Origin of the sequence: Chitinophaga sp. MM2321, from assembly GCF_964033635.1 — a bacterium.
Lineage (GTDB): Bacteria > Bacteroidota > Bacteroidia > Chitinophagales > Chitinophagaceae > Chitinophaga.
The window spans coordinates 5,480,344-5,538,014 of the sequence record NZ_OZ035533.1 but is presented as its reverse complement, the minus strand read 5'-3'; the positions used below and the strand labels follow the sequence as shown (position 1 = coordinate 5,538,014).

General features: G+C 45.5%; 47 protein-coding genes (2 of these 47 only partly in view). 34 read left to right on the top strand and 13 right to left on the bottom strand.

From position 1 onward, the window contains the following. Positions 1-9 carry the end of a peroxiredoxin gene (locus ABQ275_RS21540; protein WP_349315202.1) on the top strand. 627 nt of this gene lie to the left of the window's left edge, so the window shows 9 of its 636 coding nt (coding positions 628-636); the start codon falls outside the window, past its left edge; its stop codon occupies positions 7-9. A 225-nt stretch (positions 10-234) separates the two neighbouring features. Here the strand turns inward: ABQ275_RS21540 and ABQ275_RS21535 are convergent, their stop codons facing one another. The 4 genes from ABQ275_RS21535 to ABQ275_RS21520 form a co-directional block, all read right to left on the bottom strand. Continuing rightward, positions 235-957, bottom strand: coding sequence for an RluA family pseudouridine synthase (locus ABQ275_RS21535; RefSeq protein ID WP_349315201.1), 723 nt, complete (start codon positions 955-957; stop codon positions 235-237). A 15-nt stretch (positions 958-972) separates the two neighbouring features. After that, a complete protein-coding gene (locus ABQ275_RS21530; RefSeq protein ID WP_349315200.1) occupies positions 973-2,808 on the bottom strand; it encodes a pseudouridine synthase in 1,836 nt (611 codons plus the stop codon). A 58-nt stretch (positions 2,809-2,866) separates the two neighbouring features. After that, positions 2,867-3,910 carry a 23S rRNA (adenine(2503)-C(2))-methyltransferase RlmN gene (rlmN, locus tag ABQ275_RS21525; protein WP_349315199.1) on the bottom strand — a complete coding sequence of 348 codons (1,044 nt, stop codon included), beginning with the start codon at positions 3,908-3,910 and terminating at the stop codon, positions 2,867-2,869. A gap of 152 nt (positions 3,911-4,062) precedes the next feature. Then, positions 4,063-5,991, bottom strand: coding sequence for a hypothetical protein (locus ABQ275_RS21520; RefSeq protein ID WP_349315198.1), 1,929 nt, complete (start codon positions 5,989-5,991; stop codon positions 4,063-4,065). On the opposite strand from ABQ275_RS21520, the gene ABQ275_RS21515 reads away from it, so the two are divergent. Together ABQ275_RS21515 and ABQ275_RS21510 are read left to right on the top strand one after the other, a co-directional pair. Further along, positions 5,978-6,151: a hypothetical protein gene (locus tag ABQ275_RS21515; protein ID WP_349315197.1), complete on the top strand. Its 174-nt coding sequence runs from the start codon at positions 5,978-5,980 to the stop codon at positions 6,149-6,151. The genes ABQ275_RS21520 and ABQ275_RS21515 overlap by 14 nt on opposite strands. A 44-nt stretch (positions 6,152-6,195) precedes the next feature. Continuing rightward, positions 6,196-7,395, top strand: coding sequence for an acetyl-CoA C-acyltransferase (locus tag ABQ275_RS21510; RefSeq protein ID WP_349315196.1), 1,200 nt, complete (start codon positions 6,196-6,198; stop codon positions 7,393-7,395). An 86-nt stretch (positions 7,396-7,481) separates the two neighbouring features. On the opposite strand, the gene ABQ275_RS21505 is transcribed toward ABQ275_RS21510, so the two are convergent. Continuing rightward, positions 7,482-8,054: a sigma-70 family RNA polymerase sigma factor gene (locus ABQ275_RS21505; RefSeq protein WP_349315195.1), complete on the bottom strand. Its 573-nt coding sequence runs from the start codon at positions 8,052-8,054 to the stop codon at positions 7,482-7,484. Between the two features lie 325 nt (positions 8,055-8,379). Here ABQ275_RS21505 and uvrA point away from each other — a divergent pair, with 325 nt between their 5' ends. Then, positions 8,380-11,196: an excinuclease ABC subunit UvrA gene (gene uvrA / locus ABQ275_RS21500; RefSeq protein WP_349315194.1), complete on the top strand. Its 2,817-nt coding sequence runs from the start codon at positions 8,380-8,382 to the stop codon at positions 11,194-11,196. Between the two features lie 107 nt (positions 11,197-11,303). Here uvrA and ABQ275_RS21495 read toward each other — a convergent pair whose 3' ends face one another. Then, on the bottom strand, positions 11,304-11,744 hold the full coding sequence (locus tag ABQ275_RS21495) for a DUF4293 domain-containing protein (protein WP_349315193.1): 441 nt from the start codon (positions 11,742-11,744) through the stop codon (positions 11,304-11,306). 146 nt (positions 11,745-11,890) lie between these two features. On the opposite strand from ABQ275_RS21495, the gene ABQ275_RS21490 reads away from it, so the two are divergent. The 12 genes from ABQ275_RS21490 (at position 11,891) to ABQ275_RS21435 (ending at position 32,009) form a co-directional block, all read left to right on the top strand. After that, on the top strand, positions 11,891-14,197 hold the full coding sequence (locus tag ABQ275_RS21490; RefSeq protein ID WP_349315192.1) for an NADP-dependent malic enzyme: 2,307 nt from the start codon (positions 11,891-11,893) through the stop codon (positions 14,195-14,197). A 29-nt stretch (positions 14,198-14,226) separates the two neighbouring features. Continuing rightward, complete coding sequence (locus ABQ275_RS21485; RefSeq protein ID WP_349315191.1) at positions 14,227-15,258, top strand: hypothetical protein; 1,032 nt, start codon at positions 14,227-14,229, stop codon at positions 15,256-15,258. Between the two features lie 63 nt (positions 15,259-15,321). Continuing rightward, positions 15,322-16,065, top strand: coding sequence for an ABC transporter permease (locus tag ABQ275_RS21480; protein WP_349315190.1), 744 nt, complete (start codon positions 15,322-15,324; stop codon positions 16,063-16,065). A gap of 3 nt (positions 16,066-16,068) precedes the next feature. After that, complete coding sequence (locus tag ABQ275_RS21475; RefSeq protein ID WP_349315189.1) at positions 16,069-16,878, top strand: ATP-binding cassette domain-containing protein; 810 nt, start codon at positions 16,069-16,071, stop codon at positions 16,876-16,878. 119 nt (positions 16,879-16,997) lie between these two features. Next, entirely contained in the window at positions 16,998-17,885 is an 888-nt protein-coding gene (sucD, locus tag ABQ275_RS21470; protein ID WP_349315188.1) for a succinate--CoA ligase subunit alpha, read from the top strand. Between the two features lie 141 nt (positions 17,886-18,026). Next, entirely contained in the window at positions 18,027-24,071 is a 6,045-nt protein-coding gene (locus ABQ275_RS21465) for an alpha-2-macroglobulin family protein (protein ID WP_349315187.1), read from the top strand. An 8-nt stretch (positions 24,072-24,079) separates the two neighbouring features. Next, on the top strand, positions 24,080-25,129 hold the full coding sequence (locus tag ABQ275_RS21460; RefSeq protein ID WP_349315186.1) for an FAD-binding oxidoreductase: 1,050 nt from the start codon (positions 24,080-24,082) through the stop codon (positions 25,127-25,129). A gap of 128 nt (positions 25,130-25,257) precedes the next feature. Then, the gene (aspS, locus tag ABQ275_RS21455) at positions 25,258-27,006 is read left to right on the top strand and encodes an aspartate--tRNA ligase (protein ID WP_349315185.1); all 1,749 of its coding nucleotides are present in this window, start codon (positions 25,258-25,260) and stop codon (positions 27,004-27,006) included. A gap of 269 nt (positions 27,007-27,275) precedes the next feature. Continuing rightward, positions 27,276-27,851 carry a glucosaminidase domain-containing protein gene (locus ABQ275_RS21450; RefSeq protein WP_349315184.1) on the top strand — a complete coding sequence of 192 codons (576 nt, stop codon included), beginning with the start codon at positions 27,276-27,278 and terminating at the stop codon, positions 27,849-27,851. Positions 27,852-27,873: 22 nt separating this feature from the next. After that, on the top strand, positions 27,874-29,286 hold the full coding sequence (locus ABQ275_RS21445) for a GDSL-type esterase/lipase family protein (protein WP_349315183.1): 1,413 nt from the start codon (positions 27,874-27,876) through the stop codon (positions 29,284-29,286). 7 nt (positions 29,287-29,293) lie between these two features. After that, complete coding sequence (locus ABQ275_RS21440) at positions 29,294-30,538, top strand: GDSL-type esterase/lipase family protein (protein WP_349315182.1); 1,245 nt, start codon at positions 29,294-29,296, stop codon at positions 30,536-30,538. Beyond that, entirely contained in the window at positions 30,525-32,009 is a 1,485-nt protein-coding gene (locus ABQ275_RS21435; RefSeq protein WP_349315181.1) for an MBOAT family O-acyltransferase, read from the top strand. The genes ABQ275_RS21440 and ABQ275_RS21435 overlap by 14 nt, the downstream gene beginning before the upstream one ends. Here ABQ275_RS21435 and ABQ275_RS21430 read toward each other — a convergent pair. Next, a complete protein-coding gene (locus ABQ275_RS21430; protein WP_349315180.1) occupies positions 32,006-32,932 on the bottom strand; it encodes a helix-turn-helix transcriptional regulator in 927 nt (308 codons plus the stop codon). The genes ABQ275_RS21435 and ABQ275_RS21430 overlap by 4 nt on opposite strands. Positions 32,933-33,072: 140 nt before the next feature. Here ABQ275_RS21430 and ABQ275_RS21425 point away from each other — a divergent pair, with 140 nt between their 5' ends. Then, positions 33,073-34,404 (top strand): porin, encoded by a 1,332-nt coding sequence (locus ABQ275_RS21425; RefSeq protein WP_349315179.1) that lies wholly within the window; start codon positions 33,073-33,075, stop codon positions 34,402-34,404. Positions 34,405-34,522: 118 nt separating this feature from the next. Here ABQ275_RS21425 and ABQ275_RS21420 read toward each other — a convergent pair whose 3' ends face one another. The 3 genes from ABQ275_RS21420 to ABQ275_RS21410 form a co-directional block, all read right to left on the bottom strand. Further along, on the bottom strand, positions 34,523-35,572 hold the full coding sequence (locus ABQ275_RS21420; protein ID WP_349315178.1) for an ATP-binding protein: 1,050 nt from the start codon (positions 35,570-35,572) through the stop codon (positions 34,523-34,525). Positions 35,573-35,749: 177 nt separating this feature from the next. Further along, complete coding sequence (locus ABQ275_RS21415; protein ID WP_349315177.1) at positions 35,750-36,433, bottom strand: response regulator transcription factor; 684 nt, start codon at positions 36,431-36,433, stop codon at positions 35,750-35,752. 153 nt (positions 36,434-36,586) lie between these two features. After that, complete coding sequence (locus tag ABQ275_RS21410) at positions 36,587-37,324, bottom strand: DUF1003 domain-containing protein (RefSeq protein ID WP_349315176.1); 738 nt, start codon at positions 37,322-37,324, stop codon at positions 36,587-36,589. A gap of 220 nt (positions 37,325-37,544) precedes the next feature. Here ABQ275_RS21410 and ABQ275_RS21405 point away from each other — a divergent pair, with 220 nt between their 5' ends. The 10 genes from ABQ275_RS21405 (at position 37,545) to ABQ275_RS21360 (ending at position 49,764) form a co-directional block, all read left to right on the top strand. After that, the gene (locus tag ABQ275_RS21405) at positions 37,545-39,734 is read left to right on the top strand and encodes a hypothetical protein (protein WP_349315175.1); all 2,190 of its coding nucleotides are present in this window, start codon (positions 37,545-37,547) and stop codon (positions 39,732-39,734) included. A 161-nt stretch (positions 39,735-39,895) separates the two neighbouring features. Further along, entirely contained in the window at positions 39,896-41,656 is a 1,761-nt protein-coding gene (locus tag ABQ275_RS21400; RefSeq protein ID WP_349315174.1) for an ABC transporter ATP-binding protein, read from the top strand. A 335-nt stretch (positions 41,657-41,991) separates the two neighbouring features. Then, positions 41,992-43,116, top strand: a complete 1,125-nt coding sequence (gene atpB / locus ABQ275_RS21395) for a F0F1 ATP synthase subunit A (RefSeq protein ID WP_349318802.1) — start codon at positions 41,992-41,994, stop codon at positions 43,114-43,116. Positions 43,117-43,154: 38 nt separating this feature from the next. Further along, positions 43,155-43,412: an ATP synthase F0 subunit C gene (gene atpE, locus ABQ275_RS21390; protein WP_349315173.1), complete on the top strand. Its 258-nt coding sequence runs from the start codon at positions 43,155-43,157 to the stop codon at positions 43,410-43,412. Positions 43,413-43,573: 161 nt separating this feature from the next. Continuing rightward, the gene (atpF, locus tag ABQ275_RS21385; RefSeq protein WP_349315172.1) at positions 43,574-44,068 is read left to right on the top strand and encodes a F0F1 ATP synthase subunit B; all 495 of its coding nucleotides are present in this window, start codon (positions 43,574-43,576) and stop codon (positions 44,066-44,068) included. Positions 44,069-44,141: 73 nt separating this feature from the next. Next, positions 44,142-44,702, top strand: coding sequence for an ATP synthase F1 subunit delta (gene atpH / locus ABQ275_RS21380; RefSeq protein ID WP_349315171.1), 561 nt, complete (start codon positions 44,142-44,144; stop codon positions 44,700-44,702). Between the two features lie 82 nt (positions 44,703-44,784). Continuing rightward, positions 44,785-46,362: a F0F1 ATP synthase subunit alpha gene (gene atpA, locus ABQ275_RS21375; RefSeq protein WP_349315170.1), complete on the top strand. Its 1,578-nt coding sequence runs from the start codon at positions 44,785-44,787 to the stop codon at positions 46,360-46,362. Between the two features lie 159 nt (positions 46,363-46,521). Next, positions 46,522-48,678, top strand: coding sequence for a TonB-dependent receptor (locus tag ABQ275_RS21370; RefSeq protein WP_349315169.1), 2,157 nt, complete (start codon positions 46,522-46,524; stop codon positions 48,676-48,678). Positions 48,679-48,689: 11 nt separating this feature from the next. Further along, positions 48,690-49,337, top strand: a complete 648-nt coding sequence (locus ABQ275_RS21365) for a hypothetical protein (RefSeq protein WP_349315168.1) — start codon at positions 48,690-48,692, stop codon at positions 49,335-49,337. A 121-nt stretch (positions 49,338-49,458) separates the two neighbouring features. Then, the gene (locus ABQ275_RS21360; RefSeq protein ID WP_349315167.1) at positions 49,459-49,764 is read left to right on the top strand and encodes a transcriptional regulator; all 306 of its coding nucleotides are present in this window, start codon (positions 49,459-49,461) and stop codon (positions 49,762-49,764) included. A 7-nt stretch (positions 49,765-49,771) separates the two neighbouring features. Here ABQ275_RS21360 and pdxA read toward each other — a convergent pair whose 3' ends face one another. Continuing rightward, positions 49,772-50,833, bottom strand: a complete 1,062-nt coding sequence (pdxA, locus tag ABQ275_RS21355; protein WP_349315166.1) for a 4-hydroxythreonine-4-phosphate dehydrogenase PdxA — start codon at positions 50,831-50,833, stop codon at positions 49,772-49,774. A 142-nt stretch (positions 50,834-50,975) separates the two neighbouring features. Between pdxA and rsmA the strand changes: the two genes are divergently transcribed. The 4 genes from rsmA (at position 50,976) to ABQ275_RS21335 (ending at position 53,849) form a co-directional block, all read left to right on the top strand. Further along, the gene (rsmA, locus tag ABQ275_RS21350; RefSeq protein WP_349315165.1) at positions 50,976-51,728 is read left to right on the top strand and encodes a 16S rRNA (adenine(1518)-N(6)/adenine(1519)-N(6))-dimethyltransferase RsmA; all 753 of its coding nucleotides are present in this window, start codon (positions 50,976-50,978) and stop codon (positions 51,726-51,728) included. Further along, positions 51,725-52,654, top strand: coding sequence for an NAD(P)-dependent oxidoreductase (locus tag ABQ275_RS21345; RefSeq protein ID WP_349315164.1), 930 nt, complete (start codon positions 51,725-51,727; stop codon positions 52,652-52,654). Before rsmA ends, ABQ275_RS21345 begins: the two co-directional genes overlap by 4 nt. A 181-nt stretch (positions 52,655-52,835) precedes the next feature. Further along, entirely contained in the window at positions 52,836-53,315 is a 480-nt protein-coding gene (gene greA / locus ABQ275_RS21340) for a transcription elongation factor GreA (RefSeq protein ID WP_349315163.1), read from the top strand. A 141-nt stretch (positions 53,316-53,456) separates the two neighbouring features. Beyond that, positions 53,457-53,849 carry an HIT family protein gene (locus ABQ275_RS21335; protein WP_349315162.1) on the top strand — a complete coding sequence of 131 codons (393 nt, stop codon included), beginning with the start codon at positions 53,457-53,459 and terminating at the stop codon, positions 53,847-53,849. On the opposite strand, the gene ABQ275_RS21330 is transcribed toward ABQ275_RS21335, so the two are convergent. Together ABQ275_RS21330 and ruvC are read right to left on the bottom strand one after the other, a co-directional pair. Then, a complete protein-coding gene (locus ABQ275_RS21330; protein ID WP_349315161.1) occupies positions 53,850-54,551 on the bottom strand; it encodes a response regulator transcription factor in 702 nt (233 codons plus the stop codon). 189 nt (positions 54,552-54,740) lie between these two features. Beyond that, the gene (gene ruvC, locus ABQ275_RS21325) at positions 54,741-55,301 is read right to left on the bottom strand and encodes a crossover junction endodeoxyribonuclease RuvC (protein WP_349315160.1); all 561 of its coding nucleotides are present in this window, start codon (positions 55,299-55,301) and stop codon (positions 54,741-54,743) included. A gap of 118 nt (positions 55,302-55,419) precedes the next feature. Between ruvC and ABQ275_RS21320 the strand changes: the two genes are divergently transcribed. The 3 genes from ABQ275_RS21320 to ABQ275_RS21310 all read left to right on the top strand — a co-directional run. Continuing rightward, the gene (locus ABQ275_RS21320; protein ID WP_349315159.1) at positions 55,420-56,322 is read left to right on the top strand and encodes a lysylphosphatidylglycerol synthase domain-containing protein; all 903 of its coding nucleotides are present in this window, start codon (positions 55,420-55,422) and stop codon (positions 56,320-56,322) included. A gap of 9 nt (positions 56,323-56,331) precedes the next feature. Next, entirely contained in the window at positions 56,332-57,123 is a 792-nt protein-coding gene (locus ABQ275_RS21315) for a DUF3108 domain-containing protein (protein ID WP_349315158.1), read from the top strand. Between the two features lie 143 nt (positions 57,124-57,266). Further along, positions 57,267-57,671, top strand: the 5' portion of a protein-coding gene (locus ABQ275_RS21310; protein ID WP_349315157.1) for a response regulator transcription factor. 297 nt of this gene lie beyond the right edge of the window; the window shows 405 of its 702 coding nt (coding positions 1-405); the start codon lies at positions 57,267-57,269; its stop codon lies off the right edge, out of view.

The window sequence follows — 57,671 nt, the reverse complement described above, 5'->3', positions numbered from 1 at the left end:
AATAAGTAATTAAAAAAATAAAAGCCGACTTACCATAACCAGGTAGCGGCTTTTATTTATAAGAGTTTTTAATGGTTGGTTTTTGATTTTTACGAAACGGGGATTTCTCCCCGTTTTTTTATTTGGGGATTTTTTGATTTACGAATGTAGGAATTTGAAATGCAGCGGATTATTATGTAGGTCTCTGCCGCATTTCAAATTCCTACATTCGTAAATCAAAAAATCCCTAAATATTTATCCTTTGTGCTTTCTTAATTGACTCAGTAATGCGCTGAGGTCTTTGGGTAAGGGAGCTTCTATCGTATATTCTTTACCGGTAGCATCTTTAAATACCAGCATAGCAGCGTGAAGTGCCAGCCTGCTGAGTATAGGCCGTTCTTCTTCTGTATGCTTCCCCAGTTTGAACTTTTTCTTAATGGTAGACAACAGCACGGGTTGCGCACTGCCATACATTTCATCTACTGCAATCGGGTGTCCCAGGTGTTTCATATGTACCCTGATCTGGTGCGTACGACCAGTATGGATCTGCATTTTTACCAGGCTGTATAAGCCAAACTCTTCCAACACTTCATAATCGGTTAGAGATGCTTTTCCTTTGCGGTTAGTCACCATCTTACCTTTCTGTACGGGATGTTCCATGATACCCTCATTCACGCTGCCTTGTTTCGGCATCGGTTGTCCGCTTACAATTCCCAGGTAATATTTCTTTACATCCCTGCTTTCAAAAAGCTGAGAGAAATATTTATGTGCAGCTTCATTACGGGCAAACAGGATGATACCGCTGGTTTCGCGGTCAAGCCGGTGTACCGTGAATATTTCACCATACGCTTTCTTCATGATGGCATTCAGTGATGCCAGTTCATTATCATGACGGTCAGGCAGGGTCAGCATGCCTGATGGCTTGTTTACAACAACAAAATCAGGCGTTTCGAGTAAAATATGATCTACTAATCGCATCAGGTTATCCGGCAGTTATTTTTTAAAATGTTTCAGCAGGATCACCTCTTTTTCGTTGAGATGACGCCACTGACCACGGTTTAGTGTTTTTTTGGTAAGACCGGCATACATCACGCGATCCAGCTTCTCTACAGAATAGGAGAGGTGCTCAAAAATGCGGCGTACAATGCGGTTTTTACCACTATGAATTTCAATGCCTACCTGCTTTTTATCTTTCGCATCTACATAACCCAGTGCATCCACAAATGCAACACCATCTTCCAGGGTTACACCTTCCACAATTTTCTCGAAATCACCTTTGGTAAGCGGTTTGTCCAGCTCTACCTGGTATATTTTCTTGATGTTGTGTTTGGGATGTGCCAGCGTTTGCGCCAGTTCACCATCATTGGTGAGCAACAGCAAACCGGATGTATTACGATCCAGACGGCCAACAGGATATACCCTTTCATCTTCCACAGCTCCCTTAATCAGGTCCATAACGGTTTTACGGCCTTCAGGATCATCTGTTGTGGTGATAAATCCTTTGGGCTTGTTGAGCAACAGGTAGACCAGGTTTTTTGTCAGCTGTATTTTCTTATCCTGCAATGTTACCACATCATCACTGGTCACTTTAGTGGCCGGTTCTGTAACGGGTTTACCATTTACAGTTACCTTACCTTCCTTGATGAAATCCACTGCTTTCCTGCGTGAACAAAGTCCGCAATGAGCAATGTATTTATTCAGGGGCATTTCACCAGGACCAAATACACTTTCTTTGGCCTCTTTCTTATTTTTCGTGTATTCGTTATCGTTAGTGTCTGCTATTCTGTTGCGTTTTTCCTGTTTATCGGCAAAACGGTCGTTGGTGCGTTCAAAGAATTTCTGCCTGTTAAATCCACTCGGCGTGTCCTTGTGAGTAGACTTGTTGTCTTTGCGGTCGCTGAAGTCACCGTGGAACGATGAGCTATCGTCTTTTTTTTTATCAAAGGGCTTCTTCCCAAAGCTTTTTTTATCACCGCCGAAAGAGCGTTTGCGTTCCGGTTTTTCATCACCACCACCAAAAGAGCGTTTACGGAAAGCAGGTTTATCATCACCGGTTTTATCACCGCCGAAGGTACGTTTGCGTTCCGGCTTTTCATCACCACTACCGAAGGAGCGTTTACGGAAAGGAGGCTTATCTCCAGCGGATTTATCACCGTCAAAAGAGCGTTTGCGTTCCGGCTTTTCGTCGCCGCCATCAAAGGAGCGTTTACGGAAAGCTGGTTTATCATCGCCACTTCTTTCACCGCCGAAAGAGCGTTTGCGTTCGGGCTTATCGTCACCGCCACCGAAGGAGCGTTTACGGAAAGCAGGTTTATCATCGCCGGTTTTATCACCGCCGAAAGAGCGTTTGCGTTCGGGCTTATCGTCACCGCCACCGAAGGAGCGTTTACGGAAAGCAGGTTTATCATCACCGGTTTTATCACCGCCGAAAGAGCGTTTGCGTTCCGGCTTATCGTCACCGCTACCGAAGGAGCGTTTACGGAAAGCGGGTTTATCATCACCGGTTTTATCACCGCCGAAAGTACGTTTGCGTTCCGGCTTATCGTCACCGCTACCGAAGGAGCGTTTACGGAAAGCAGGTTTATCATCGCCACTTCTTTCGCCACCGAAAGAGCGTTTGCGTTCAGGTCTGTCCTCCCCATCACCGGCACGTTTGCGGAAAGATGGTTTGTCATCACCTGAGCGATTATCTTTTGCAGATGCTCTTCCAGGCCTTTCACCATTAAAGGAGGAGCGGTTGCGGTTGCCTGCTGCTGGTTTATCGGTCTTGCCCGTTTTTCTTCCTTTAAAAGGAGCAGAACCCTTCTTAGCAGGTTGTTTCTTCTTCATAAATTATTATTAATTGATGACCATGCGTACATAGTCAATAGAAATTTTGTTTTAATGATCAGCCTTTGTTTGCCAGTTGTCCGCATGCAGCGTCGATATCTTTACCACGACTGCGGCGTAATCTGGCATTCACGCGGTGTTTTGTCAGATACTCCATGAATTCTTCCGCTGTTTGTGAATCAGGTTTCTGAAAGCGTGCATTATCTATCGGATTGTATTCGATAATATTTACCAGGTCAGCAGGTACTTGCCGGTAAATTTTAATGAGCTCGTCAGCATCATCTGGGGAGTCATTAAAATCTTTGAAGAGAATATATTCGAAAGAGATTTCGTTTTCGGTAGCCTTGTAAAAATAGTTCAGCGCATCGATCAGTTCCTTCAGGTTGTTGGTATCATTGATCGGCATTATTTCGCTGCGTTTCTTATCATTGGCGGCATGTAAAGAGATGGCGAGGTTAAAGCGGACTTTATCATCACCCAGTTGCCGGATCATTTTGGCCACACCAGCGGTGGAAACGGTGATCCGTTTCGGGGACATGCCCAGGCCGTCGGGGGAGGTAATGCGCTCAATAGATTGCAGCACATTTTTGTAGTTGAGTAAAGGCTCACCCATACCCATAAATACGATGTTGCTGAGTTTTTTTCCGTTATGTTCAAGTGCCTGCTGATTTAATAGCGCCACTTCATCATAGATCTCGTCAAAATCGAGGTTACGCTTCCGGTCCATATAGCCCGTTGCGCAGAATTTGCAGCTCAGACTGCAACCCACCTGTGAAGATACGCAGGCAGTTTGCCTGGAATCGGTAGGAATAAGTACACCTTCTACAAGATGATCATCATGTAAGCGGAATCTGCTTTTAATAGTACCATCCGTACTTTGTTGGACGGCATCTATTTTTACAGCGGGAAGGGTAAAGTTATCTTCCAGTTTTTGACGTAATTCTTTGGAAAGATTGGTCATGGCTTCAAAGCTGCTGGCGTGCCGTAGCCAAAGCCATTCGTACACTTGTTTGGCACGGAAGGGCTTTTCTTCAATAGACCCGAAATATTCCTGTAAAGCCGGCAGACTTAAATGCCGGATATTCTTTTTGTCAGACTTCATTATTGACTGTTAATTATATAATTGGCTGCCTTCCGGCAGTCAGAACGTAGCGGCGAAGATACGAAATATTGGGGTTACTGACAGATTGACCTTAAAAGATGATGCCACGGCCTCTTCACAGCCGTGGCATCCGGGTCATAAGTGTATTCGGTCTATTTCATCCAGATAGCAGCGAATTTGGAAGAGTTGGCATAACCCTGGATCCGGTAAAGCTGGAATCCCTGGGCAGTCAGGCTCGTGAATTTTGACTGATAATCAGCCGGCGACATATCCATATAAGCATAATAAGCTTTGTTTTTAGGCCACCATAGGCCATTTACCGTTTTCTGACTTCCGTTTTCCGCCACATTTACATTTACCGTCATAAATCCTGCTTTGTTCAGATCATCAAATTTTTTGGAGAAGTCATTGATACCCATTCCGGAGTATTGATAAAAACCACCGGGATTACTGCTGCCGAAAACACCGGCATGATAGCGTTTACCACCTGCAAAATAAGCCACATGCTCTGTTACCCGCATCTTTTGCTGGTCTACCAGCGTTTTCCATTTAGCGTTCCATTGCTCGTCCGTGATATTGTGAACAGCTGCAAAATTTTCATTTCCTCTTTGTTTCCAGATAACGGTAAACAATGGGCTGCCGTTTTCGCTGGTAACGGCAATCTGCCGGGGAATATATCCTTTCGCGTAATATTCATCAAAGTATTGCTGGTATTGCGTTGCATTCATATTGATCCGGCAGTACCAGGCAGATGGCAGGCCGGATTGAAAAGAACCGGAAGCCAGGTATTCATTGCCTGATTTATGTACGCTCAATGTTTGCAATGCCATGCCCATACCTGTATAGTAGCCCCAGTAGCGGGTGATATACTGCACCGGCACATTATGAAAAGAAGGGTAGAAAGGTGCAAAGAACCGGTTAAAGGCGCTGGTGGCGCCCAGATCATAACAGTCTTTGGTATCGTTATTTACCTTGGCATATACGCCGTATGGATCTACTTCCATCCAGTCCACTCCCGTAGCTGGTTTAGGGCTTTTTACCCACAGCATAAAATGCAGGTGGTTATTGGCCGTATTAGGATTGGTAGGCGTACCGTCGGGGTTGAGCCCCCAGCCTGCGCCACCATAGCCGGTATTACCGCTCCACGCAATCTGCTGGCCGGCAGCTACCTGGTCACCTGCCTTTACTTTCAGCTTTTGATCATTGGTGCCCCACAGCAGTTTGGAGGGGTTGGACAGGTTGGCAAATTTTTTATACTTGGTATCGCGGGCATCTTTATTGGAAGGGTCGCCAACTGCGATATTTTTTGCGTGTGCAATATCCTGGTCAAAGCCGCCCCGCAGGTGGAAATAGCCGGTGCGGTATTGGGTGCCATCGCTGGCGGTGTGCTCAATGATGACCACATTCCCAAACAAATCATCCCACCTGGCAGTAAGTACTTTACCCGGTGCGGCGGCATATACGCCGAAAGTGGGGTCAATACCGGCACCATAGGCATCGCTGGTTTTAAGAAAGTCTACAGAGCCATGGCCGCTACCATTGTCATATATCCAGCCACCGGCGGGATATACTTTGCTGTTGGTATAGGGCACAAAGAAAGGCATTTTGGGTGTCAGGCTTTCTGCATATGCCCTGGCGTCGTCTTCATTACCAAAAACAGTTTTGGGAGAAGAATAGAAAATATTCTTGTTGGCTACTTCATCTTTGATGGAATAGCCGCAACAGCCAATCGTTACAGTAGGTACGGTGCAGAATGCCGGGGCATTTGCTTTCATCACCCTCACCGGTTTTTCAGCAAGGTTGTCGGCGGTGATCAGTTGTGTGGCGCCGGGGGTAATGCGGTTCCATTGTTTTGCGGGTGTTACCCGGTTGATGGGGGCACGTAGCGACGGATTGGGAACAGGACTTTTTTGTTGGGCGGGTTCTGTTCCTTCCAGCACAGGAGCGGTAGTTTTAATGGGTCTGTAAAGTAGCTCGGAAAGATTTGCCGTGTTTTCCCCGGCAGGTTGTTGCGCCCGGGAAATGGCCGGGGTGGCTGCAATACATGTAGCCAGCAACAGGTAGTTCATGGACTTTTTCATTTGGGGTAATTTTAAAAAGATGAAAGTGATGGGCAAAACTACTGATCTGTGTGAGCGGGCAAAGCGGCATTTCCTGGAAGGCAGGAATCAGCTTATATCTGGCGGCTTTACCCGTTTAATAGTTTGGTTACTAACTGGTTTGCAGTTTTTCTCCCACTGATTCCGGCGATGTGTTTTATCTTGCAGGCAAACCAATACTCCAACATGCAAGTTGCTTACATAGTAGATGTGGTACGTACGCCTATCGGCCGTTATGGGGGTGCATTAAGCACCATTCGTCCGGATGATATGCTGGCGCATCTGATTAAAGCATTATTAAAAAGGAATCCCTCCCTGGACCCTGCTGTTATTGAAGATGTGATTGCGGGAGCAGCCAACCAGGCAGGAGAAGATAACAGGGATGTAGCCCGGATGGCCGCTTTACTGGCTGGTTTGCCGGTTACCGTGGCTGGCAACACCGTGAACCGGTTATGTGCTTCAGGTATGCAGGCCGTGATGGATGTTGCCCGTGCAGTGATGTGTGGTGAAGGAGATGTATACCTGGCTGGTGGCGTGGAAAGCATGACCCGTGCGCCGCTGGTAATGGGTAAATCGGAAGGGGCTTTCAGCCGCAAGGCGGAGATCTTTGACTCCACTATCGGCTGGCGTTTTACCAATAAAAAGCTGGCGGACATGTACTACCCGTATTCCATGGGTGAAACCGCAGAAAATGTTGCCAGGCAGTGGAATATAAGCCGGGAGGAACAGGATTTGTTTGCATTTCGCAGTCAGACCCGCTACCGTCAGGCCCTGGATGCCGGTCGGTGGGGCGCGGAGATTATTCCGGTACCCATTACGCCCAATAAAGAAGAGCAGGTATTATTTTCGAGAGATGAACATCCGCGGGAAACTACGCTGGAAAAGCTTGCAGGGCTGAGACCCGCATTTGCAAAAGACGGAACGGTAACAGCGGGTAATTCTTCCGGTATCAACGACGGCGCTGCCGCTGTATTGGTGGTATCTGAAAAGGCATTGAAACAATTTAACCTGCAACCGCTGGCGATCATCAGGTCTATGGCAGTAGCCGGCGTAGATCCTTCCATTATGGGAATAGGCCCTGTACCTGCCTCACAGAAGGCATTGCGCCGCGCAGGACTGACCGTAAACCAGTTGCACCTGGCAGAGCTGAATGAGGCATTTGCCTCCCAGTCACTCGCCTGTATGCGCGATCTGGGCATTAATCCGGAAATCGTCAATGTAAACGGTGGCTCTATTGCTATCGGTCACCCGCTGGGTTGTAGCGGTGCAAGAATCTTAACTACTTTATTGCATGAAATGAAGCGCCGGCCTGAAACAAGATACGGCCTTGCTACCATGTGTGTAGGCGTGGGACAGGGAGCAGCGATGATTGTAGAGAAAGCTTAATACAGGGAGATGGACCTGCTTAAAATAACGAGCGGTCGGACATTACATCCGGCCGCCCGCTGCTGGCAAGCAAAAAAAAGGGTCGTTCATAGACAAATTTGCTTCTCCGTCATCATTTTGCGGAGATTGATCAGACCATATCGCATCCGACCTAATGCTGTATTGATGCTCACTTGCGTGAGATCTGCAATTTCTTTGAAACTTAATTCGGCATAGTGGCGCAGGATAATTACTTCACGTTGTTCCTCCGGTAACATGTCCAGCATTCTGCGGACACGGTCGTGGCTTTGCCGGGTAATAATTTTTTCCTCTATACAACTATCACTGAATCCAAGCACATCGAATATATCTTTATCGTCGCCGGTTTTGATCATTGGCGTACGCTTGATCTTCCTGAAATGATCCACGCAAAGGTTATGCGCTATGCGCATGGCCCACGGTAAAAACTTTCCTTTTTCCGTGTAACGTTCTGCCCGGATGGTGTCAATAATTTTGATGAAAGTGTCCTGGAAGATGTCTTCTGCCAGAAAGGAATCCTTAACGAGTAATAAGATAGATGTAAATACTTTATCCTTATGGCGGTGAACCAATTCCTCCAATGCTGAAGTATGTCCCTTCTTAAAGAGGGTGATTAACTGCTCATCACACAATTTGTACATTATTTGCATAAACTTCTACAACTAGACGGGTTAGTAAATAAATACGGACTTTACAGCCACTTGGTTGTTTTTTTTAAGTAGAGTTTATACGATAATGAGCAATTTTTTAAGTGAATGATATTGTTAGTTATTATAAGGTATAGAACAGGTGCTATGCAAATATAAAAGATTAGTTCAATAAAACAAATAATAATTAGCTGTGGTTTTTGGGCTTTTAGCCTTTTGATATTGACTTTTGGCGGATTAAAGAAATGTATAACCGACCCTTCTCTCCTAAAACTTAATCATATATAGCTAACAGCTTTTCCCTTAAATTTGTTCTGTCATGGCTACAAAAGTTAAAAAGAAGGAAACCGTAATTGATCCTCAGCGGGTTAGCCCACAGGACCATATTTTTATAAAAGGCGCAAGGGTACATAACCTGAAGAATGTAAGTGTCTCTATCCCCCGTAGTAAACTAGTAGTGGTTACGGGCGTGTCCGGTTCGGGAAAATCTTCCCTGACCATGGATACCTTGTATGCCGAAGGGCAACGCCGCTATGCGGAAAGTCTCAGTTCTTATGCCCGGCAGTTTCTCATGCGGATGAACAAGCCGGATGTAGACTATATAAAAGGTATTTGCCCGGCTATAGCTATTGAGCAAAAGGTGATCACCCGCACCCCCCGGTCTACCGTGGGTTCTATGACGGAAATATATGATTACCTCCGCCTCCTGTTTGGCCGCGTGGGTAAAACCTATTCTCCTGTTTCGGGGCAACTGGTGAAAAAGCATGAAGTAAGTGATGTGGTGGATTTTATCGTGAAATTGAAACACGGCAGCAAAGTATTGCTGCTGGTGCCTTTCCGCCGTCACGCTAAAAGGGATGTGAAAGAGGAACTGAATATCCTGATGCAGAAAGGATTTTCAAGGCTTTATTCGCCCTCCGCGGAAGGTACCGGATTATTGCGCATTGAAGAATTACAGGAACAAAAAAAACCGGCAGTACCAGAAGATGCCTGGGTACTGATAGACAGACTCGTAGTAAAAGATTTTGAGGAAGATGACCAGCATCGTATTGCCGACAGCGTACAAACAGCTTTCTATGAAAGTGAAGGCGACTGTTATCTGGAAGTAGACGGCAAACCGATGAACCATTTTGCCAATCGTTTTGAACTGGATGGTATCCAGTTTGAAGAACCTGTTCCAAACCTGTTCTCTTTCAATAACCCCTATGGTGCTTGCCCTTCCTGCGAAGGGTTTGGCCAGGTATTGGGTATTGATGCCGACCTGGTAATACCAGATAAGCGGCTGAGTGTATTTGAAGGCGCAGTGGCGCCCTGGAGAGGAGAGAAGATGGGCGAATACAAAGAAGCACTGATAAAAGCATCGCGCAAATTCGGATTCCCCGTACACAAGCCCATAGCAGATCTTACAGATGAACAGGTGAAGTTGCTATGGACCGGCAACGAACATTTCTATGGACTGAATGAGTTCTTCAAAATGGTAGAGCAAAACCTCTACAAGGTGCAGTACCGTGTATTACAAGCGCGTTATCGCGGTCGCACTATCTGCCCCGAATGTGGTGGCGGGCGTTTACGTAAAGAAGCATTATACATTAAAGTAGGTGGCTGCAACATTGCCGACCTTGTAGATATGCCGGTGGAAAACCTGCAGGTATGGTTCACAAAACTGGAACTGAATGAATACGATCAGCAGATTGCCAAACGTATTCTCTTTGAAATAAATCACCGGCTAAAAACATTGATGGATGTAGGCTTAGGTTATCTTACCTTAAACCGTGTGGCTAATACTCTGAGTGGTGGCGAGAGTCAGCGTATACAGCTGACACGTACCCTGGGTAGTAACCTCACCAATTCCATGTATATCCTGGATGAACCAAGTATCGGTTTGCATGCGCGCGATACACACCGGTTGATCAGGGTATTAAAAGAGCTGCGCGACCTGGGTAATACCGTAGTGGTGGTAGAACATGATGAACAGATGATGGAAGAAGCAGATTACATCATCGACATGGGACCATTGGCCAGTCACCTCGGTGGTGAAGTGATCTTTGCCGGTACCTACCCGGAGATACTGACGGATGGTAAAAGTCTTACCGGTAAGTATCTCAGCGGCAACCTGCGTATCGATCCTCCTTTGAAATTACGCAAGTGGAAGAAAGCCATCACGCTCGAAGGTTGCCGGCAACATAACCTGAAAGATATAACAGTAGATTTTCCGTTAGAAGTACTGACAGTAGTAACAGGTGTGAGTGGGTCCGGGAAAACCACGCTGGTAAAGCAGATCCTCTACCCGGCACTCATGAAACTGAAAGGTGAATTTGCAGAAAGAGTGGGTTATCATAAAGCAATGACGGGTGCAATAGATGATATTACACAGATAGAAATGATTGATCAGAATCCTATCGGTAAATCATCCCGTTCCAATCCTGTTACCTACATCAAAGCGTATGATGAAATAAGGGATCTGTATTCTAAACAACCGTTGAGCAAAATGCGCGGCTTCCTGCCAAAACATTTTTCTTTCAACGTAGATGGTGGCCGCTGTGATGCCTGTAAGGGAGAAGGGGAAGTGGTAGTAGAAATGCAGTTTCTCGCAGATGTACACCTGCTTTGTGAAAGCTGTGGTGGTAAGAGGTTTAAGGACGAAGTGCTGGAAGTAACCTACAAAGGGAAAAATATTTATGATGTACTGGAACTGAGTGTTGATGAAGCACTGGATTTTTTCAAAGATGAAAAAGATGTGTGCAATAAAATACGTCCGCTCAGTGAAGTAGGATTAGGATATATAAAATTGGGTCAAAGTAGTGATACCCTGAGTGGTGGCGAAGCGCAGCGTGTAAAGCTGGCATCGTTCCTGGGCAAGGGTAAAGCGCAGGGGCATATCATGTTCATCTTCGATGAGCCTACTACCGGACTACATTTTCATGATATTAAAAAGCTGCTCAACTCCTTCAATGCATTGATCAATCAGGGACATACCGTACTGGTTATTGAACACAACTTAGACGTAATCCGCAGTGCCGACTGGCTCATAGATCTTGGACCGGAAGGTGGTGCTGGTGGTGGCAACCTGCTATATGCCGGCGAACCGGACGGATTGAAGAATGTGAAGGGAAGCTATACTGGGGAATATATTTAAATTTTTTGATTTACGAATTTAGGGATTTGAAATGCAGCATAAATATCCGCTGCATTTCAAATCCCTAAATTCGTAAATCAAAAAATCAAAAAATCAAAAAATCTTAATTATCTGAGTCTATCCAATGACTTAATCAGTTTCTCATCTTTAAAAATTCCTCTTGCAGCAAGAAATAAGAAAATGATGATCAGGATAGGTAAGAAAGATGCGGGGAGATAAGAAGCAGAAACGATGCTGTTGCCGCCACTGGCCAGTTTGTTAGCCGTTTCCTGTACCACATAATACTGGTATGCCAATGCAGCTACCGTAAACAGGATGTTGAAGATAGTCAGGCGGAACTGCACTTTACGCTTTTTAAAGAGGAAGATGCATATCGCCGCCAGCAGTATAATGATGACGTAAAGGACAAACAGGAGGTAGTTGCTGGACGCATTCACATACGTTTCAGTGCCGGTGTTTAATTTGGCTTTCCACATGTTGTAAAACAGGGCGGCGACGCCTGCACCGCCAGCCAACAGCAAATAAAGACTCTGGATGCGTTGTATCATGATATTAATGAATGTTTAATGCCGTAAAAGTAAGTAAATTTAGTGGTTGAAACGCGCAATATCTGATAGGAATCGGACTATTTTGGTAGGGAGGCATCCCGCAATACTTCGTATATTGCAGGCCCAATAACAATCTTTATATTTATATGGCAAGAAAACTGAATAAGCAGGATGCATTGGACTATCATGCAATGGGGAGGCCGGGTAAAATTGAAGTAGTACCTACAAAAGACACAAAAACACAATGGGATCTCTCTCTCGCCTATTCTCCTGGTGTAGCTGAACCTTGCAAAGAAATTTTCAATGACGTAGAAAACGTTTATAAATATACCGCAAAAGGAAACCTTGTGGGTGTTATCAGTAATGGTACCGCCGTATTGGGGCTGGGAAATATTGGTCCGGAAGCCAGTAAACCGGTCATGGAAGGTAAAGCGGTATTATTCAAAATATTTGCGGATATCGACGTATTTGATATTGAACTGAATACCATGGATCCCGACAGCTTCGTTGCTGCGGTAAAAGCCCTGGAGCCTACTTTTGGCGGCATCAACCTGGAGGATATAAAAAGCCCTGAATGCTTTGAAATTGAAGAGCGGTTGCGCAAGGAATTGAAAATCCCGGTGATGCATGATGATCAGCATGGTACCGCCATCATTTCGGGCGCTGCACTGTTGAATGCACTGGAACTTGTTAAAAAGAAAATAGAAAAAGTTAAGCTGGTGGTGAATGGCGCAGGCGCCGCTGCCATGGCCTGTGTGAAGCTATACGTAGCATTGGGTGCAAAGCCTGAAAACTTCATCATGTTTGATAAGGACGGCGTATTGAATAAATCACGTACCGATCTTACAGATATGCACATGCAGTTTGCAACCAGTTCAAAAGTAAAAAATCTGGCGGAAGCAATGAAAGGTGCGGATGTATTCCTGGGTCTTTCTGTAGGTAATGTGATTACCCAGGAAATGATCAGGAGTATGGCCAAGCACCCTGTTGTATTTGCCATGGCTAATCCGGATCCGGAAATTGCTTACGATACTGCTATTGCGGCACGCCCGGATATCATTATGGCTACAGGCCGTTCTGACTATCCTAACCAGGTGAACAACGTACTGGGCTTTCCTTACATTTTCCGTGGCGCACTGGACGTAAGGGCTACACAGATTAATGAGGCCATGAAACTGGCTGCTGTAAGGGCGTTGGCCGATCTGGCCAAATCCCCGGTGCCTGATATTGTGAACATGGCTTATAATGAAAGGAGCATCAGTTTTGGTCCTAAATATATCATTCCTAAACCGCTGGACCCGCGTCTGTTGAGTACTGTAGCGCCTGCCGTTGCAAAAGCTGCGATGGATAGTGGCGTAGCGGCTAATCCAATTACAGACTGGGAGGCTTACAAACAAGAGCTGAACAGCCGCCTGGGATTGGATAATCAGCTGTTCAGGGTAATTGGTACCAAAGCGCGCCGTGATCCACGCAAGGTGGTATTTGCGGAAGCTGATAATATCAAGATCCTGAAAGCCGCACAGGTAGTGAGTGATGAAGGCATTGCGCATCCTATTCTGTTGGGTAATGAAATACGCATCCGTCAACTGATGCTGGAAAACTCCATTGAGATGGATGATGCTGTTATCATTGATCCCAAGAGTGATGAGATGCAGGCGAAGCGCCATCACTTTGGCGAGCTTTTCTTTGAAAAGCGTAAGCGTAAAGGATTCAACCTGTATGAAGCAAAAAAGATCATGCGGGAGCGTAACTACTTCGGTTGTATGATGGTGGAAACAGGGGAAGCAGATGCATTGATTTCCGGTCTTACCCGTAAGTATCCGGATACAATCCGTCCTGCCCTGCAGGTAATTGGTATGGAAGAAGGGGCGAAGCGGGTAGCTGGTATGTATATCATCAATACCAAACGTGGTCCGTTGTTCCTGGCTGACACCACTGTAAATTTCAACCCTACTGCGGAGGAACTGGCAGATATTACGCTGATGGTGGCCAAAGAAGTAAAGCATTTTAATATCACACCGCGTATTGCCATGTTGTCTTACTCTAACTTCGGTTCCAGTCCAACGCCGGAAGCGCAGCTGGTGAGCAAGGCCCGTGAAATCGTAAAACAGCGTGACCCTTCTCTCATTGTAGATGGTGAAATCCAGGCAGCGATGGCCTTTAACAAGGAAATTCTGAAAGATAACTATCCGTTTACCGAGTTGATGGAAGAAGAAGTAAACACCCTCATCTTCCCTAATCTTACAGCGGGTAATGTGGCTTATAACCTGTTACAGGAAGTGGCAGGCTTTGATGCTATCGGACCTATATTATTAGGGATGAAGAAACCGGTGCATATTCTGCAGTTAGGTAGTACGGTAAGACAGATTGTCAACGTGGTAAACATTGCGGTGGTGGATGCCCAGGAGAAATGCTGCCGTGCAGAGGTAGCGCAGAAAGGAAAGAAAAAATAATGTAATTTGTAAAGCTTTATTTTTGCTTCATGCAAACGATCTCCCGGAAAAAAATATTCTTTCCTATTAACCAGGCTTTCCGTAATTATCTCAAATTATATGAGCGGGAAGTGAAATTGCCTTTATCATACCAGGAGCTGCGTTATTACGACCATGCCATTTCTGTTTATGATAAAGACGGGAAGGATACTTTATGGGAAACCGTATTTTACCCGCAAAGCATGATGGGGCCTATTCATGCAGGTTTGAAACGTATCTACTCCATTCTGAAAGCCGGTGGCGACCAGACCGCAGAAGAGCACCTGCATATTGAACGCATCGATTACTGCACTTTTGGAAACTCGCATCCTTTCCGGATCAAGATCGTCAATAATTACAACGAAGTATACGATTACTTTTATATCAAGGTGGCCGATGCATCCCGCATCTATGGCCTGGAGCTGGAGCATATCCTGTCTCCTTACTGGATGAACTTCCTGGTAGATGGCAATACCCTGGTAGAAGAACACATCGCCGGGGTGCCTGGCGACCAGTTCATTCTTCATTATCTGGACCGGCTGGATTTTAACCCGAAACGTATTGCCAAAGAATTTGTGAAATTCAATGAACGCTGTTTTGTAAGACTGTTGGGAGATATGCGGTCCTATAATTTTATTATAGACATCACCCCCGATTTTGATGACGTGCAATTCCACATCCGGGCGATAGATTTTGATCAGCAGTTTTACGAAGGCAAACGCACGCTTTATATGCCACAGTTTTTTAAGGAGAACAGGGTGTTTGTAGAATTGGCGATTAAGCACCTGAATGCAGAAGTAGTAAAGCAGTACCAGCAGGAAGAGCGGGCGGTTATTGCCCGTCGTATCAAAGTACAGCGCCACCGGATCAAGGACCTCCGCGATGTGATCATGACCGACAGGGTTTCCTTTCCCGAAAAAATTCAGCAGTTGGGAGATGAGTTAGCGGAATATTATCATGATGCCGTTTTCTCCCGTTGCAAAACGATGGGCGAAATTATTGAGCGCAGTTTGAAGCGTTTGTTGGTAAGTAGTTTGAGATAACCCCCTGTTTAAAATCTTAAATTCGGATATGATTGGCAAAATCATTCATATCTTTGGTCAGCTATGGAGTTCAAATTCTTCTATCATTTCGGAAACTTTCTGCTCATGCTTAAAGGCATGTTTTCCCGGCCGGAAAACATGCGGTTGTACTGGAAACAGTTTATGCAGCAGTGTGTTGATATTGGCGTAGGGTCGTTTGGGATAGTCTTTATTATTTCCCTGTTTATGGGAGGTGTAACTACCCTGCAAACTGCTTATCAGCTGGTAAGTCCTATTATTCCCAAGAGTACCATCGCGCAGGTGGTACGGGATACCATCATTCTTGAATTTGCACCAACGCTTACCTGTATTGTACTGGCAGGGGTGATTGGTTCAAAAATAGCGTCGGAGCTGGGGAATATGCGTATTTCAGAACAGATTGACGCCCTGGAAATTATGGGGATCAATACCAAAGGATACCTGATCCTGCCTAAAATATTGGCTGCTGTGCTGATGATACCGTTACTGGTGGCTATCGCCGGCTTCCTCGGTATATGGGGTGGCAAGGAAGCAGGGGTATTGTCAGGCATCATTTCTGAAGAACAGTTTATACAGGGACTCCGGCAGGACTTCAGAGCGTACAACGTATTTTTTGCGATGGCCAAATCATATACCTTCGGATTTATCATTGCCAGTGTATCCGCCTATTACGGTTATAATGTAAAAGGGGGCGCACTGGAAATAGGTAAGGCCAGCACGACCGCCGTGGTGGTGAGCTGCGTACTGATATTATTTATGGACTACGCATTAACGGCAATATTACTGTAAATCATGATTGAACTGCAAGACATAACAAAGAGCTTCGGTGATAAGGAGATATTGAAAGGCGTATCGGCAGTAATGGAATCCGGTAAGGTAAACCTGATCATCGGTTCCAGTGGCAGCGGTAAAACCGTGATGATGAAATGCATCGTGGGTTTGATGGAAATAAACAGTGGCAAGATCCTGTATGATAATCATGATTTCACCGCTATGGATATCAAAGAGAAGAAAGAAGTACGCCAGCAGATAGGTATGCTCTTCCAGGGCTCTGCCCTCTTTGATAGTATGACGGTAGAACAGAACGTCATGTTTCCGCTGGATATGTTTGGTACCGGCACCCTGAGAGATAAGAAAAAACGGGTGGCCGAATGTCTGGAACGTGTACAACTGAAAGACGCGGCCAAAAAATTCCCCGCTGAAATAAGTGGTGGTATGAAAAAGCGGGTGGGTATTGCCCGCGCCATCGTACTCAACCCCAAGTACCTCTTTTGTGATGAACCAAATTCCGGTCTGGATCCGCAGACATCTCTCCTCATCGACAAACTGATCAAAGAATTAACTGTAGAATATAATATTACTACGGTGATCAATACGCACGATATGAACACGGTGATGGAAAGCGGTGACCATATTGTATATATGTACCAGGGACAAAAACAATGGGAGGGCAGCAATAAAGACATCGTTTTCAGTAACGATCAGCAGCTGAACGACTTCATCTTTGCCTCTGAGTTCCTGCGGGAAGCCAAGGAAATGCGGCAGCTCGACATGTTTAAGGACAATAAATGGCGTGATCAGCTGAAGAAGGATGGGGAGTAAGGGTACCCTCCTCTGTATTATCTTAAGGGCACATAATTGCAGAATTATGGAAATCGGCTTATTTTTGCCGCACTGAAAGAAATAAACATATAAAATAATAAACCAATAAAACAAGCGCGATGAGTGTTTTAGTTAATAAGGATAGTAAAGTGATTGTGCAGGGATTTACCGGTACAGAAGGCACTTTCCATGCTACACAGATGATTGAATATGGTACCCAGGTAGTAGGCGGCGTTACCCCCGGTAAAGGCGGCAGCACTCATCTGGAGCGTCCTGTATTCAATACAGTAGCGGATGCCGTAAAAGCAACCGGAGCAAATGTTTCTATCATTTTTGTACCACCGGCTTTTGCTGCTGATGCCATCATGGAAGCTACCGAAGCTGGTATTGCCCTGGTTGTATGTATCACAGAAGGTATTCCTGTTCAGGATATGATCAAGGCTAAAAACTTCCTGCAAGGTACCAGTACCCGCCTCATCGGACCTAACTGCCCCGGCGTTATTACTGCTGAAGAAGCAAAAGTGGGTATCATGCCCGGATTTATCTTCAAAAAAGGTAAAATCGGTATCGTATCTAAATCAGGTACATTAACATATGAAGCTGCTGATCAGGTGGTTAAAGCCGGCCTGGGCGTTTCTACAGCCATCGGTATTGGTGGTGATCCCATCATTGGTACACCTACCAAAGATGCGGTTGAACTGCTGATGAATGATCCTGAAACAGAAGGTATCATTATGATCGGTGAAATTGGTGGCGGTATGGAAGCGGATGCTGCCCGCTGGATCAAGGAATTTGGTACCAAACCGGTAGTAGGTTTCATTGCTGGCCAGACAGCGCCTCCGGGTCGCCGTATGGGTCACGCCGGTGCTATCATTGGCGGTGCAGACGATACTGCTGCTGCAAAAATGAAGATCATGGCAGAATGCGGCGTTCACGTAGTGGATAGCCCTGCAGACATTGGTAAAACAATGGCAGAAGTACTGAGCAAAAAAGCAGCACTGGCTTAATTGTCAACAAAATAATATTGGAAGGTGAAAAGTGAGACGGATATTCCATCACTTTTCACCTTTTTTTTACCCCATTTATGGAAATCCTGCCCACACCAGCATCCTGTATAAAAGAAGTATCTTACTGTAAACAACGATCTTATGCGTTTTTTAACCGGAATATTCATTGTTTTAATCATTAGCAGCAATAAAATGATGGCCCAGTCTAGTTATGATAATTATTGGAAGAAAGTAGCCGCGCTGGAAGAAAAAGGATTGCCCAAATCGGCGATGGAAGAAGTAAATAAGATTTACACCCAGGCTGTGAAAGACAAAGCGGAAGCACAACAAATCAAAGCCCTCATTTTCCAGCTCAAGTTCAATGCGCAGATCAATGATAGCAGCAGTCTGCAGAACATGCAGAAAATGGACCAGCAGATTACTGCTGCCAATGGGGCCAGCCGCGCATTGCTGCAAAGCATAAAAGCGGAAATGCTGCTCCGCTACCTGCAAAACAACCGTTATAAATTCTATAACCGCACGGCTATCGCCAACGACGAAAGCACCGACGTGAGCACCTGGGGGCTTGAACGCCTGAACCGGGAAGTGGCCGCCACTTACCTGGCCTCCCTGTCCCAAAGGGAGCTGCTGGAAAAAACAACACTCGCCGGTTATGATCCCATCCTCATAAAAGGCGCCAATACCCGCTCACTACGGTCATCACTATACGATTTACTCGCCCACCGGGCCTTAGAATATTTTAAATCAGGAGAAGGCAATATTAATAAACCGACCGACCAGTTTGAACTGGACGATACCGCTGCTTTTGCACCGGCTGCCACTTTTGCGGCACATCACTTTGCTGCCGCAGATACTACCTCGGTGCAATACCAGGCCCTGTTGCTGTTGCAGCAACTGATACGCCTACACGAAGATAACAAGGCCGCCCTGCTGGACGTAGACATCGAAAGGGTGCAGTACATGAACCAGGTGGCTGTTATGGAAAATAAGGACGAATTGTACCTGCACGCACTGGACCAGTTGCTCCTCGCTTATACCGGCGAAAAAGAAGTGACCAGCGTCCTGCAATTACAGGCGGAATGGTATTTGAATAAAGGAACATCCGACGAGGCCGGCAATGCCGACGCCATGAAAAAGGCAAAAGCCATCTGCGAAAAGGCAGTGCAGCTGACACCCAAATCCATTGGTGGCGCTGCATGCGCTCATATGTTGGACAGGATCGGAGAAAAACAGCTAAGCCTCTCTGCTGAACAGGTAAATGTACCCGGCGAACCTTTCCGCACCCTCGTAACTTATAAGAACATCCACCAACTTCACCTGCGCGTTGTAGCGGTGGACGAAACATTCCTCAAAGCATTGCGCAAAGCGCAGAACAATTACCGCGATACGGAAAACGGCTACTGGAAAATGATCCTGTCCAGACCCGCGCTGAAAACGTGGCAGCAGGCATTGCCCGACCCGGAAGATTACATCTCCCATAAAACAGAAATAAAAATAGATGGCTTACCCATAGGGCAGTATATGATCGTATCCAGTGTGGACCCCGGATTCAGCCTGAAAAATAATCCCATATCCATGCAGTTTACCTGGGTGTCCAATATCAGTTATATTGATAACGGTACCAGGTATTATGCGCTGGACCGTACCACCGGTAAGCCTTTGGCAGGTATCAGGCTGAATGTGATGAAGAATGTGAGTGCCAATAACGAAAGCAACTGGAAGCCCATCCAGTCACTCGTTACGGCAACAGATGGCAGTGTGAATATTACACCGGATGATAACAATCGTAATGTACGCCTGCAATGGATCGGTAAAAATGACCAGCTATTTCTTGATAACTACACCTACTTATATAACTACGACTACCTGGGGCAGGAAGTGATAAAGCCTAAAACGTTCCTGTTTACCGACAGAAGTATTTATCGCCCCGGTCAAACTGTTTATTTTAAAGGTATTGTGTTGAAGAAACTGGAGCTGGATGTGAAGAGTGAACTGCTGACCCGCTTCAAAACCAAGTTGTTCCTCTATGATGCCAATGATGAAGAAGTAGATTCCATAGCGGTGGTAACCAACGATTTCGGTTCCTACTCCGGTAAGTTTATATTGCCGGAAGGCCGTATGAACGGCATTTTCAGGCTGGAAGACAGTAAGTCTGAAAGTAGCTTGTCCATCCACGTGGAAGAATACAAAAGACCTAAATTTTATGTAACATTTGATACGGTACAACATAGTTATCGTTTAGGCGATACCGTTACTACTACTGCTAAAGCACTGGCTTATGCGGGAAATAATATCGATGGCGCTACCGTAAAATACCGGGTGGAAAGAAGGGTGCGTTTCCCGTATCCATGGCTGTTCAGGAAGTACGTTCCTCAAGGTGCTGCCCGTGAAATTGCACATGGTACCACCACCACCGATGCCGCAGGTAACTTTACGGTTCAATTCCCTGCATTGCCCGACCGCGCTGTAGATGCGGCCACCAAGCCCGTTTTCTCCTATGTGGTACACGCAGACGTAACGGATCTTAATGGCGAAACACGCAGTGCTGACCAATGGATCAACGCCGGGTATCAGTCACTCGAAATAACCGTGAATATGGACGAACGCCTCCGCCAGGAGGAGCTGTCGCAGATACACATCTTCACAAAAAATCTTAACGGTGCATTTGAATCCGTAGCACTGACAGCGGAACTGCAACCACTGCAACCGCCGAAACGCTTACTGCGCCCCCGTTACTGGGAACAGCCCGATCAGTTTGTAATGACGGAAGAAGAATATATCAAAGCATTTCCGGTAGATATTTATAAAGATGAAAATGATCCGCAACACTGGTTACGGAAGCCCGCAGTACTGCAACAACAGTTTACCAGCGATGCCAGTGGAAAAGTAACCCTGAACAGCAAAAAGCTGGCGCCCGGATTTTATGAACTGGTAGTAAGTGGGAAAGATAAAACCGGTCAGCCTGTTACACAGAAAATGGTTTTTGAACTGATAAACCCCGCTGCGAAGGAATTATCTGCACCTGCCTATGTATGGGACTATCAGCCGGAAGCGGCGGTAGCACCGGGGGATAAAGCCACCATCGCATTAGGCACTACTGCTAAAGACGTGCATATGCTGCAGGTGGTGAAGCGACCGGATGAACCGGTTGAAATAACGCCGCTTGCATTGTCAGCTATTAAAACACAGACCTATAAAGTAACCGAAGAAGATCGTGGCGGCATACACCTCAGCTTCATATTTGTAAAAGATAACCGGGCATTCAGCACAGAGAAAACCATCCGGGTGCCATGGGATAACAAAGCCCTGGATATTAAACTGGGCGCACATCGTAACATGCTGCTGCCAGGTGAAAAAGAAAAGTGGAGCGTGCAGATTTCCGGGTATAAAGGAGAGAAAGTGGCGGCAGAAATGCTGGCCGCTATGTATGATGCCTCGCTGGATGCATTTACACCCCATCATTGGGCGATACCTGGTATATACCCTGAAACATATGCGCCGAGGATGTTTGACGGTAACAGCGGTTTTAGTGCCGGCGCTTCCCAAACCTGGTACCTGCCTGATTATGTATCACACAACAGTGATGAAAAATCATATGATGCATTGAATTTCTTTGATTGGCAAATGTCGGATGATGATGGCGGAAGAGGGAGGGTAAGGTTAATGGGACGCTTGTCAGGCGCTGCTGCCGCAGCTCCCAGACCCGCTCAGATGGCCATGAAGAAAAACCAAAATTACGCTACAGTGGATGTGATGGCGGAATCGAAAGCTGATATGAGTAGTGCACTCGAAGAAGTAGTGGTAGTGGAAGCAGATAGCAGTAAAGAACCGGCTCCTCCGGAAAATACTGGTAATAGCAGCATTCGCAAAAACTTCCAGGAAACAGCCTTCTTCTTCCCGGATCTGCGTACAGATAAAGATGGTAATATCTCTTTTGAATTTACGGTGCCGGAAGCCTTAACAAAATGGAACTTCCTTAGCCTTGCACATACAAAGGACCTGTCCTTCGGCTACGCCGGCGCCAGCATTGTTACACAGAAAATGTTGATGGTGCAGCCCAATGCACCCCGGTTTGTAAGAGAAGGTGATAAAATTGAATTTACCGCCAAAGTGAGCAACCTTTCTGATACCCTGCTGATAGGGCAGGCTCACCTGGAACTACTGGATGCTACTACCATGCAGCCGGTAGATGGCTGGTTTCAGAACATCTTCCCCGTGCAGCATTTTACGGCCAAAGCCGGACAAAGTACGGCGGTTACTTTTCCGTTACAGATCCCGCATGGTTTCAACAGCGCATTGCTGTATCGCGTCACTGCGCAGGCAGCCAACTTCAGCGATGGAGAAGAAAATGCTTTACCTGTATTGACCAACGCTATGCTGGTAACGGAATCCCTGCCACTGCCGGTACGTGGAGATGGTACACATACTTTTACTTTTGATAAATTATTGAAGAGCGATTCCTCTCAGACCCTGCGCCAGCACGCACTGACGGTAGAGTATACCAGCAACCCTGCCTGGTATGCCGTACAGGCGTTACCGTACCTGATGGAGTATCCTTACGATTGTGCAGAGCAGGTATTTAACCGCTACTATGCCAATGCACTGGCTACGCATATTACAAATGCTACACCCGGTATCAAGGCCGTGTTTGAGAAATGGAAAACCTCCGACACCGCTGCATTACTGAGTAACCTGCAAAAGAATGAAGAGCTTAAATCAGTGTTGTTGCAACAAACACCCTGGGTACTGGAAGCAAAGAATGAAGCAGAACAGAAAAAGAATATCGCGTTGTTGTTTGACCTGCAACGTATGCAGCGCGAAAGAACATCGGCGCTGGATCAGCTGAAGTCGAAACAACAACCTAATGGCGCTTTCCCCTGGTTTTACGGTATGTGGGAAGATAGATTTATCACCCAGTATATTCTGGCTGGTATCGGGCACCTGCAACAGCTGGCATCCCTCAAAGATCCCGTAGCCATGGATATTGCCAATAAAGCGATGGACTATCTCGATCAGCAGCTGGATAAAGACTATTATAACCTGGTGAAAAATAAGGCGAACCTGAAGCAGCAGCAACTCAGCCAGATCCAGGTGCATTACCTGTATGCGCGCAGTTTCTTTGATCGTCCGGTGCCTGCGGCCATGCGTACATCGTTTGATTATTTCCTGTCACAGGAAAAAACGTATTGGAACAAACAAAACCGCTATACCCAGGGCATGATAGCACTGACACTCTTTAAGAAAGGTGATCAGCTAACGCCAAAGGCTATATTAAAATCGCTGAAAGAGAATGCGATGAACAGCAAAGAAATGGGGATGTACTGGAAAGATGTGGTGGCAGGCTATAGCTGGCATCAGGCGCCTATTGAAACACAGGCGTTGCTCATTGAAGCATTTGATGTGGCCGGGAAAGATGCAGAAGCGGTGACAGATATGAAAACATGGCTGCTCAAAAACAAACAAACCAATAACTGGCATACCACCAAAGCTACGGCTGATGCCTGTTATGCGATGTTGCTGAATGGCAGCAACTGGCTGGCTACCTCTCCGCAGGTAGCTATTCAGCTGGGAAGCACCAGCATCAAACCCGCTGCTACAGAAGCGGGCACCGGCTACTTCAAGGAACGGATAGATGGTAAAGCCGTGAAACCTGCTATGGGTAACATCAGCGTAACCGTGCAGGATAGCAAGGGCCAACCTTCCTGGGGTGCTGTTTACTGGCAATACTTTGAAGACCTGGATAAGATCACAGCGGCCAAAACACCTTTGGTACTGGAAAAAGAACTATTCCGGGAAGTGAATGGTAACAACGGCCCTGTGCTCACAAAAATTGAAGCAGGTAATGAACTGAAAGTAGGCGATAAAGTAAAAGTGCGCATTGTACTGCGTGCCGACAGGGCGATGGAATACATTCACCTGAAAGACATGCGGGCAGCTTGTTTTGAGCCACTGAATGTGATCAGCAGCAGCAAGTGGCAGGATGGCCTCAGTTATTATGAAAGCACGAAAGATGCTTCCACCGATTTCTTTTTCAGCTACCTGCCAAAAGGTACTCACGTGTTCGAATACACGCTGTTTGTAACCCATCAGGGTAAATTCTCCAATGGTATCAGTACAGCACAATGCATGTATGCACCGGAGTTCAGCGCGCATAGTGATGGCATAAATGTGAATGTAAAAGAATAGAATAGACCATGAGGAAAACAGATTACCTGATCGTTGGCCAGGGCATTGCGGGCACCATGCTTAGCTGGTTCCTGATGCAGGCCGGCAGGAAGGTGATAGTAATAGATGATGCAAAGGCAAACAGTGCTTCACGGGTGGCGGCGGGTATCATTAACCCGGTATCCGGCCGCCGGTTTGAGCCTGCATGGCTATATGATACGTTGTATCCCTTTGCGGAGGCTACGTATAACCAGTTATCGGATTTACTGAAGGTGCCGGTTTTTACAGCACGGCGGCTCTGGAATATATTCCCTTCCCAACAAATGAGGGATGCGTTTCTGACGAAGACTACCGGTGATGAATACACGGAGTTGCCGGAAGTATTGGAATATGAGCAGTGGGTGGATCAGCCTTATGGAGCGGCAGTTGTAAAAGGCGCTACCGTAAACCTGCGGGCACTGCTACCGGCTTACCGCCAATATTTACAGGAGCAGGATGCACTGTTATCGGAGCACCTGGATCTGAACGCGCTGGAACTAACAGCCACCGGTGTAACCTACGGCAACATCCAGGCAGACAAAATCATTTTCTGCGATGGGGTGGCTACCACCGGCAATCCCTTCTTCGGAAATATAAAATTCCTGCCCAACAAAGGGGAGGTGCTGCTGCTGAAGATCCCCGGGCTGGATACCGGGGATATCATTAAAAAAAGCATTACACTGGTTCCGCAAGGGCCGGAGTTATTCTGGGCAGGCTCTTCTTTTATATGGGATTATGAAGATGATCATCCAACAGAAAAACAAAGGGAGATACTGGAGAAAAGTTTGCAACAGCTGTTGAAGGTGCCATACCAGGTCCAGGAGCAACTGGCCGCTGTGCGCCCGTCCGGAAATGACCGCCGCCCGATAGTGGGCTTACATCCCGATATGCCGGCTTTGGGCATCTTTAATGGGTTAGGCACAAAAGGTTGTTCGCTGGCACCCTTTATGGCAGCGCATTTCACGGAAGTATTGGCTGGCAATGCCCGCCTGATGCCGGAAATAGATGTAAATCGATATTTTAACAGGCTGCGGGGATAAAATCCACGTATCAAACCGTATCTTTGCCCCCCTTATGGGCATGGCTGAACAACTGAAAAGTAATCACAAACAGCTGGCAGTCCATTCCGGAATTCGACCATAAAACAATTAAAATCAACTATTTACGCATGTATAGGACGCACACTTGCGGGGAATTAAGAATAGAACAGGTGAGCCAGGAAGTTACACTGGCCGGCTGGGTACAAACAGTCAGAAAATTTGGCAGCATCACTTTTATTGATCTGCGTGACCGTTATGGTATTACACAATTGTTATTTGGAGAAAACCTGAATGCCAAGCTCGATGCACAGCCTTTGGGCCGCGAGTTTGTAATCCAGGTGACTGGTAAAGTAACAGAGCGTTCCAGTAAGAATAAAAATATTCCAACCGGTGACATAGAGATCACGGTGAGCGACTTTACCATCCTGAATGCGGCTAAAACCCCGCCGTTTACAGTACTGGATGATACGGATGGTGGTGAAGAACTGCGGATGAAATACCGCTATCTTGATCTCCGCCGCAACGTTGTAAAGCAAAACCTGGAGCTGCGTTATAATATAGGTCGTGTTGTACGCAACTACCTGCATTCAAAAGGCTTCATGGACATTGAAACGCCGTTCCTGATCAAGTCCACACCGGAAGGTGCCCGCGATTTCGTGGTGCCCAGCCGTATGAATGCAAATGAGTTTTATGCATTGCCACAGTCGCCCCAAACCTTCAAGCAACTGCTGATGGTGAGCGGGTATGACCGCTACTACCAGATCGTGAAGTGTTTCCGGGATGAGGACCTGCGTGCAGACCGTCAGCCGGAGTTTACACAGATCGATTGTGAGATGAGTTTTGTGGAACAGGAAGATATTCTGAATACGTTTGAAGATATGCTGAAACATATCTTCCGTGAAATAAAAGGAATTGAATTTGAAGGTGATTTCCCACGGATGACCTGGGAAGAGGCCATGGAGTTTTATGGTAACGATAAACCGGATATCCGCTTTGAAATGAAGCTGGCTGGTTTGAACGCTATTGTAAAGGACAAAGGCTTCAAGGTATTTGATGAGGCGGAACTGGTAGTGGCTATTGCTGCTGAAGGTTGCGCGGAATATACCCGTAAGCAGCTGGATGAGCTGACAGACTGGGTGAAGCGGCCACAGATTGGTATGAGCGGGCTCATCTATGTTAAATATAACACGGATGGCACACTGAAGAGTTCGGTGGATAAGTTTTTTGATGAACAACAATTAAAGCTGTGGGCGCAGCAATGTCAGGCAAAACCCGGAGATCTGATCCTGGTGCTGGCTGGCAGGGAAGAACGTACCCGTAAAGCGATGAGCGAACTCCGCCTTGAAATGGGCGAACGCCTCGGTTACCGCAATAAAAATGAGTATAAGCCGTTGTGGGTGATAGATTTCCCGCTGTTTGAATACGCAGAAGAGGAAAACCGCTGGGTGGCACGTCACCATCCGTTCACGTCACCGAAGCCGGACCAGATTGCTTTAATGGATGACCTTTCCCAATATGCCAGTATCAAGGCGAATGCCTACGATATTGTATTGAACGGTACAGAAATAGGCGGTGGCTCTATCCGTATATTCCAGCGCGATTTACAGCAGAAGATGTTTGCTGCACTGGGTATGACCAAAGAAGAAGCAGAACATAAATTTGGGTTCCTTTTAGGGGCTTTTGAATATGGGGCACCTCCACATGGTGGAATTGCCCTTGGATTTGATCGCTTGTGCTCGCTTTTAGGTGGCAGTGAAAGTATCCGTGACTTTATCGCATTCCCGAAAAACAACTCAGGACGCGATGTAATGCTGGATGCACCAAGTGAAATTGATCAGATACAGTTGAAAGAATTAAAGATTAACCTGGTAAAGTAATACCGGCACAATCTTTGCAATTAGCGGGTTCTTTTATGCGTAAAAATCCCCTTTGATATGGCACTTTGCCGCATCAAAGGGGATTGACGCTAATATAAGGTACTATATTTTTTAACAAGAAATTAACGAGAAGAAGATAAGGCCAGAGAAGAGACGTATTATCTAAATATTTAAAGTAATATTGCGGTGTGATCATCGTTGATATGTGAGGTAAGAAAATGATGCTGAAAACAAACAACAATCTATCACCTGATACAAAAAGTACTACCATGAGAATCTCATCATTCTTCAAGCGGCAAGTATGGTTATGTGGGGTGTTTTTATTGCTGATGCTCAGCAATGTTGGGTATGCTCAACAATCCACGAGTAGTTATATGAAGAAATACAAACCGGTTTCCGTTGAGTTAATGCAGGAAACAGGTATCCCTGCCAGTGTTATACTGGGAGTAGCCATGCTGGAATCCGGTACCGGAACCAGCAGAAATGCCAAATTGCTGCATAATCACTTTGGTATTGTAGGAAAGAATAACCTGAGTAAGATCAAGCCCGGACATCGTTCCGTGTACAAGCAATATGCTTCTGATCTTGCTTCGTATGAGCATTTTGTAGAATTACTGGCTAAAAAGAGGTGGTTTGGTCAAGTGAAAGGGAACCAGGAATTTGCGGTATGGCTTAAACATATGAATCGTAGCGGCTACTCCACTGCGGGACATGAATGGATAAGAAGAGTGACAGCAATTATTAACCGTTACAAACTGTATAAGCTGGACGCAGGCATGGATAGCGTGGCACGGGGATCATCATCTTGGTTGACCGTGGGCCTGCCAGCCACCGACGACCGGTGAGTGCTAAATGATTCATTAAATTATGCCTGGCAAAAACAAGTCTGCCTATCCTTTCATTATTATCCTGGGATCATTAGTGTGTTTGTTAGGACTGTCACAGCTTAACTACACCTTTTCATACAAAGACTTTCAATTCCGTCGCCTGGATATGTTGTCCGATCTGAGAACAACGCCAGCGCCGGATAAAAAAGAGCTTACTGCTGTTACAGACAGCAGTAAGCTTTCTCCTTCAGATACTGCTGCACTGGCAGCAGGCGATTCCACCAACATTTCCAACCCCGACCTGCTGCACGACTTCATGACGTACAAAGGGATCCTTAACTATACATCTGCCATACCGGGAGATACGGAGGAAATGGGTATTAAAAAGTTCATGACTGCCTTAAAAGAACTGAAAGCAGGCAAACGTAAAAAAGTACGCATCGCCTATTTTGGTGACTCTATGATCGAAGGTGATCTCATCACCTCGGATCTGCGCGACAGCCTGCAGACATTCTTTGGCGGCGCCGGCGTGGGCTTTGTCCCCGTCACCTCCATAGTAGCTTCTTACAGAACTACCATCACCCATACTTTTTCAAATAACTGGAAAGATTATCACTATAAAAACTCCCCGCCATCCAATATTACACTGGGTTTTTCGGGGCATACTTTTTATTCCGGCAGCGATAGCTGGGTGAAATATTCACCCGTGCGCAAACCACGGCTGGATAAATTTCAGGAAGTATCTTTACTATATGGCGCAGCCAGCGACGCCACTGTCAGGATTAACGATAAGGCCTATACGCTTTCCGGCACTGCGCCGGTCAATAAGCTGGACCTGCGCCAGGACACCGGTTCTCCGTCACTGGTCATCAGGTATGACGGTAATCCTGCCACGCCATTTTATGGTGTTTGTTTTGAAAGCGATAACGGTATTTATGTAGATAATTTTTCTTTCCGGGGCATCAGTGGTGTGGAACTGGGGCGTTTGTCGGCCGATATGATCCGGCGTATGCAGCAGGAACATCCCTATGATCTGGTGGTGTTGCACTATGGTGCCAATGTATTGTTCCGTCCTGAGCTGACGGACTACAGCTGGTACGAACGTCCCATGAAAAAAGTGATGGACTCTTTGCGACACGACCTGCCGGCTACCTCTTTCCTGATCATCGGTACGGCAGATAAATCGTATCGCAAAAGCGACCGTTATGTAACAGCGCCAGGAGTGGAAGCATTACTGAAAGTACAGCATGAGCTGGCAGAAGAACACGGCACTGCTTACTGGAACCTCTATGCCGCTATGGGCGGCGAAGGCTCCATGGTGAAGTGGGTGGAAGGAGATACGGTGATGGCCAACAAGGATTATACTCACTTTAACAGACAGGGAGCGGCCAGGGTGGGGGCGCTGCTGTATAAAGCTATAATGAATGATTACAGGGAGGCAGAACAACCTTAGGAGATGTATGGTAGCAGGGCTAATGCTGTTACTCACCACGTTTACTACTTATGCGCAACAAACAACTGCCAACATTATCCAGCAGGACACTGCTTTATATAGTGTTTTTCATAGTTTGTCGGTAGCAGATAGTAATGTAGTGTCCATACTTCATCTCGGGGATTCACACGTACAGGCAGGATTTTTTCCATTCGCTACCGGCGCCTTACTACAACAGGAGTTTGGCTATGCCGGAAGAGGATACATCTTTCCCTATAACCTGGCCGGTACCAACGGACCGGATGATTACCGCTGGAACAGCAACGCGAAGTGGCGTACAGAAAGAGTGATAGACCGTGATAAAACACCGGAGCTGGGCCCCGGCGCTATTGCTATCAGCACACAAAGCAACGCACCTGCACTCGCTTTTACCGGCAAACAGGATGCTGCTATGGATAATAATTTCCGCAAAGTGAAATTGTTCTATGATGCCGGTACGGAAAACAGTACCATCATCTGTCCTGATGCAGAAATAACGGTAACGGCTACCCCGTTTCCTGGTTCTCCTACTGTCAGCATGGCTACGCTCAACTTTTTACAAACATCACAATCCTTCCAGGTAAGATGGGAAGGTACGGGCAGCACCCCTTTCCGCTTTTATGGCGCTGTGCTTGAAAATGGCCGCAACGGTGTGTTGTATCATAGCGTAGGTATCAATGGCGCCATGTTCCAGCATTATAATGATCAGGATAATGTGCTGCGGGCACAGATGGCGGTATTACAACCACAGCTGGTGATCATCTCCCTGGGAACAAACGAGGCCTATGGCCGGCTTGACCCCTTTCAGTTCAGAAATGAAATTGATAAAATGGTGCAGCTGATCCGGGAAGAACTGCCTTCCGCAAACATCCTGCTCACTACGCCGCCAGACTGTATGCGGGCAGTACGCAAGGCTACCCGTAAAAAGATCAGCAAGAAAAAATATAAAACAATCTATCATACCGCTTACTATCCCAATCCATATATTGCTATGGTCACCCAGCAGATCATGGGATATGCAAAACAACACGGCATCGCCTGCTGGAATTTTAACGCAGTAAACAAAGCGCAGAAAAGCAAGTTTGCAGGAGCATGGGCGCCGGATCATATTCATTTTAATGCGAGAGGGTACCAGTTACAGGGGCAGCTGCTATATGATGCAATACAACAATCCTACGCACACTATTTACAGGAAATAAAGAAAAACCCAGTTATCTCCGATGATCAACATTAATAAACTGTTGTCTGAACTTTTGTACAATCCTGCAGATCCTGTGCTGTTTAACAGCGCCTTCTTTTTCTATTTCTTTGCTTTGTTCCTGCTTTGTTACCTGGCAGTAAGCCGCAGCAAACATGGCCGGGTATGGGTATATACTATTTTCTCACTCTACTTCTTTTATAAAGCCTGTGGCTTCTATGTGGGCCTGGTGGTGCTTTCGGCCATTGTGGATTTTAATCTTTCTCACTGGATCCACCGCACGCCCAGCAAGACAGTAAAAAAATCATTACTGATATTCAGTATCGTCCTCAATATAGGGTTGCTGTTTTATTTCAAATACACCGACTTCTTTATCGGCATCATCAATGATGTAACAGCAGGGAATATTCATCCGCTGCACCTGTTACTGCCAATCGGGATCTCTTTTTATACATTTGAAAATCTGAGTTATACGATAGATGTTTACCGGGATGAAATACCGCCTGTCAAACATTTCATGGACTATCTCTTTTTCCTCTCCTTCTTCCCGAAACTGATGATGGGCCCCATTGTACGCGCGGCCGATTTTATACCGCAGATCTCAAAACCATACCGGTTGAACAGTGAGGATATAGGCAAAGGGATGTACCTGATCATTGGCGGATTGTTTAAAAAGATTGTCATATCGGATTTTATCTATCAGAATTTTGTCCAGTATATTTTTGATGATCCCAGTAAACATACCGGCCTGGAATGTCTCATCGGCGTGTATGGGTATGCGTTAGTGATCTATTGCGACTTTTCCGGCTACTCCGATATGGCGCTGGGTATTGCCCGCTGGACCGGGTTTAAGATTCCGCCAAACTTCCATTCACCTTATCAGAGTTCGTCTGTTACAGAGTTCTGGCGCCGCTGGCATATCTCTTTATCCAGCTGGTTGCGCGACTACCTGTACATTCCTTTGGGAGGCAATCGTAAAGGGAAAGTGCGGCAGTTTATCAACCTGGCGCTGACCATGCTGATCGGTGGTTTCTGGCATGGCGCCAGCTGGAACTTTATCTTCTGGGGTGCTATGCACGGCACGGCGCTGGCAGTAGATAAGGTGCGTCTCGACTGGCTGAAAAAGAGAAAGACAGTAATGACTGGATGGAAAGCCTCCGTACTGAAGGTTATAGGGGTGTTTGTTACTTTTCATTTCGTGTGCTTTTGCTGGATCTTTTTTAAAGCGTCCACCTTCCATGATGCATGGGCGCTGATTCACCAGGTGGTATATGATTTCCAGCCGGAAATCCTGATGGAGCTGTACCAGGGTTATACGGCCGTATTCTGGGTGATGGCACTGGGTTTCCTGTTGCATTTTATGCCTTCAAAAATGGAGTTCTCGCTGGAGAAATTACTGGGACGTGTGCCCGTTGCCGGTAGTGTGGCCATTATGGTGGTATTCGTCTGGTTACTGGTGCAGGTAAAAAGCACACAGCCGATGATACCGATATATTTCCAGTTTTAATAGCCCCGCTTCTGCCAGGGAATGAAAATATCACATTCATTGATGCCGGTGAGGGAGATAAAGAAATGATTGCCGCTCATCTTGAAATGGCTGGCCCTGCAACTGTTGTTGATAAATTCATACATGGGGAGGCCGGCTGCAACAAAGCTCATAGGAACGGATAATTTCTTGTAGTGACCGCCGGGTATTTGCCTGGTCACCAATCCGAAAGCTTCCTGGAAGCTCAGTTGTATGGAGAGATGCGCCATATTATTTTGTGGTGTGTTGGGCAACAGTAATCCAACATACATCATCATGCGTCCATAAGTAGTAACCGGTACTACATCAAGCGTACCGGTGATCACCATGGCTTCATGGGTAGCTATCGATGCGGTAATGGCGCGCAGTTGCTGGGAATACGTGGCCATATATACAACCATGTTTCTTACCGGATCATCGCTGCGTGGAAGAATATTGTAATACAGGGTGTAGTTGGGCAATCGTGTATCTTCTGTTCTATCGGTGGTAAAGATGTCTGCCATGTGGCGGTCGTAAGGAGAGGTAATGATCTTTGTGCGTTCCAGGGTAGCTATCTCGTTTGGTAGCAGGAGCATGTCGCGGAAGCTGGTAGGACTGGCATCGAACCGGGCTCTGAAAGCCTTGGTAAAGCTGGAATTGGTGTAGCCGCATCGCTCGCTGATCTCCCGGATGCTAAATCCGCTGTGTCGCAGCAAACCGGCTCCTGCTTCGAGTCTGCTCCGGTTTACAAACCGGATATATGGCTCCTGGCAGATCTCTGTAAACTTGTGAGAAAGGATATCTGCTGATACGCAGAGTTTATCAGCTACTTTCTTCAGGTCGATGTTACCTAAGGGGTCGTTATGTGCGAGGGAAATAGCTTGCTGAATATTCCTCTCCCAATTTAAAATAGTGGAAGGTTTCATAAGGTGATAATAATCTTATCAATTTAAAACATTGCTGCTTCTAAATTGTAGTCAGTGATGTAAATTAACGAGTGGTTAACGAGTTATTAACCAAATGAAATTAGACGCTAATACTTACTTTTGCGCAATAATTTGAAGAGATGATGCGAATTGCGAAATATTTTCTGGTAATAGTTATACTGTTAGGTTCCACGATGGTGGTGCGTGCCCAGTTCCTGATGGATATGATAGATACCACTACCACGCTGGGAAAAGGTATGATGGCCATGTATAAGAAGTATGATGCAATTCAGGTTAGCGGTTATATCCAGCCACAGTTTCAGTTGGCACAGGAAAAGGGTATTGGCAGCTATGCCGGCGGTAACTTCCCGGCCGCTGTAAATAACCGTTTTTCGTTGCGCCGCGGGCGGTTGCGGGTAGATTACGAGCGTTATAACAAGCACGATATGCCGGTAGTGCAGTTCGCATTCCAGTTTGATGGTACCGAAAGAGGGGTTTTTATCCGGGATTTCTACGGCCGTATATTTGAAACCAGGTATAACCTGTTTTCATTGGCAGCCGGTATGTTTGCCCGCCCATTTGGCTACGAGGTGAACTTATCGTCATCCGACCGTGAAACGCCTGAGCGTGGGCGCATGTCGCAGATCCTGATGAAAACGGAGCGCGATCTCGGCGCCATGGTTTCTTTTGAACCACGGGCAAAAGATCATCCGCTGAATTTCCTGAAAATAGATGCGGGGCTGTTTAATGGGCAGGGTTTAACCGCTACCAGCGATTTCGACAGCCATAAAGATATTATCAGCCGTATCAGTGTGAAACCGCAGCGTATTAAAGGAAACAACTGGCTGCTGTCAGGCGGCGTTTCCATGCTATATGGGGGTATGGCGCAGTTTACGCCAACGATCTACCGTATGGGCACTGTAAATGGCAAACCGGGATATATCGCTGACTCCTCTGCTGCCAATATCGACAAAATTGCTCCCCGTCATTACTATGGGGCAGATATACAATTGAAAATACCGAATGGTCCCGGCAAGGGAAGTACCCAGTTCCGGGCAGAATATCTCCGTGGTAAACAAACGGCTACCGCTGTTACTACTGAAACCCCTGGCATTATCCCGGTAGACGCGCAAGGCAATGTTCTCCCTTTATATCTCCGCAATTTTGATGGCGCCTACCTGTATTTCCTGCAGAACCTGGGGAGTGAACAACACCAGGTGGTTGTAAAATACGACTGGTACGATCCTAACAAAAAAGTGGAAGGCAAAGAAATCGGGATACCGGGTGAAGGTCTCACCGCAGCGGATATACGCTACAATACACTTGGTCTTGGATACCTCTACTACGCCAATGAGCACCTCAAATTCATGTTCTACTACGATTGGGTACAGAATGAAACAACGGAGCTGGAAGGCTTTAAAGAAGACCTGAAGGATAATGTGCTTACCTGCAGGATACAATACCGCTTCTAACCAGGATTACCAGGATTAAAAAAGGATTAACAGGATGGGTGTTTTGTTAAATTGTTTTTTTACAAACAACAAAACGCCCATCCTGTTAATCCTTTTTTAATCCTGGTAATCCTGGTCTTTATTCGCGGCCCGATTCCATCGTAAACCCAAACGTACTGCCTATTTCGGGTTTGCTGCGAACGGTAATAGATTGATCGTGTGCTTCCACAATATGTTTTACGATGGCGAGTCCGAGGCCGGTACCGCCAATATCCCTGCTACGGGCGCGGTCTGTGCGGTAGAAGCGTTCAAATACGCGGGGAAGATGGTCTTCCGACATGCCTATGCCATCATCCGATATTTCAATCAGGACACGTTTGCCATCCATGTTATAGATGCTGGCAATGGTATGTCCATCAGGTTTACCGTATTTGATGGAGTTATCTACGAGGTTAATAAGTACTTGTCTGATCTTTTCTTTATCTGCCAGCACCAGTATGGGCGCTTCGCATCCTTTTTTGATATTGAATTTGATGCCTTTGGTATTGGCTTTTAAAGAAAGGGTATCGAATACATCTTTTATAAGATCCTGTATCACGAATACTTCCATGTTAATGGTCATTTCACCACTTTCCAGTTTGGATATTTCATCCAGGTCATCAATCAGTCTGCAAAGACGGTCGATGTTTTTGGTGGCGTTTTTCAGGAACAGTTTATTCACCGCCGGATCTTCCAGTGCACCGTCCAGCAGGGTATGGATGTAACCCTGTACCGCGAAGATGGGGGTTTTCAGCTCATGGGAAAGATTCAGCAGGAACTCCTTTCTGAAGGCTTCATTGCGGCGGAGACTATCCAGTTCTTCTTTCTTCTGGCTGGCCCATTTTTCTACATCTTCACTTACTTCCTCAATTGTTTTCAGGGGAAGGATATTCTTTTGAAAGAATTCTTCCCTTTTAGACGCCTTTGTCTGGTAGATGAATTTGTAGATGAGTTTTATCTTTCTGTAAATAAAATTTTGAAGGGTATACAGATAGAGATAGTATGATACAAGAAAGGTGAGCACAAAAGCACCTGCCATTACTTTCCAGCTTCCATCAATAAACAGGCTGCCCAGCGCGATAATCGCTGAAATGACGAGTGCAGTAAAGCCCGCTAATTTCTGCGGGGATAAATTTTTTGCTTTGAACATACTCCAGAGTGAGTAATTAGTGTAATAATGGGAAATTACTTTAAATTTTTTACTTGCCATAATAAAAGGCTGTTGGCTACCAGCCGGAACTGGTAACCAACAAATGTTTTGATGGAAGAAATACAGAAAAAAGGAATGATGGAAGCCGGCTAAATGCCAGGGGCCAACAGCCGGATCTCAGATCTCAAATTTGTAGCCTACTCCTTTTACGGTGGTGATAAGATCGATGCCAATCTTCTGACGGATCTTCCGGATATGCACGTCGATGGTACGGTCACCTACTATTACTTCCGTGCCCCATACCTGGTTTAATATTTCATTGCGCAGGAATACACGACCGGGTTTGGAGGCGAGCAACTGTAACAATTCAAATTCTTTTTTCGCCAGAATGATTTCCTGGTCTTTGTAAGTAACGGTAAATTTCTCCCGGTCGATGATCAGATCGCCAAGGTGCAACCGGGTTTCCTCCGGTTTGTGCAAGCGACGGAAGAGTGCATTGATCCGGCTTACCAGCAATTTGGGTTTAATAGGTTTGGCGATATAATCATCTGCACCCATGTTCAGGCCATCCACTTCAGACTTCTCATCATTGAGTGCTGTTAAAAAAAGTACCATGGTATCTTTGAATTCAGGAATTTTCCTGAGCTCGCGGCAGGTATCGATCCCGTTTTTGTTCGGCATCATGATATCCAGCATAATCAGGTCTGGCCTGAATATTTTTGCTTTCTGGATAGCCTCGCTGCCGTCTTTGGCGGTTACGGTGTCGTAACCCGCTGTTTTAAGGTTGTAGCTGATAATTTCCAGAATATCCAGCTCATCATCTACTACCAGTATTTTTCCTGCAACCGCTTGGTCTATCATAAATCTTACTTTTAAAAAGACGGCACGAAAGTATAAAGCCTCAGCCGTGATTAATGGAAAAATAACATTATGAAATTGTTAATTCAATACCGGGCGATTTTCCATTGATATGCAGCAAGTTACACCAAATCTTTTCGGTAGTCGATATGTGTATTATTTGCTATCCGTACTCTTATGATTATTATCACTAATACCCTTGCCCACAGCGGAAAGTAGCTGATGCAGCATTTCTACCTGTGTTTGTTGCAGTTCCAGCATATCCTGCTGTTGCCGGATCAGCAGGTGATCCACTTTTTCATGCAGGATACGCACTTCCAGCTCTGATTTGAGATTGATCATATAGTCATTCCGTGCCCGTTGCCGGTCTTTATCTTCCTGCCTGTTCTGACTCATCATGATCACCGGCGCTTGTAGCGCGGCCACGCAGGAGAGGATCAGGTTCAGCAGAATGAACGGATAAGGGTCAAATGCTTTGCTCAGCAACCAATAAATATTGATGCCCATCCAACAGGCAATAAAGCCCAGGAACGCAATGATAAACGTCCAGCTGCCGCCGAAATCGGCAATATTGTCCGCCATCTTTTCACCGAAGCTGCGGTTTATGGCAAGTGGTTCCTCTTCCAGTTTATTCGTGAGCGTTTCATTGTTACGAAGCTTTTCCAGCACCATTTTTTCCATCTCTGTCAGTTCTCCCGTCTCCCTGGTAAAAAAGTTGTCGTAATAACGCTGCCGGTAAACATCCATTTCGCTGATGGCGATATTACACTTGTTACTGAAGTGGGGATGGTCTTTTCGGATCATTTCCAGAATAGAGGCACGGATCATCCGCGCATTTACTTTTTCAGAAAGAGGAAATGATTTGCCGGAGATGTCACTGATGAAAGATTGCATAGCTTTAAGAGTTTAAGCAGGTGGCCGTCAGCCATTAATTATCAGCTTATTTACAATACTACGTTATGAATGTATACAGATGAAATGTAAATTAATTATATGTGTTTTGTCTTAAAAACTAGTAACTAATGACTTAATGCGCGGAGCTATTATAATTTGGTTGTAAATTTGCTATCACGTTCGAGCGAAAAGTACATCTACAATGGGAAAATTTTTTATAATGTTATTGCTGATTGCTTCTCAAAGCAGCAGCTGGGTGCAGGCACAAGGTAATCATATACAGATCCCTATCAGCAGACAGGGATTTCATGATAATATCGATAAAGAGCAGGTGGCAGCGGATAAATTTGATGGAAAGGCTGATGAGCTTGTAAAAGTATCCGATGACCAGACGATCAATTTACAGGTAACGAATGCGCTACTCAAAGAAGTAGATAATATACAACTGGACATTGAGCGGGATTCTTCCCTGGATCACCGGCTGAAAGTAAAATATCTCTCCGGACTTTATGTAATACTGAAAGATTATAATCAGAAGCGTTCATACCGCAAAATTGAAGCGGAAGAAGCGCCCGCCATAGTAACAGCTTACCGCAATATGATGCGTGCGGATATCAAGGGACAAAGCATTCTGCCTTTTGTCCGGAACCTTTCTTTTGACGCCTCTGAAAGAATAATAGAAGTATTTCAGGATAATCCCGGTTATAAAGAAGCCAGGGGACTGGCATTTACCAAATACGCGTTTAATAACCTCGAAACCGTTATGCCTAAACTGGTAAACTACCTGGACTACCCCGGTACCGATTCCGTTATAGCTGCGGTGGCGCGTATATACCCCAATCAGATCCTTACTTACGCTACTTCTTATACCCCGATGGCCAGTGCCATTAAAAGGAACCAGGACCCGATTGTACAGCAGATTGTAAGCATCGGAAGATCTTCCCAGAGTACCAAGATCCTGCCTTTCATAGATGAATTGCTGGCAGGTACTACCACCGTGGAGAAACTGGAGAAGGTGGTAGATAACGATTACCAGTATTATAAACAGATGGTGAAATCCACCATTGCCCTGCAAAAATTGAAAAGCGAAGGGAAAACCCCATATGGAATGAAAGCCATGATGGAAAACATGCAGGCGAAATCATTGTTGTATATCCGCGAAGTAAATGATCTCCATGAAGAATCGGCGCCTGTGCGCTTCCGTGTTGTAAAAGATTTATCTCCCGAAGAATTATATTATCTGATCATCAATGGTCAGGAAGAATTATATACATCCAGTTATACCAACCGCAATAACGCCGGTTTGTACGATCAGATGATGGCCCGTATGAAGCCACCACGCGGGGATAGCCTGTTGATGATGGTCAATTTTGACCGCTTTAAGAAATTCATCGCCATGGCCGCCGGCTTCAACACACTGGACAACTTCCTGAAATCCATGGCGCCTGAAAACTCCAACTACCTGATGCAGAAATATGTACAGAACCTGGAGAAAACAGAAGACCTGGAAGACGCCGTGGACGTGGCCAACTCCTTTGGCAGCATCCGTGATGAAAAGCTGCTGGAATTTCTCCGGCAGGAAGTAAAAAAGAACCTGGCATATGTAAAACGGCATGATGACAAGCGCGGTACCGTGATCTACCAGTTATTGAGCAGTTTGTTTGAAACCGAGTCAACAAAAGAAAATGACTCCTCCAAAGCCTCCGATATGGCTGCGAAGTTTCAGTTGCCACCTATCAACTTCGTAACATTCAGTACACTGGAAAACGATAGTGGCAGGATTTATCAGCAGGTATTTTTTTATGGAGATAAAGACGGGCAGGAATCTTTCGCGAGCTTCATGACCAACTTCCCTTCCTCCGACTGGAAAGTGGTTAAAAATAAATACTACGCTACCATTACATCCATAAAAGGCAAGCCTACCACCATTTACGCCAATCTGCCGATTGACGAACCTGGTGATAAAGAAGCCATTGTAAAATTGTCTGAATACCTGGATGAAAACGATATTCATCCTACTATCTTCATACACCGTGGTCATAGTTATCATATCAATACCACACTGGAAAATCTGCAAAGCTCTGCAAAAATAGTCGTGCTGGGTTCCTGCGGTGGTTATCATAACCTGGCTACAGTATTGGAAAAATCACCGGAAGCACATATCATTTCTTCCAAACAGGTCGGTACCCGTTTTGTAAATGAACCGATCATTCATAGCCTGGAAGATGTAGTTCGCTCCGGTAAGAATGTGGACTGGGTGATCATGTGGGCGCAGCTGACCAAAAAGTTTGCACCGGATGCCCGTAACCGGGAACTATTCAGTGATTACGTACCCCCGCACAAAAACCTGGGAGCCATATTTATTAAGGCTTATAAACAGATCATGAAAGACGGGACCAAGATTAAATAGATTATCAGGATTAACAGGATGGGTGTAGCAGATATAAGCAGATAAATATTAAATTTATACAGTTAAATCGGCTACACCCATCCTGGTAATCTATTTAATCTTGGTTACACCCATCCTGTTAATCCTGAATATCCTTTAATCCTGGTCTTAAACTGGTTCCATTGGAAAATCTGGCTGTAAAGAAAGTATTTGATTTTAGTTTATTGCGACGCATTTTCTCATTTGCAGCGCCTTATAAGCGGTCATTATATCTGTCAATGATCATGACCGTTGTGTTTGCAGTGATCTCGCCTTTACGTCCTTACCTGATCCAGGTAACGGTAGATAAGTATATCTCCAATCAACTCATGCAGATGCTGGTCACCATTACCATTATACAGGTATTGCTGTTACTGCTTGAAACGATTGTACGGTTCTACTTTTCTTATCTTACTAACTGGTTGGGACAGTCTGTAGTAAAGGATCTGCGGGTAACAGTCTATAAAAAGATCGTTCACCTGAACCTGGCATTTTTTGATAAAACACCTATCGGTACACTCACTACGCGCACCGTTAATGATATAGAAGCCATCAACGATGTGTTTTCTGAAGGGATCATTTCCATTGTGTCTGATCTGTTAATGATCATTGCGATTCTGCTGGTGATGTTTATGGAAGACTGGCGCCTGACACTCGTGAGCCTGTCGCCTTTCCCGATATTGATCTTCGCTACGTATGTATTTAAGGAGAGTGTGAACAAATCTTTTCACCGGGTACGTAATGCGGTGGCGGCGCTCAATGCTTTTGTGCAGGAGCATCTTACGGGAATGGTAGTGGTGCAGGCGTTTACCGCAGAGAAGCGCGAAGCTTCCCGCTTTAAAAATATTAACAGGGAACACCGGAAAGCTAATATAGACGCCATTTTTGCGTATTCTGTATTTTTTCCCGTGGTGGAAATAATCCTGGCTATTTCATTGGGACTGATGGTATGGTGGGGTTCCAATAAAGTGTTGAACTACGAGGTGACACAGGGGGTGATGATTGCCTTTATCATGTACCTGAATATGTTATTCCGCCCGTTGCGGATGCTGGCAGATAAGTTCAATACCCTGCAAATGGGTATGGTAGCCAGTGAGCGAGTATTCAAGATCCTGGATAACAAGGACTATATCCCCGATAGAGGCCACCAGCCGGTAGATAATATGAAAGGCGCTATTACCTTCGATCATGTACATTTTGCGTATGTGGATGACCGTTATGTGCTGAAAGATATCACCTTCCATGCGAACCCGGGCGACACTGTAGCCATTGTAGGGCATACCGGCTCCGGCAAAACCACGATTATCAGTATTCTCAACCGGCTGTACGAAATACAGAAAGGGAGCATCAGGATCGATGACATCGACCTGGCAGCCTATTCCCTGGATGGGTTGCGTAGCAAGATCGGCGTGGTGTTGCAGGATGTATTTCTCTTCTCCGGCTCTATCTATGACAATATTACCCTGCACAACAATACCATTACGCGTGCGCAGGTTGAAGAGGCTTCCAGGCTGATCGGTATCCACGATTTTATCATGCAGCTGCCAGGAGGATATGATTACCAGGTAATGGAACGGGGCAGCACGTTGTCGCTCGGACAGCGGCAGTTGATCTCCTTTGCGCGTGCATTGCTGTATGATCCGGCTATCCTGGTCCTGGATGAAGCAACATCTTCAGTGGATACAGAGTCAGAAATGATGATCCAGCAGGCCATTGACAAGCTCATTGCAGACAGAACAGCCATTATCATTGCACACCGGCTGTCTACTATCAGCAAGGCGGATAAAATTATCGTGTTGGATAAAGGGGAGATTAAAGAGATGGGCACCCATGAAGAATTGCTGCAACTGGAAGGTTTTTACTTCAAATTACATAGTATGCAGTTTAACGTTAATAAAGTATAACATCTCTTTAATAATCTTTTCAAGCAGGTGGTTATTTGTACTTTTTTGACAGATAAAAACTCCCTGAAAAGAGGTCGAAAAAACCCTGTTTTAGATGATGAAAAAAATTATATGACATATTATGCGAAGGCGGTTGATTTCAACCGCCTTTTTTATTGCCATAATTTACCGCTTAATTACCTCGTAACAATCTGGTTATCAGTATATTTACAATATATCAAGAGATTTTTGCGTAGTCGCTGAATTTTTGAGATAAAATCAAGTATCTTTGCGCAAAATTTCAGAAAACGGTGATTTCTTTCAGTCAGTTCAAACATAGAATGGTAGCTCTTGTGATGGTTTTAGGCCTTCACGGTTTTGGTAATTTTTCTTATGCGCAGGACGCTCAGCACGGAAAAGCAGAGGAAGTTGTGGAAGGAGGGGATGTGCATGCTGAAGAACCTGCTGCAACAAAGAAATTTGATGCCAAGGAAGTAATTCTCGGACACGTAAAAGACGCACATGACTGGCATCTGTTCAGCATAGGCGATGCGCATGCAACGATTCCGTTACCGGTGATTATTTACAATCCGGCACGTGGTACTTCCGTATTTTCTTCCAGTGCATTTGAGCATGGTCATGCAGCACACGATGGTTACCGCCTCGTGAATGCACATTACCTGCATGAAAAAGGGCTGGATCCTGCCAAATACATGGATGGAAAGATCATTGCAGTAGATGCAAATGATAATCCAACCGGTGAAGAGATCTATGATTTTTCCATGACGAAGAACATCACTGCATTGATTCTGGGCGCAATATTGCTGGTAGTGCTGATGCTGAGTGTGGCGAAAGCATACAAAACACGCGGCTCCAAAAAAGCACCTAAAGGTTTACAAAGCCTGATGGAACCAGTGATCATCTTCATGCGCGACGAAGTAGTGAAACCGAATATCCCTGGCAAACATGCAGAAAGGTATACGCCTTTTATCCTGACTATATTTTTCTTTATCCTCATTAACAACCTGCTTGGTCTGTTGCCTGGCGCTGCCAACGTAACGGGTAACCTTGCTGTAACTTCAGCACTGGCTATTATCAGCTTTATTGCTACTATGTTCAGCACCAACAGGCATTTCTGGGGTCATATCTTCAACCCTCCTGTACCTTTCGGTGTTAAGTTCATCCTGGCGCCGGTGGAGCTGATTGGTGTATTTACAAAACCGATCTCCCTGATGATCCGGTTGTTTGCCAACATGCTGGCGGGTCACATTATTATCCTGAGTATTATATCCCTGGTGTTTATATTTGGTTCATTGAACAAGGTAGCCGGTTATGGTTTCCTGCCTATTACCATTTTATTCAACATGGTAATGATGCTGCTGGAACTCCTGGTAGCGTTTATCCAGGCGTTTATCTTTGCTAACCTGACTGCGGTATTTATTGGTCAGGCAATGGAAGGCGGACATGAAGAACACCATTAAGTAATTCGTTATTTTTTAAATTCAAACATATATTCATTATGGCACTTTTGACTGTTTTATTGCAGGCTGCTGCTGCATCTGGTTTAGCTAAGGCTGGTGGTGCTGTTGGCGCTGGTATCGCTGCTATCGCAGCTGGTATTGGTGTAGGTAACATCGGTAAGGCCGCGTTAGAATCTATCGCTCGTCAACCCGAAGCTGCTAACGACATCCGTGCAAACATGATCCTGGCTGCTGCGCTGGTAGAGGGTGTTGCCCTTTTCGGTGTAATCGCTGGTCTGTTAGCGGTAGTTCTGTAAGCCAAACTTTTTACTGCATCCGGCGCACAGGGCAATGGATGCAGTATTCTGATTTAGAGATTTCCTGATTTTTTGATGTAGAGATTTATATCGAAATCAAAAATTCGCAGGTCTCGAAATCAAAAAATCAAAAAATCAAAAAATCTCAAAATTCTAATTATATGGATCTGTTACAACCCGCGTTAGGCTTGTTTCTTATTTCATTAGTGATTTTCATCATCGTTTTCCTGATTCTGAAAAAATTTGCATGGACGCCTATCCTCGCTACTTTGAAAGAAAGGGAATGTTCTATCACAGATTCTATTGCTACAGCAGAAAGAGTGAAGGAAGAAATGGCGCAGATGAAGGCAGAACATGAACATGTACTGGCGGAAGCTAAGGCTGAAAGAAGCAAGATCCTGAAAGAAGCGAAAGACGCGAAAGATATGATCATCAGCGAAGCTAAAACGCAGGCTCAGGCAGAAGCGAAAAAGATCATCAGTGAAGCATACACCGCTATCGAAAACCAGAAAATGGCTGCGTTAACGGATGTGAAGAACCAGGTAGGTAACCTTGTGATTGAAGTGGCGGAAAAAGTGCTGAGAAGAGAACTGGCTGATAAAACAGCACAGGAAGGTTACGTGAGACAACTCGCAGGAGAAATTAAATTGAATTAAGATATTAGCGGCTGGCTATTACTGTTAGTAGCAGTGGATGGTCAACAGCTAAAAGCTAAAAGCTAAGAGCTATATGCAGAATCCCCGTTTAGCATCCCGGTATGCAAAATCATTGATAGATCTGGTTCAGGAAAAGAACGAGCTGGAAGCGGTGCATAACGATATGCTGTTCTTACAAAAGTTAATGAAAACAAACCCCGACGTGGTTAGTTTGCTTAAAAGCCCCATCATTAAGGCTGATAAAAAGCAAAAGATCATGGCTGCCATCATGGAAGGCCGTATCGGTACAATCACCCTTACTTTCATTAACCTGCTGATCACTAAATCACGCGAAAGCAGCCTGCCTGAAATTGCGGTTGAATTTTCGCGTCAGTATAATGTGCTGAAAAACATCGCGGTGGTAAAAATTACCTCGGCTGCTGTGCTGGACCCTGCCATACTGGATGTTATCAAACAGAAAGTAGCGTCTGAAATCACCCAGCACATTCAACTGGAAACGGTTGTAAATACAGACCTGATCGGCGGTTTTGTATTGGAATCAAATGATCAGTTTTTTGATGCGTCTGTATTGCGTGACTTACAGGATATCAAGAAACAATTTAACAAGAATATTTACGTATCGTCGATACGTTAGTGATACAGCAGCCGCTGCGTACACGCAAAGCTGTTGTCGTTATACTCATTTTCTTTAACGACTTTTTTTAAAAATCATAATTATGGTTGATATTAAACCTGATGAAATTTCGGCGATCTTACGCCAGCAGTTAAGCAACTTCAATGCTTCTGCCGACCTTGAAGAGGTTGGTACGGTATTGTCGGTGGGTGATGGTATCGCCCGCATTTACGGTTTAGGTAATGTGCGTTATGGTGAACTGGTTGAATTTGGCAACGGTGTTAAAGCTATTGCATTGAACCTGGAAGAAGATAACGTGGGTGTGGTATTGATGGGTGAATCCAAAGGCATTAAAGAAGGTGATAGAGTACATCGTACCGGCAAGATCGCTTCCATTAACGTGGGAGAAGGTATTGTTGGTCGCGTAATCAATACACTGGGCGAACCTATTGATGGTAAAGGCCCTATTGCCGGAGAATTGTATGAAATGCCACTGGAGCGTAAAGCACCGGGTGTATTGTACCGTGAGCCGGTTAAAGAACCACTGCAAACAGGTGTGAAAGCAATTGATGCTATGATCCCTATTGGTCGTGGTCAGCGTGAGCTGGTGATTGGTGACCGTCAGACTGGTAAAACAGCTATCTGTATCGATACCATCATCAACCAGAGAGAATTTTTTGATGCAGGTAAACCTGTTTATTGCATATACGTAGCTATTGGTCAGAAAGCATCTACTGTTGCCGGTGTAATGAAAACATTACAGGAAGCAGGCGCTATGGCTTATACTACTATCGTAGCCGCTTCTGCTGCTGATCCTGCTCCTTTGCAGTTCTACGCACCATTTGCCGGCGCAGCTATCGGAGAGTTCTTCCGTGATAGCGGTCGTCCTGCACTGATCGTTTATGATGATCTGTCCAAACAGGCCGTTGCTTACCGTGAAGTATCCCTGCTGCTGAAACGTCCTCCGGGTCGTGAAGCATACCCTGGTGACGTATTCTACCTGCATAGCCGTTTACTCGAGCGTGCTGCGAAGATCATCAGCAATGATGCCATCGCACAACAGATGAACGATTTGCCGGAGTCTATCAGACACCTGGTAAAAGGTGGTGGTTCCCTGACAGCTTTGCCTATCATTGAAACACAGGCGAGTGACGTATCCGCTTACATTCCTACAAACGTGATCTCCATCACCGATGGTCAGATCTTCCTGGAAGGTAACCTGTTCAACGCCGGTATCCGTCCTGCTATCAACGTGGGTATCTCGGTAAGCCGCGTAGGTGGTAACGCACAGATCAAATCCATGAAGAAAGTATCCGGTACCCTGAAACTCGATCAGGCGCAATACCGCGAAATGGAGGCTTTCTCCAAATTCGGTGGTGACCTGGATGCTGCTACCAAAGCAGTTATCGACAAAGGTGCCCGTAATGTGGAAATCCTGAAACAGGCACAGTTTAGCCCGTATGCCGTAGAAAAACAGGTAGCTATGATCTACCTGGGTACTAACGGTTTGCTGCGCGATGTACCTGTAAAACAAGTACGTGCTTTTGAAGAAGCATTCCTGCACGAAATGCAGGTGCGTTTACCGGAAGTACTGGCTGAGTTCAAAAAGGGCGCCCTGCCGGAAGATGGCATCAAGAAAATGGTTACCCTGGCAAATGAACTGAAACCAAGATTTGCATAAGCATTCAATTGCTGAAAATATAGAAAGAGACCTTCACCATTTGTGGTGAAGGTCTCTTTGTTTTATTAAAACAGGGGTTATTGGGAGATAAAAAATTTATCTTGTAAGTTTGGTTTATAAAATAAACTAGTTTACATTTGATTTGAAATAACACCCCATATGTTCAGGCACAACCTCTGTCTATATCTCCTTCTTTTCTCTCCCGCAATACTACTGGCCCAGGGCAGGATCAGCGGGAAGGTAACCGATAATAAGAAACATGCTTTACCAGGCGTAAACGTATTTATTAAAGGCACCTACGATGGCGCCACCACCGCCGCTGATGGCAGCTTTTCCTTTACCACAAAGGCTACCGGCGATCAGTTGCTGGCAGCCACACTCACCGGCTATCAGTCATTGGAACTGAAAATAAATACCAGCAACAGCGAGCAACTGGTCATCGTACTCAAAACAGCTATCAACGCCCTGCGCGTGGTCACCATCTCCGCCGGCAGCTTTGAAGCCAGCGACGATAAAAAAGGTACGGTGCTCAAACCACTGGACATCGTTACCACGGCAGGTGCAGGCGCCGATATTGTAAACGCTATCAAAACCCTGCCGGGCGCACAGCAAACCAACGACCGCGAAGGACTTTTTGTACGCGGTGGCACCGGCTACGAAACACAAACGCTGATAGATGGTATGCTGGTACGGAATCCTTTCTTCAGCAGCCTGCCGGATATTCCGGGGCGCGGCCGCTTTTCCCCATTCCTGTTTAAAGGCACCACTTTCAGCAGTGGGGGCTATTCGGCACAATACGGACAAGGATTATCATCTGCCCTCATCCTGGAATCGCAGGACCTCCCGGAGCGTACTTCTTCTTCCGTAGGACTATCTGTAATCGGTGTAAATGGTGGGCTTGAAAGTCTCTCAAAAGATAAAAAAACATCTTACGGAATAGAAGCTGATTATACCAACCTGGCACCTTATTTTAATATAGCCAAACCCAAGCAGGTGCCTAATCTTGGCCCCGAAATCATCGGTACTTCGCTCAACTTCCGCAGAAAAACTTCTGCCACCGGCATGCTGAAATTTTATGGTTACGGCAACTGGAGTAAAATGGGTTTTAATACAGCCAGTATAGAATATCCCGGTTATACAGAATCGTTTCAGCTACGTAACAATAACGTATATACGAATATGACCTACCGGGAAAATATCGGTCATAACTGGCGCCTGTACATCGGCGCTTCCTACAGTAGCAATGCCGACAATATAAAAACAGATACCCTTCAGAAAGGACTTCCACCCACCGCCATCAAAGTACGTTCAGACCTGAGCCAATCACGGGTGATGTTCTCTAAAAGTATGGGCAGTTTTTCGGCCCTGCGACTGGGGGCTGAATACCAGTATGCCGTAGAGAAATCAGCCTTCAACCAGCAACAAGCTAATTATGGTGATAATTATACCGCCGTTTTTGCAGAGACAGATATTTATTTTACGCCCAGCTTTGTAGGCCGTGCAGGCGGCCGCGGAGAGTATTCCTCCATACTGGGTAAGATGAACTTTGCACCCCGTGTATCGCTGGCCTATAAAGTAGATAACTACAGCCAGTTCTCCGTAGCTTATGGCGATTACTATCAGAAACCGGAACCGCAATATGTGCGCTTTGATAACGGTCTTGGCTATATGAAAGCGACGCATTACATCGCCAGCTTTCAGCGCGTAGCCATGGACTATACTTTCCGTGTAGAGGCGTTCTATAAAAAATATGCGGACCTCGTAAAAACAACACCGGCTTACAGTAATAACGGTAGCGGCTATGCGCAGGGCATCGAAGTTTTCTGGCGCGACCGCAAAACATTTAAGAACGTGGACTACTGGATTTCATATTCCTACCTGGACACCAAACGTGATTATCTCAACTATCCTTTCCGGGTGCAGCCGGACTTTGCAGCCAACCATACGGCGAGTGTGGTGTACAAACACTTCTTTCCAAAGCTGAGCACCAACCTGGGACTTACCTATACGTTTGCTACCGGCCGGCCTTACTATAATCCCAATCTTCCACAGGACAAGTTTATGTCGGAGAAAACGATGTCCTACAATGCATTGGGTGTAAGCGCCAGTTATCTGACCACTATCCGTAAAGCCTTTACCATTTTTGTGTTGGCGGTGAGCAATGCACCGGGCAACAAACAGGTATTCGGCTATCACTATTCTTCCGATGGATTGCGGCGGGATGAGATCACACCTAATCTGCCGCGGTTTATTTACCTGGGCATGTTCATGAACTTTGGAATAGACAGAAGACAGGATGTAATTAATAACTTATAACTCCAACTCATATGAAACGTATCTTTCTTTCTCTTTTTTTAACGGGCGGGCTGGCAATAGCCGCTATGGCGCAGAGCGCCCAATACCAGGATGCGATGACGCAGCAGACTGCTGACCTGGACAGCAGCAGCGTATTCAATCCTGACGGATTACTGCAAAAAGCCAACACCTTTGAACGCATTGCAGATGCGGAAAAAAGTCAGTGGCTGCCGTATTACTATGCCGCTTACTGCGACATCATGATTGCATTTATGCAACAGGATAAGAGTAAGATAGATCCGTTGGCAGATAAAGCGGAAGCCAATCTTGATAAGGCGGAGGCCCTGAGCCCGAAAAATTCTGAAATTGCGTGTGTACGTTCACTCATTGCATCCGCGCGGCTTACTGTAGATCCGCAAACAAGAGGGATGAAATATGGAATGGAAGCAGGACAATTGCTGGAACAGGCCAAAGCATATAATCCTGAAAATCCCCGCGTATACCTGTTGCAGGGACAATCATTATTATTCACGCCGGAACAGTTTGGCGGTAGTAAGCCCAAAGCTAAAACGATGTTGGAACTGGCACTGGAAAAGTATGCAGCCTTTAAACCAGACAGCATTATCGCACCACATTGGGGAGAAGGCTATACCCGTGAGTTGTTGGCAAAAGCCCAATAATATTTAGGGATTTGGTTATTTTGAGATGTAGTTATTTTGTTTCAGCAGTATATTTTGTACTGAAACAAAATAACTACATCTCAAAATAGCTATATTTCAAAATTCCAAAATTTTCAACAGTATGGATTTTAAAGATCTGGACCCGGTGTTACATTCACAATTGCGGTTGGCTATTATGTCAGTGTTGCTACGTGAGGAGGAAGCAGAATTTACTTTTCTGAAGGAGAAAACGAATGCCACGGCTGGTAATCTGAGTGTGCAGATCAATAAATTACGGGATGTTGCTTATATAGAAGTAGTAAAACAGTTTAAAGAAAACTACCCGCAAACGATTTGTAAAATAACACCCACAGGCAGGAAAGCCTTTGAGAATTACGTTAATTCTATCCAGTCCTATTTGAAAACAGGGAAGTCCAATAATAGCTGAGTGCTGGTTATTCCGATGCCAGTTCCGTTTTCTTCAGCGGGTTCCTGGTATTTTCTGCATAACGCTCGCGTTGTTCCAGTATTTCCAGGCAGGTGAAGATGGCTTGTCTGAATGAACTGGGATCTGCTTCGTTTTTACCGGCAATGTCAAAAGCAGTGCCGTGATCGGGGGAAGTACGTACGATATGTAAGCCGGCAGTATAGTTAATACCTTCACCGCTGGCAAGTGATTTAAAAGGGATGAGGCCCTGATCGTGATACATGGCCAGTACGCCATCAAACTGGCGGAACATTTCACGGGCAAAGAATGCATCGGCGCTATAAGGGCCGAAACATAAGATGCCATTACCTTTGGCATGTCTGATAGCTGGTGTGATCTGTTCTATTTCTTCTCTTCCTATCAAACCTTCATCACCGGCATGGGGGTTGAGTCCTAATACGGCGATGCGGGGCTGGTCTATTCCAAAATCTTTTACCAGGCTATCTTTCATCAGCTGCAATTTGCTGAGGATATTTTCTTTGGTAACATATTTCGCTACTTCCGATACCGGTACATGTTCTGTGAGCAGGCCCACGCGCATATTCTCGGCGGTCATGAACATCAGTACATCTTTGGCATTGAAGGCTGCTTTGAGGTAAGGTGTGTGACCGGTATAGTTGAAGGTTTCGCTTTGTACATTGTTTTTATGGATAGGTGCTGTTACCAGTCCTTGTATGTAGCCATCTTTCAAACATTGGATAGCTGCTTCCAGGGCGCGGGTAGCGTATTTGCCGCCGGCTTCATTGAGTACACCGGGTGTTATCTGCACTTCTTCTTCCCAGCAATTGTATACATTCACCTGTTTGTGATTGAGGCGGGTGAAATCTTTAATGCTCTGATAATTGAAGTTGTTTTCATTCATCAGCTTCCGGTAAAAGTTGATGGTCTTATTAGATGCAAAGATCACCGGCGTACAGAACTCCATCATCCTGCTGTCCGTAAACGTTTTGATGATAATTTCCGCGCCAATGCTGTTGATATCACCGATGGTGATGCCGATAACCGGTTTGTTGATCTGGGTAGTACTCATGCTGAATTGCCTCCAATGAGGAACAAATATAAGCAATTAGCCGTTAGCTTTAATGTAGTGGCAGGGGATGTTGCCGGCTATTGTTTTACTGTTATCTGCTAAAAGCTAACCGCTAAAGTTTACTTATCTTTGCGCTTCACACATGTATACACTAAAAAAATCACTGGGCCAGCACTTCCTCACAGATGAAAATATGTGCAGGAAAATAGTGGAGTCCTTACCTGTAATTGAAGGCCAGCAAGTGCTGGAGGTGGGCCCTGGCGGGGGCGCCATCACAAAATACCTGCTGCAGATTCCGGGCATACAGTTCAAAGCCATAGAACTTGACAGAGAAAAGGTAGCCTACCTGGAAAAAACTTATCCTGCTATTGTAGGTAAGCTGGTCAATGAAAGCATCCTGGATGCTGCATTACCATTTGAAGGGTCCTTTCACCTGATCGGCAATTTCCCGTATAATATTTCTACACAGATCATGTTCAAGGTGCTGGAATGGCATCAGCAGGTGGATGTGGTAGTAGGTATGTTTCAGAAGGAAGTTGCCAGCCGTATCGCATCTGCACATGGCAACAAGGAATACGGTATTCTCAGTGTGCTCTTACAGGCATACTATAAGATCGAGTATTTGTTTGAAGTACATGAAAACTGCTTCAATCCGCCACCCAAGGTAAAATCGGCCGTGATCCGGCTTACGAGACTGGAACATCCGGCAGATATAGCTTCTGAACGCAAATTTTTTGTGCTGGTAAAAACAGCGTTTAACCAGCGACGCAAGCAATTGCGTAACCCGTTGAAAACATTATTTGATAAAGAATTTTTGCAGGATCCTATCTTCACCAAAAGAGCTGAAGAACTGAGCGTAGCTGATTTTGCAGCATTATCCCATAAGATGATATGAGCAGGAAAGTATTAATTACCGCTAAGGCACATCCGTATTTGATTGATCAGTTACAGAACAATGGTTTTGAAGTGATCTATGAACCGTCTGTTTCGTATGACGAAGTATACAGTAGTATCCATGATTGTATTGGTTTGATCGTAACTACCCGGATCCGGGTAGACAAACATATTATTGACCATGCCCCGAACCTGGAGTGGATTGGCCGCCTGGGGTCAGGTATGGAACTGATTGACGTGCCTTATGCAGAAAGTAAAGGCATTCATTGTGTAAGCAGTCCGGAAGGCAACCGCGATGCAGTGGGGGAGCAGGCAGTGGGTATGCTCTTGTGCCTGCTGAACAATGTGCTGAAAAGTAACCTGGAGTTGCGGGAAGGCATTTGGGAGCGGGATGGTAACCGGGCCTTTGAACTGGAGGGCAGAACAGTGGGCATTATCGGCTACGGGAATACCGGCAGCGCATTTGCCCGCAAATTGAAAGGTTTTGATGTCAATATCCTGGCGTATGATAAATACAAACAGGGCTTTGGAACAGCAGACGTGAAAGAAGTGACGATGGAGCAGCTGTTTAAAGAGTCGGATGTGGTGAGCGTTCATTTACCACTGACGGCTGAAACACAACACCTGGCTAATACGGCGTTTTTTAAATCATTCGCCAAACCGGTATGGTTCATGAATACCGCAAGAGGCAAGCTGGTCAACAACCGCGACCTGATTGCAGCATTGGAAGAAGGGATCGTCGCCGGTGCCTGCCTGGATGTACTGGAAAATGAAAAGATGAGCAGTTATACGCAGGAGGAAAAAGAGCAGCTGGCATATTTCCTGAAAGCCCGCAATGTAGTGGTAACGCCACATATAGCCGGGTATTCACATGAAGCCAGCATTAAGATGGCGCGTATAGTTTTAGAGAAACTGAATATCATATAAATCCATCCCTGGGTTTAGAAATTCGAATTAAATGGTTGATTTTCAACTTATTTGATTCGGAAAGGACGATGCTTTTCTTTATAAAATATTTGTTATATTTGCAATAACACCAGTTTTACAACGCTTCCGTGCAAATGGAGGCGTTGATTTTTTTTTATAAATAAATAAAACAAAGCATGTTATGTCTGGCATAAACATAAACTACGTTACGAAAGAAACCCTGGATCAAATGATGAACGAGTTGAGCATCCTTAAAACAAAAGGACGCGCAGAAATTGCACGGGCAATTGCTGAAGCAAGGGAAAAGGGCGACTTGAAGGAAAATGCCGAATATGATGCCGCCAAAGAAGCACAAGGTATTCACGAAGCCAGGATCGCTACCCTGGAAAATGCAATTTCGGCCTCCCGTATTGTAAGCACAGATTCCATCGATACTTCCAAAGTATCTATTTTATGTAAGGTTACTATTACGAATGTAGCCAATAAGAAAACCGTTACTTACCAGATCGTTTCTGAAACAGAGGCTGATCTGAAAGCAGGCAAGATTTCCGTTACTTCTCCTATCGGCAGGGGATTGTTGGGTAAGAAGGTGGGCGATGTAGCAGATGTACAGGCGCCAAACGGACATATTAAGTTTAAGATCGATCATATTACTGCATAAGCACGGTGTGTGCTTTTTCACGATATTTGCAGGGGTTGCATTCAATGCGGCCCCTTTTTATTTGGGTATTTTGTCATGTAAGTGCCAACGCCACCGCATTACAAAATCCGTAAATCACAAAATCGTAAATATCTATCTGCTATGTCCATCTTCATGAAAATCATCAAGGGAGATATTCCCAGTTACAAAATTGCAGAGAACGAACACTTCTACGCCTTCCTGGATATTTTCCCGTTGGTAAAAGGGCATACACTGGTGATACCGAAAACGGAGACAGATAAATTTTTTGATGTGGAAGATGCGCTGTTGCAGGAATGGTTATTATTTGCCAAGCCTATTGCACATGCCATTGAAAAGGTAGTACCGTGCAATCGTATAGGAGTGAGTGTGGTGGGACTGGAAGTACCGCACGCACATATGCATCTCATCCCTATTAATTCAGCGGACGACATGAATTTTTCCCGCAGCAAACTAAAGTTGTCTGTAGAAGAGTTTAAGCAAATCCAGGCGCAGATTACAGCGCACTTGCAATAATTACTTACCGAGAACGGGTACATTAAACCGGAATCCTATCCCATGCAGCGTTTCAAGCCGGATGTGCGGGTCTGATTTAAAGTGTTTCCTGAGTTTGGTTACAAAAACGTCCATGCTACGGCCCAGGAAGTAATCATCTTTCCCCCATACCTGTGAGAGAATGTCTTCTCTTTTCAGGGTCTTATTCGGATTGTTACAGAGGTATCTGAGTAGTTCTGCTTCCTTTTGTGTAAGGGAAATGGATACTTCTCCGGTCTCATTGTAGAGGCGGAGGTCTTCGTAGTCAAATGTCAGTTTACCGATGGTAAAGATGTGGGATCTGTCTATATTCCGGCTCTTGGTCCTTTTGAGGAATACTTCAATACGGAGGATCAGTTCCTGCATACTGAAAGGCTTACTGATATAGTCATCCGCTCCGGTTTGAAGGCCGGCGATCCTATCTTCTTTTTCGTTTTTGGAGGTGAGAAATAATATAGGGATGTGGTCATTAACTTCGCGGATCTGCTGGGCAAGTGTGAGTCCGTCTTTTTTGGGCATTACCACGTCCAGCAAACAAATATCGAAAGAGCGTAACTGGAACTGTTCCCAAGCTACCTGGCCATCTATACTATGTACAACATCGTAGCCCGCATCTTCCAATCTCCTCTTTGTTACCGCACCGATATATTGATCATCTTCCACCAATAAGATTCTTGCTTTCATATCTGCCTGCTGCTGATTAATATAAAAAAGCTTGCCTTACAATTACTGTTCAACAAATGATGGTAATTTTTCATAGTGAAGCTATTTTCCGATCACATGACCGGTTAGCCTGTAAAATAGGATGAACAATTTCAAACAAAGTAACTACAATTTACGAAATTATGAAATAAGCTTTTGAAGCAGTGCCGGTTACCTGGAAATCCTGTCAGGATGTTGTTGCAGAAACTGTTCCCATCCTTTTGCTTTGGAGCTGGCAGCCAGGGGGCTACCTGCCTGGTAGAAATGGCAAACGGCTACAGCAAGGGCATCTGTGGCATCAAAGAAATCGGGGCGTTCGGCTATACTGAGGATACGTTGCAGCATCAACCACACCTGTTCTTTGTCTGCATTGCCATTACCGGTAACAGATTGTTTGACTTTTTTCGGGGAATATTCTGTTACGGTAAGACCAGCCTGCATAGCGGTAGCAATAGCTACTCCCTGTGCGCGGCCCAGCTTCAGCATACTTTGTACATTCTTTCCAAAGAAGGGGGCTTCAATAGCAAAACTTGTTGGTTTATGCTCCTGTATCAGTTCATTAACACGTGCATGAATCAGTTGTAGTCTTTCGTAATGATCCTTTAACCGGGATAGTTTCAGGACATTCATTTCAATCAGGCTAATTTTTTTACCATCAACAAGTATAAGCCCATAGCCCATTACCAAGGTACCGGGGTCAATGCCGAGAATTATTTTTGACTTGTTTGCCAACCACAGTATATTTTTGCAAAAATCTTGATATCTGAACAAAAGTACCAAAATAATTCTCAATTACTTATTAGGCACGGTGCTTTTTGCCTGGCTGGCCTACTCTATATACAATCAGTTGATGCACCGCGAAAATTTGCAGCAGTCGCTGTTGCAGATGCGTGGCTCCCTCCAGGAGAAGGGGTGGGTGGGCATCTTCCTCGTATTGGTATTGATGCTTTTTAACTGGGGATTGGAAGCCCGGAAGTGGCAAAAGCTGATAAAACCGTTGGAAAGCATTTCTTTTTTAAGGGCTTTCAGTGCGATCCTTTCGGGGGTCTCGCTTTCTGTCAATACCCCCAATCGTATAGGCGAATACGGTGGCCGTGTACTGTACCTCAAAAACAACAATAAGCTGAAAGCCATTGCAGCAACGATTGTAGGTAGTTTCAGCCAGCTGATCGTAACGATTATCTTTGGGTTAATTGGCCTGATCTACTTTCTTAACACTTTCGCACTGGCAAAGGGAAACGATTATGCGATCCCCGTTTTATGGGAGAAAATACTGTTAGGAATGCTGGTAGTAATTTGTGGCCTGACGATATTGTTATATTTTCGGTTAGAAATTATTCTGGCTGTTTTTGAAAAGATACCTTTCCTGCGAAAAGTAAAGGTATTTGTGCAGATCATTGTGAAATACTCATCGGGCGATTTACGTTACCTGTTGCTGCTTTCAGCCCTGCGGTATATGGTCTTCTCGGCACAGTATTTGATTTTGTTGGACGCGCTGGGGCTGGAATTTTTCTGGTGGCAGGCCTTTTTACTGAATAGTGTTATTTACCTGGTGATGGCGGTTGTACCCACCATTGCCATTGCAGAACTGGGGCTCCGGGGGAAAGTGAGTATTTATTTTCTCGGGATGCTGAGTTCCAATACAGTAGCTATCATTGCTGCCACCGTAGGCATATGGTTGATCAACCTGGTGCTGCCGGCAGTTTTAGGAAGCGTGTTGCTTTTAGGTGTAAAAATTTTCAAGGAAAAATAGGTTCCATCAATGAGGTATATTCTACTCATCATCTTATGTTTCTCCTGTATTCACCCCGCCGAAGCGCAAAACGACTTCTGCTCTATTCGTAATACAAGCTTCAATGCGGGAGAAAGCATTACGTTTAAAGTATACTATAACCTCGGTAAAATGTACGTGGGAGCCGGAGAGGCCACCTTCAGCTGTGTGCTGGAACGCTTCGCCAACCGGGATGTCTATCATATTACCGGCGATGGCAAAACCTTCCGGGCTTACGACTGGATCTTTAAAGTACGCGATAAATACGAAACCTTCCTGGACACCGCCACCATGCAGCCGTTGAAATTTCTGCGCAACGTCAATGAAGGCGGCTACAAGATCTATAACAACGTAATCTTTAACCAGGCTGCCCACCAGGCGGTGAGCACCAATGGCACCTTTACCGTACCTCCCTGCGTGCAGGATGTGATCAGTGCCATCTATTACGCCCGTAACATTGATTTTAACAAGTATAAGGAAGGAGATAAGATCCCTTTTGCCATGTTCCTGGACGATCAGGTGTATAATATCTACATCAGGTATATGGGTAAGGAAGAAGTAAATACCAGGTTCGGGAAATTCCGGGCCATCAAATTCAAACCCCTGCTGATCAAAGGTACCATATTTGAAGGCGGGGAGAAGATGACGGTATGGGTAAGTGATGATGCCAATAAGATACCACTGCGGGTAGAAAGCCCCATCTCCGTAGGGAATATCGTGGTAGACATGGTGAACTACGGTAACCTGCGGCATCCCTTTAGTTCCTTACTCAACAAGAAATAAAGCCTCAAATCGTATATAGTTCTCCGTTATAATCAAATCCAGCAACAGTTTTAACAATTCATTTGTTCAGATAAGACCAAATTTTAACGACCTTTCCTGCGGGAGAAAAACTTTATATTTGTTATAATCAACCCTTTATGATCATGGAAGAACGTAAACCTAAAATATTACTGGCAGAAGATGATACCAATTTGGGTATGGTACTTAAAAACTACCTGGAGCTGAATGACTATGAGGTGGAACTATGCCGGGATGGTATTCTGGCGCTGGCCGCCTTCCGCCGCGAGAAATTCGATATCTGCCTGCTGGACATCATGATGCCCAATATGGATGGATTTAAACTGGCGGAAGAAATCCGCGATGTAGATCCGGATATTCCCCTGTTTTTCCTGTCGGCTAAAACCATGAAGGAAGATATCATCCAGGGCTACAAACTCGGGGCGGACGATTATATCTCCAAACCGTTTGACAGCGAACTGTTACTGCTCAAAATCAAAGCAATCCTGAAACGTAACCAGGAACTGAATAGCAAAGAAGAAGAGTTGCAC

Bases quoted from the DNA above. Each gene is read 5' to 3' on its own strand.
- ABQ275_RS21430 (WP_349315180.1), bottom strand. From the start codon at position 32,932: ATGAAACCTTCCACTATTTTAAATTGGGAGAGGAATATTCAGCAAGCT.
- ABQ275_RS21440 (WP_349315182.1), top strand. From the start codon at position 29,294: ATGGTAGCAGGGCTAATGCTGTTACTCACCACGTTTACTACTTATGCG.
- ABQ275_RS21535 (WP_349315201.1), bottom strand. From the start codon at position 957: ATGCGATTAGTAGATCATATTTTACTCGAAACGCCTGATTTTGTTGTT.
- ABQ275_RS21465 (WP_349315187.1), top strand. From the start codon at position 18,027: ATGCGTTTTTTAACCGGAATATTCATTGTTTTAATCATTAGCAGCAAT.
- atpB (WP_349318802.1), top strand. From the start codon at position 41,992: ATGGTTTTAGGCCTTCACGGTTTTGGTAATTTTTCTTATGCGCAGGAC.
- greA (WP_349315163.1), top strand. From the start codon at position 52,836: ATGTCTGGCATAAACATAAACTACGTTACGAAAGAAACCCTGGATCAA.
- ABQ275_RS21490 (WP_349315192.1), top strand. From the start codon at position 11,891: ATGGCAAGAAAACTGAATAAGCAGGATGCATTGGACTATCATGCAATG.
- ABQ275_RS21475 (WP_349315189.1), top strand. From the start codon at position 16,069: ATGATTGAACTGCAAGACATAACAAAGAGCTTCGGTGATAAGGAGATA.
- ABQ275_RS21315 (WP_349315158.1), top strand. From the start codon at position 56,332: ATGAGGTATATTCTACTCATCATCTTATGTTTCTCCTGTATTCACCCC.
- ABQ275_RS21435 (WP_349315181.1), top strand. From the start codon at position 30,525: ATGATCAACATTAATAAACTGTTGTCTGAACTTTTGTACAATCCTGCA.
- ABQ275_RS21520 (WP_349315198.1), bottom strand. From the start codon at position 5,991: ATGAAAAAGTCCATGAACTACCTGTTGCTGGCTACATGTATTGCAGCC.
- rlmN (WP_349315199.1), bottom strand. From the start codon at position 3,910: ATGAAGTCTGACAAAAAGAATATCCGGCATTTAAGTCTGCCGGCTTTA.
- pdxA (WP_349315166.1), bottom strand. From the start codon at position 50,833: ATGAGTACTACCCAGATCAACAAACCGGTTATCGGCATCACCATCGGT.
- sucD (WP_349315188.1), top strand. From the start codon at position 16,998: ATGAGTGTTTTAGTTAATAAGGATAGTAAAGTGATTGTGCAGGGATTT.
- ABQ275_RS21420 (WP_349315178.1), bottom strand. From the start codon at position 35,572: ATGTTCAAAGCAAAAAATTTATCCCCGCAGAAATTAGCGGGCTTTACT.
- ABQ275_RS21365 (WP_349315168.1), top strand. From the start codon at position 48,690: ATGAAACGTATCTTTCTTTCTCTTTTTTTAACGGGCGGGCTGGCAATA.
- ABQ275_RS21510 (WP_349315196.1), top strand. From the start codon at position 6,196: ATGCAAGTTGCTTACATAGTAGATGTGGTACGTACGCCTATCGGCCGT.
- ABQ275_RS21370 (WP_349315169.1), top strand. From the start codon at position 46,522: ATGTTCAGGCACAACCTCTGTCTATATCTCCTTCTTTTCTCTCCCGCA.
- ABQ275_RS21485 (WP_349315191.1), top strand. From the start codon at position 14,227: ATGCAAACGATCTCCCGGAAAAAAATATTCTTTCCTATTAACCAGGCT.
- atpE (WP_349315173.1), top strand. From the start codon at position 43,155: ATGGCACTTTTGACTGTTTTATTGCAGGCTGCTGCTGCATCTGGTTTA.
- ABQ275_RS21515 (WP_349315197.1), top strand. From the start codon at position 5,978: ATGGACTTTTTCATTTGGGGTAATTTTAAAAAGATGAAAGTGATGGGC.
- uvrA (WP_349315194.1), top strand. From the start codon at position 8,380: ATGGCTACAAAAGTTAAAAAGAAGGAAACCGTAATTGATCCTCAGCGG.
- ABQ275_RS21360 (WP_349315167.1), top strand. From the start codon at position 49,459: ATGGATTTTAAAGATCTGGACCCGGTGTTACATTCACAATTGCGGTTG.
- ABQ275_RS21330 (WP_349315161.1), bottom strand. From the start codon at position 54,551: ATGAAAGCAAGAATCTTATTGGTGGAAGATGATCAATATATCGGTGCG.
- aspS (WP_349315185.1), top strand. From the start codon at position 25,258: ATGTATAGGACGCACACTTGCGGGGAATTAAGAATAGAACAGGTGAGC.
- ABQ275_RS21530 (WP_349315200.1), bottom strand. From the start codon at position 2,808: ATGAAGAAGAAACAACCTGCTAAGAAGGGTTCTGCTCCTTTTAAAGGA.
- ABQ275_RS21405 (WP_349315175.1), top strand. From the start codon at position 37,545: ATGTTATTGCTGATTGCTTCTCAAAGCAGCAGCTGGGTGCAGGCACAA.
- ABQ275_RS21335 (WP_349315162.1), top strand. From the start codon at position 53,457: ATGTCCATCTTCATGAAAATCATCAAGGGAGATATTCCCAGTTACAAA.
- ABQ275_RS21425 (WP_349315179.1), top strand. From the start codon at position 33,073: ATGATGCGAATTGCGAAATATTTTCTGGTAATAGTTATACTGTTAGGT.
- ABQ275_RS21415 (WP_349315177.1), bottom strand. From the start codon at position 36,433: ATGATAGACCAAGCGGTTGCAGGAAAAATACTGGTAGTAGATGATGAG.
- atpA (WP_349315170.1), top strand. From the start codon at position 44,785: ATGGTTGATATTAAACCTGATGAAATTTCGGCGATCTTACGCCAGCAG.
- ABQ275_RS21495 (WP_349315193.1), bottom strand. From the start codon at position 11,744: ATGATACAACGCATCCAGAGTCTTTATTTGCTGTTGGCTGGCGGTGCA.
- atpF (WP_349315172.1), top strand. From the start codon at position 43,574: ATGGATCTGTTACAACCCGCGTTAGGCTTGTTTCTTATTTCATTAGTG.
- ABQ275_RS21450 (WP_349315184.1), top strand. From the start codon at position 27,276: ATGAGAATCTCATCATTCTTCAAGCGGCAAGTATGGTTATGTGGGGTG.
- rsmA (WP_349315165.1), top strand. From the start codon at position 50,976: ATGTATACACTAAAAAAATCACTGGGCCAGCACTTCCTCACAGATGAA.
- ABQ275_RS21410 (WP_349315176.1), bottom strand. From the start codon at position 37,324: ATGCAATCTTTCATCAGTGACATCTCCGGCAAATCATTTCCTCTTTCT.
- ABQ275_RS21460 (WP_349315186.1), top strand. From the start codon at position 24,080: ATGAGGAAAACAGATTACCTGATCGTTGGCCAGGGCATTGCGGGCACC.
- ABQ275_RS21480 (WP_349315190.1), top strand. From the start codon at position 15,322: ATGGAGTTCAAATTCTTCTATCATTTCGGAAACTTTCTGCTCATGCTT.
- ABQ275_RS21505 (WP_349315195.1), bottom strand. From the start codon at position 8,054: ATGTACAAATTGTGTGATGAGCAGTTAATCACCCTCTTTAAGAAGGGA.
- atpH (WP_349315171.1), top strand. From the start codon at position 44,142: ATGCAGAATCCCCGTTTAGCATCCCGGTATGCAAAATCATTGATAGAT.
- ABQ275_RS21445 (WP_349315183.1), top strand. From the start codon at position 27,874: ATGCCTGGCAAAAACAAGTCTGCCTATCCTTTCATTATTATCCTGGGA.
- ABQ275_RS21320 (WP_349315159.1), top strand. From the start codon at position 55,420: ATGCACCGCGAAAATTTGCAGCAGTCGCTGTTGCAGATGCGTGGCTCC.
- ABQ275_RS21345 (WP_349315164.1), top strand. From the start codon at position 51,725: ATGAGCAGGAAAGTATTAATTACCGCTAAGGCACATCCGTATTTGATT.